The organism is Streptomyces sp. NPDC002463, assembly GCF_042889835.1.
In the GTDB taxonomy this organism is placed as follows: Bacteria; Actinomycetota; Actinomycetes; order Streptomycetales; family Streptomycetaceae; genus Streptomyces; species Streptomyces nymphaeiformis.
On the sequence record NZ_JBIARL010000003.1, the window covers coordinates 1 to 54,917 of the forward strand.

At 72.1% G+C, this 54,917-nt stretch carries 55 protein-coding genes and 1 pseudogene (1 of these 56 running past the window's edge); 17 read left to right on the forward strand and 39 right to left on the reverse strand.

Annotated elements, in window-relative coordinates; genetic code table 11:
- Positions 1–333 (reverse strand): LLM class flavin-dependent oxidoreductase (locus ACFYX3_RS08000; RefSeq protein WP_389009485.1); only part of this gene is annotated, 333 nt, incomplete at its 3' end.
- A gap of 16 nt (positions 334–349) precedes the next feature.
- Between ACFYX3_RS08000 and ACFYX3_RS08005 the strand changes: the two genes are divergently transcribed.
- A complete protein-coding gene (locus tag ACFYX3_RS08005; RefSeq protein WP_389009488.1) occupies positions 350–721 on the forward strand; it encodes a hypothetical protein in 372 nt (123 codons plus the stop codon).
- Here the strand turns inward: ACFYX3_RS08005 and ACFYX3_RS08010 are convergent.
- From ACFYX3_RS08010 to rpmG, 15 genes and pseudogenes are all read right to left on the reverse strand, one after another.
- Positions 690–1,271, reverse strand: a pseudogene (locus tag ACFYX3_RS08010) (helix-turn-helix domain-containing protein); the annotation flags it as partial. The gene ACFYX3_RS08005 and the pseudogene ACFYX3_RS08010 overlap by 32 nt on opposite strands.
- Positions 1,272–2,217: 946 nt before the next feature.
- Positions 2,218–3,432 carry a Holliday junction branch migration DNA helicase RuvB gene (gene ruvB, locus ACFYX3_RS08015; RefSeq protein ID WP_389010521.1) on the reverse strand — a complete coding sequence of 405 codons (1,215 nt, stop codon included), beginning with the start codon at positions 3,430–3,432 and terminating at the stop codon, positions 2,218–2,220.
- 62 nt (positions 3,433–3,494) lie between these two features.
- Positions 3,495–4,664, reverse strand: a complete 1,170-nt coding sequence (gene recA / locus ACFYX3_RS08020) for a recombinase RecA (RefSeq protein WP_382653639.1) — start codon at positions 4,662–4,664, stop codon at positions 3,495–3,497.
- Positions 4,665–4,725: 61 nt separating this feature from the next.
- A complete protein-coding gene (locus ACFYX3_RS08025) occupies positions 4,726–5,226 on the reverse strand; it encodes a single-stranded DNA-binding protein (protein WP_389009491.1) in 501 nt (166 codons plus the stop codon).
- Positions 5,227–5,328: 102 nt separating this feature from the next.
- A complete protein-coding gene (locus ACFYX3_RS08030) occupies positions 5,329–6,111 on the reverse strand; it encodes a hypothetical protein (protein ID WP_389009494.1) in 783 nt (260 codons plus the stop codon).
- Positions 6,108–6,623, reverse strand: coding sequence for a hypothetical protein (locus ACFYX3_RS08035; protein WP_389009497.1), 516 nt, complete (start codon positions 6,621–6,623; stop codon positions 6,108–6,110). Before ACFYX3_RS08035 ends, ACFYX3_RS08030 begins: the two co-directional genes overlap by 4 nt.
- Positions 6,620–7,576, reverse strand: coding sequence for an ATP-binding protein (locus ACFYX3_RS08040; RefSeq protein ID WP_389009500.1), 957 nt, complete (start codon positions 7,574–7,576; stop codon positions 6,620–6,622). The genes ACFYX3_RS08035 and ACFYX3_RS08040 overlap by 4 nt, the downstream gene beginning before the upstream one ends.
- Positions 7,577–7,835: 259 nt before the next feature.
- A complete protein-coding gene (locus tag ACFYX3_RS08045; protein WP_389009503.1) occupies positions 7,836–8,792 on the reverse strand; it encodes a RecB family exonuclease in 957 nt (318 codons plus the stop codon).
- Positions 8,793–9,004: 212 nt separating this feature from the next.
- A complete protein-coding gene (locus ACFYX3_RS08050; RefSeq protein WP_389009506.1) occupies positions 9,005–9,610 on the reverse strand; it encodes an antibiotic biosynthesis monooxygenase in 606 nt (201 codons plus the stop codon).
- Positions 9,611–9,854: 244 nt separating this feature from the next.
- Positions 9,855–10,283: a hypothetical protein gene (locus tag ACFYX3_RS08055; RefSeq protein ID WP_389009509.1), complete on the reverse strand. Its 429-nt coding sequence runs from the start codon at positions 10,281–10,283 to the stop codon at positions 9,855–9,857.
- Positions 10,280–10,513, reverse strand: coding sequence for a hypothetical protein (locus tag ACFYX3_RS08060; protein ID WP_389009512.1), 234 nt, complete (start codon positions 10,511–10,513; stop codon positions 10,280–10,282). Before ACFYX3_RS08060 ends, ACFYX3_RS08055 begins: the two co-directional genes overlap by 4 nt.
- 560 nt (positions 10,514–11,073) lie before the next feature.
- Positions 11,074–11,310, reverse strand: coding sequence for a 30S ribosomal protein S18 (rpsR, locus tag ACFYX3_RS08065; RefSeq protein WP_389009515.1), 237 nt, complete (start codon positions 11,308–11,310; stop codon positions 11,074–11,076).
- Between the two features lie 44 nt (positions 11,311–11,354).
- Complete coding sequence (locus ACFYX3_RS08070) at positions 11,355–12,506, reverse strand: CobW family GTP-binding protein (protein ID WP_389009518.1); 1,152 nt, start codon at positions 12,504–12,506, stop codon at positions 11,355–11,357.
- Positions 12,506–12,751, reverse strand: coding sequence for a type B 50S ribosomal protein L31 (locus ACFYX3_RS08075; protein WP_376591134.1), 246 nt, complete (start codon positions 12,749–12,751; stop codon positions 12,506–12,508). The genes ACFYX3_RS08070 and ACFYX3_RS08075 overlap by 1 nt, the downstream gene beginning before the upstream one ends.
- A gap of 48 nt (positions 12,752–12,799) precedes the next feature.
- On the reverse strand, positions 12,800–12,964 hold the full coding sequence (rpmG, locus tag ACFYX3_RS08080) for a 50S ribosomal protein L33 (protein WP_389009522.1): 165 nt from the start codon (positions 12,962–12,964) through the stop codon (positions 12,800–12,802).
- Positions 12,965–13,049: 85 nt separating this feature from the next.
- Between rpmG and rpmB the strand changes: the two genes are divergently transcribed.
- From rpmB to ACFYX3_RS08105, 5 genes are all read left to right on the forward strand, one after another.
- A complete protein-coding gene (rpmB, locus tag ACFYX3_RS08085; protein WP_389009524.1) occupies positions 13,050–13,286 on the forward strand; it encodes a 50S ribosomal protein L28 in 237 nt (78 codons plus the stop codon).
- Positions 13,286–13,591, forward strand: a complete 306-nt coding sequence (gene rpsN, locus ACFYX3_RS08090) for a 30S ribosomal protein S14 (RefSeq protein WP_389009527.1) — start codon at positions 13,286–13,288, stop codon at positions 13,589–13,591. Before rpmB ends, rpsN begins: the two co-directional genes overlap by 1 nt.
- A gap of 301 nt (positions 13,592–13,892) precedes the next feature.
- A complete protein-coding gene (gene rpmF, locus ACFYX3_RS08095) occupies positions 13,893–14,063 on the forward strand; it encodes a 50S ribosomal protein L32 (protein ID WP_389009530.1) in 171 nt (56 codons plus the stop codon).
- Positions 14,064–14,069: 6 nt separating this feature from the next.
- On the forward strand, positions 14,070–15,230 hold the full coding sequence (locus ACFYX3_RS08100; protein ID WP_389009533.1) for a GTP-binding protein: 1,161 nt from the start codon (positions 14,070–14,072) through the stop codon (positions 15,228–15,230).
- 627 nt (positions 15,231–15,857) lie between these two features.
- On the forward strand, positions 15,858–18,065 hold the full coding sequence (locus tag ACFYX3_RS08105) for an MMPL family transporter (RefSeq protein ID WP_389009536.1): 2,208 nt from the start codon (positions 15,858–15,860) through the stop codon (positions 18,063–18,065).
- Between the two features lie 327 nt (positions 18,066–18,392).
- Here the strand turns inward: ACFYX3_RS08105 and ACFYX3_RS08110 are convergent, their stop codons facing one another.
- Positions 18,393–18,518 carry a hypothetical protein gene (locus ACFYX3_RS08110; protein ID WP_389009540.1) on the reverse strand — a complete coding sequence of 42 codons (126 nt, stop codon included), beginning with the start codon at positions 18,516–18,518 and terminating at the stop codon, positions 18,393–18,395.
- Here ACFYX3_RS08110 and ACFYX3_RS08115 point away from each other — a divergent pair.
- On the forward strand, positions 18,517–18,999 hold the full coding sequence (locus ACFYX3_RS08115; RefSeq protein ID WP_389009543.1) for a LuxR C-terminal-related transcriptional regulator: 483 nt from the start codon (positions 18,517–18,519) through the stop codon (positions 18,997–18,999). The genes ACFYX3_RS08110 and ACFYX3_RS08115 overlap by 2 nt on opposite strands.
- A gap of 275 nt (positions 19,000–19,274) precedes the next feature.
- Here ACFYX3_RS08115 and ACFYX3_RS08120 read toward each other — a convergent pair whose 3' ends face one another.
- The gene (locus tag ACFYX3_RS08120) at positions 19,275–20,891 is read right to left on the reverse strand and encodes a purple acid phosphatase family protein (RefSeq protein WP_389009546.1); all 1,617 of its coding nucleotides are present in this window, start codon (positions 20,889–20,891) and stop codon (positions 19,275–19,277) included.
- A 517-nt stretch (positions 20,892–21,408) separates the two neighbouring features.
- Positions 21,409–24,372 carry a carbohydrate binding domain-containing protein gene (locus ACFYX3_RS08125; protein ID WP_389009549.1) on the reverse strand — a complete coding sequence of 988 codons (2,964 nt, stop codon included), beginning with the start codon at positions 24,370–24,372 and terminating at the stop codon, positions 21,409–21,411.
- Between the two features lie 239 nt (positions 24,373–24,611).
- Between ACFYX3_RS08125 and ACFYX3_RS08130 the strand changes: the two genes are divergently transcribed.
- The 3 genes from ACFYX3_RS08130 to ACFYX3_RS08140 all read left to right on the forward strand — a co-directional run bounded on the left by ACFYX3_RS08130 (position 24,612) and on the right by ACFYX3_RS08140 (position 28,970).
- Positions 24,612–25,724: a patatin-like phospholipase family protein gene (locus tag ACFYX3_RS08130; RefSeq protein ID WP_389009552.1), complete on the forward strand. Its 1,113-nt coding sequence runs from the start codon at positions 24,612–24,614 to the stop codon at positions 25,722–25,724.
- Entirely contained in the window at positions 25,648–28,032 is a 2,385-nt protein-coding gene (locus tag ACFYX3_RS08135) for a hypothetical protein (RefSeq protein WP_389009555.1), read from the forward strand. The genes ACFYX3_RS08130 and ACFYX3_RS08135 overlap by 77 nt, the downstream gene beginning before the upstream one ends.
- A 167-nt stretch (positions 28,033–28,199) precedes the next feature.
- On the forward strand, positions 28,200–28,970 hold the full coding sequence (locus ACFYX3_RS08140; RefSeq protein WP_389009558.1) for a hypothetical protein: 771 nt from the start codon (positions 28,200–28,202) through the stop codon (positions 28,968–28,970).
- Positions 28,971–28,977: 7 nt separating this feature from the next.
- On the opposite strand, the gene ACFYX3_RS08145 is transcribed toward ACFYX3_RS08140, so the two are convergent.
- From ACFYX3_RS08145 to ACFYX3_RS08165, 5 genes are all read right to left on the reverse strand, one after another.
- A complete protein-coding gene (locus ACFYX3_RS08145) occupies positions 28,978–30,213 on the reverse strand; it encodes a cytochrome P450 (RefSeq protein WP_389009561.1) in 1,236 nt (411 codons plus the stop codon).
- 24 nt (positions 30,214–30,237) lie between these two features.
- The gene (locus ACFYX3_RS08150; RefSeq protein ID WP_389009564.1) at positions 30,238–31,629 is read right to left on the reverse strand and encodes an NAD(P)/FAD-dependent oxidoreductase; all 1,392 of its coding nucleotides are present in this window, start codon (positions 31,627–31,629) and stop codon (positions 30,238–30,240) included.
- Positions 31,619–31,843 carry a ferredoxin gene (locus tag ACFYX3_RS08155; RefSeq protein WP_382654280.1) on the reverse strand — a complete coding sequence of 75 codons (225 nt, stop codon included), beginning with the start codon at positions 31,841–31,843 and terminating at the stop codon, positions 31,619–31,621. The genes ACFYX3_RS08150 and ACFYX3_RS08155 overlap by 11 nt, the downstream gene beginning before the upstream one ends.
- Positions 31,844–31,954: 111 nt before the next feature.
- Positions 31,955–32,593: a hypothetical protein gene (locus tag ACFYX3_RS08160; protein ID WP_389009567.1), complete on the reverse strand. Its 639-nt coding sequence runs from the start codon at positions 32,591–32,593 to the stop codon at positions 31,955–31,957.
- A gap of 311 nt (positions 32,594–32,904) precedes the next feature.
- Positions 32,905–34,230 carry a DUF5685 family protein gene (locus tag ACFYX3_RS08165; protein ID WP_389009570.1) on the reverse strand — a complete coding sequence of 442 codons (1,326 nt, stop codon included), beginning with the start codon at positions 34,228–34,230 and terminating at the stop codon, positions 32,905–32,907.
- A 363-nt stretch (positions 34,231–34,593) separates the two neighbouring features.
- Between ACFYX3_RS08165 and ACFYX3_RS08170 the strand changes: the two genes are divergently transcribed.
- Both ACFYX3_RS08170 and ACFYX3_RS08175 read left to right on the forward strand, forming a co-directional pair.
- Positions 34,594–34,785, forward strand: coding sequence for a hypothetical protein (locus tag ACFYX3_RS08170; RefSeq protein WP_389009573.1), 192 nt, complete (start codon positions 34,594–34,596; stop codon positions 34,783–34,785).
- Positions 34,786–35,110: 325 nt separating this feature from the next.
- Positions 35,111–35,776, forward strand: coding sequence for a nitroreductase (locus ACFYX3_RS08175; RefSeq protein ID WP_389009576.1), 666 nt, complete (start codon positions 35,111–35,113; stop codon positions 35,774–35,776).
- A gap of 12 nt (positions 35,777–35,788) precedes the next feature.
- Here ACFYX3_RS08175 and ACFYX3_RS08180 read toward each other — a convergent pair whose 3' ends face one another.
- The 4 genes from ACFYX3_RS08180 to ACFYX3_RS08195 are packed head-to-tail and all read right to left on the reverse strand — an operon-like array spanning position 35,789 to position 40,998.
- A complete protein-coding gene (locus tag ACFYX3_RS08180; RefSeq protein WP_389009579.1) occupies positions 35,789–37,237 on the reverse strand; it encodes an amidase in 1,449 nt (482 codons plus the stop codon).
- Entirely contained in the window at positions 37,234–38,751 is a 1,518-nt protein-coding gene (locus ACFYX3_RS08185; RefSeq protein WP_389009581.1) for an AAA family ATPase, read from the reverse strand. The genes ACFYX3_RS08180 and ACFYX3_RS08185 overlap by 4 nt, the downstream gene beginning before the upstream one ends.
- Positions 38,723–40,264, reverse strand: coding sequence for a sensor histidine kinase (locus ACFYX3_RS08190; protein WP_389009584.1), 1,542 nt, complete (start codon positions 40,262–40,264; stop codon positions 38,723–38,725). The genes ACFYX3_RS08185 and ACFYX3_RS08190 overlap by 29 nt, the downstream gene beginning before the upstream one ends.
- The gene (locus tag ACFYX3_RS08195) at positions 40,261–40,998 is read right to left on the reverse strand and encodes a response regulator transcription factor (RefSeq protein ID WP_376591176.1); all 738 of its coding nucleotides are present in this window, start codon (positions 40,996–40,998) and stop codon (positions 40,261–40,263) included. The genes ACFYX3_RS08190 and ACFYX3_RS08195 overlap by 4 nt, the downstream gene beginning before the upstream one ends.
- A 232-nt stretch (positions 40,999–41,230) precedes the next feature.
- On the opposite strand from ACFYX3_RS08195, the gene ACFYX3_RS08200 reads away from it, so the two are divergent.
- From ACFYX3_RS08200 to ACFYX3_RS08210, 3 genes are all read left to right on the forward strand, one after another.
- Positions 41,231–42,598 carry a ferric reductase-like transmembrane domain-containing protein gene (locus ACFYX3_RS08200; RefSeq protein ID WP_389009587.1) on the forward strand — a complete coding sequence of 456 codons (1,368 nt, stop codon included), beginning with the start codon at positions 41,231–41,233 and terminating at the stop codon, positions 42,596–42,598.
- 67 nt (positions 42,599–42,665) lie between these two features.
- Entirely contained in the window at positions 42,666–43,088 is a 423-nt protein-coding gene (locus ACFYX3_RS08205; protein WP_389009590.1) for an FMN-binding protein, read from the forward strand.
- Positions 43,081–43,887: an FAD:protein FMN transferase gene (locus ACFYX3_RS08210; RefSeq protein ID WP_389009593.1), complete on the forward strand. Its 807-nt coding sequence runs from the start codon at positions 43,081–43,083 to the stop codon at positions 43,885–43,887. Before ACFYX3_RS08205 ends, ACFYX3_RS08210 begins: the two co-directional genes overlap by 8 nt.
- 184 nt (positions 43,888–44,071) lie before the next feature.
- Here ACFYX3_RS08210 and ACFYX3_RS08215 read toward each other — a convergent pair whose 3' ends face one another.
- Positions 44,072–45,178 carry a PP2C family protein-serine/threonine phosphatase gene (locus ACFYX3_RS08215; protein WP_389009596.1) on the reverse strand — a complete coding sequence of 369 codons (1,107 nt, stop codon included), beginning with the start codon at positions 45,176–45,178 and terminating at the stop codon, positions 44,072–44,074.
- A gap of 492 nt (positions 45,179–45,670) precedes the next feature.
- Here ACFYX3_RS08215 and ACFYX3_RS08220 point away from each other — a divergent pair, with 492 nt between their 5' ends.
- Positions 45,671–45,928 (forward strand): DUF6400 family protein, encoded by a 258-nt coding sequence (locus tag ACFYX3_RS08220; RefSeq protein WP_389009599.1) that lies wholly within the window; start codon positions 45,671–45,673, stop codon positions 45,926–45,928.
- Complete coding sequence (locus tag ACFYX3_RS08225; RefSeq protein WP_389009602.1) at positions 45,912–46,142, forward strand: hypothetical protein; 231 nt, start codon at positions 45,912–45,914, stop codon at positions 46,140–46,142. Before ACFYX3_RS08220 ends, ACFYX3_RS08225 begins: the two co-directional genes overlap by 17 nt.
- A 2-nt stretch (positions 46,143–46,144) precedes the next feature.
- Here the strand turns inward: ACFYX3_RS08225 and hypE are convergent, their stop codons facing one another.
- The 10 genes from hypE to ACFYX3_RS08275 form a co-directional block, all read right to left on the reverse strand.
- Complete coding sequence (gene hypE / locus ACFYX3_RS08230; RefSeq protein WP_389010524.1) at positions 46,145–47,185, reverse strand: hydrogenase expression/formation protein HypE; 1,041 nt, start codon at positions 47,183–47,185, stop codon at positions 46,145–46,147.
- A gap of 25 nt (positions 47,186–47,210) precedes the next feature.
- Positions 47,211–48,395: a hydrogenase formation protein HypD gene (gene hypD, locus ACFYX3_RS08235; RefSeq protein WP_376591190.1), complete on the reverse strand. Its 1,185-nt coding sequence runs from the start codon at positions 48,393–48,395 to the stop codon at positions 47,211–47,213.
- The gene (locus ACFYX3_RS08240) at positions 48,392–48,709 is read right to left on the reverse strand and encodes a HypC/HybG/HupF family hydrogenase formation chaperone (RefSeq protein ID WP_376591192.1); all 318 of its coding nucleotides are present in this window, start codon (positions 48,707–48,709) and stop codon (positions 48,392–48,394) included. The genes hypD and ACFYX3_RS08240 overlap by 4 nt, the downstream gene beginning before the upstream one ends.
- 10 nt (positions 48,710–48,719) lie before the next feature.
- Entirely contained in the window at positions 48,720–51,203 is a 2,484-nt protein-coding gene (hypF, locus tag ACFYX3_RS08245) for a carbamoyltransferase HypF (RefSeq protein WP_389009607.1), read from the reverse strand.
- Positions 51,200–51,895, reverse strand: a complete 696-nt coding sequence (gene hypB, locus ACFYX3_RS08250; protein WP_376591196.1) for a hydrogenase nickel incorporation protein HypB — start codon at positions 51,893–51,895, stop codon at positions 51,200–51,202. The genes hypF and hypB overlap by 4 nt, the downstream gene beginning before the upstream one ends.
- 2 nt (positions 51,896–51,897) lie before the next feature.
- The gene (locus tag ACFYX3_RS08255) at positions 51,898–52,293 is read right to left on the reverse strand and encodes a hydrogenase maturation nickel metallochaperone HypA (protein WP_376591198.1); all 396 of its coding nucleotides are present in this window, start codon (positions 52,291–52,293) and stop codon (positions 51,898–51,900) included.
- 138 nt (positions 52,294–52,431) lie between these two features.
- Positions 52,432–52,572, reverse strand: coding sequence for a DUF6893 family small protein (locus tag ACFYX3_RS08260; RefSeq protein WP_382653535.1), 141 nt, complete (start codon positions 52,570–52,572; stop codon positions 52,432–52,434).
- Positions 52,569–53,099 (reverse strand): hydrogenase maturation protease, encoded by a 531-nt coding sequence (locus ACFYX3_RS08265; protein WP_389009613.1) that lies wholly within the window; start codon positions 53,097–53,099, stop codon positions 52,569–52,571. Before ACFYX3_RS08265 ends, ACFYX3_RS08260 begins: the two co-directional genes overlap by 4 nt.
- Positions 53,096–54,493 carry a hypothetical protein gene (locus ACFYX3_RS08270; protein ID WP_389009616.1) on the reverse strand — a complete coding sequence of 466 codons (1,398 nt, stop codon included), beginning with the start codon at positions 54,491–54,493 and terminating at the stop codon, positions 53,096–53,098. Before ACFYX3_RS08270 ends, ACFYX3_RS08265 begins: the two co-directional genes overlap by 4 nt.
- On the reverse strand, positions 54,490–54,917 hold the 3' portion of the coding sequence (locus ACFYX3_RS08275; protein ID WP_389009619.1) for a DUF6084 family protein. 211 nt of this gene lie beyond the right edge of the window; the window shows 428 of its 639 coding nt (coding positions 212–639); the start codon falls outside the window, past its right edge; it ends in the stop codon at positions 54,490–54,492. Before ACFYX3_RS08275 ends, ACFYX3_RS08270 begins: the two co-directional genes overlap by 4 nt.

A 54,917-nucleotide genomic window follows, 5' to 3' on the forward strand; every position in this document is an offset into this window, starting at 1 on the left:
GTCGGCCTTCTGCCCGGCGAGGGCGAGGGCCTTCGGCCCGTACGCGGCCATCCACACCGGCAGCTTGCCGTTCTCGATCCACGGGATGCGGATCGCGTTGCCGTCGACCTCGGCCTCCCGCCCTTCCGCGAGGTCGCGGATGACCTCGATGGCCTCGCCGAGCCGGGCCAGGGTGTTGGGCCTGCGCCCGGCGACGCGCATGGCGGAGTCGCCGCGGCCGATGCCGCACACGGTCCGGTTGCCGTACATGTCGTTGAGGGTGGCGAAGGTGGAGGCGGTCACCTCCCACGTACGCGTCCCCGGGTTCGTCAACCGCAGGATCGCATGGCGCACCCCACGGTTGTCTCAGTTGCTCACCCTCGACTCCACGAGCACCGTCAACCACCTCGCCGATCTGCTGCGACGCCACTTGAAGGCGATACGGTCCAGGTGGCGGGCCCTGCCGCCCGGAAGGATCGCAGTGATCGTCCTGGCCGTACTGCGCCACGACCAGCGCCTGGCCGATCTGGCGGGCGGCAACAACGTGTCCGAGTCCACCGTCCGCCGCTGGCGCGACGAGCTGATCGGACTGCTCGCCACCCAGGCGCCGCGCCTGAACCATGCCCTGAAGAAGATCGCCAAACGGGGCGGGAAGGTGGTCCTGATCGACGGCACCCTCATCCGCACCCAGCGCCGCACCGGGAGAGCCGACCGACGGAGTAGCAGCCGTGTAAGTACGTGATCCCGTGGGTTCGGCGGTAGGTGGCCGGCAGCCGGTCGGGACGGCCGTGCTCGGCCCAGCAGGAGCCGGCTGCCGGGCGGATGCCCAGGGGTCCGAACTCGTCGAAGGCGAAGGTGCGGTCGGGCCGCTCGTTGATCGCGTACTCGATGCGGGCGAGCTTGGCGTCGAAGTCCGCATCCGGGGACTCCTTCCAGGTCTTCGTGCGCTGGAAGGAGATCCCGCGGCGGGCCAGTAAGCAGCGCAGGGCCTCCCGGCCGATCCGGATCGGCCGCGCGATGTTGCCTCGCAGGCGATCGGCGAGCTTGCGGATCGACCAGCGGGTGAAGGGCCGGCCGAGTTTGGTGGGGCGGGTGGTGGCCGTCGCCACGACGAAGTCCTCGTCGTCACGGTTGAGCAGGCGGGGACGGCCTCCCGCCCAGCGAGGGTCCAGGCATGCGAGCCCGATCTCGTTGAACTTGTGGATCACGTCGCGGACAGTGTCCTCGTCCGCCTGGACCAGATGCGCAATGACCGGGACCGTGCTGCCGCCTGCCGAGGCCAGCAGCATCATCGCCCGCCGGAACCGCACCGAGCTGGTACCGCCTCGTCGCACGACCTGCTGCAGCTTCTGCCCCTCCTGCTCGGTCAGCTTGCGGACTTTGACCGGTTGCGCCGTCCCGCCTCCCACGCTGCTTGGAAGCGTCGTCGCTTCCAACCAGCACAACGAGCAACCCGGCAAAGGTTCGCGGTCACAGCACTAGGTGGGAGCCTGGCCCGGGCCGTGGTCCCCGCGCGAGCGGGGGTGTAAGGATCACAACTCGCGGTTCATCGTGGCCATAAGGGGGGCGGGGCTGAGCGGCTGTCGTCCTTCGGTGCGAACTGCTCCCGCATGGCGGTCGCTCTTCGGGGCCAGGGACGAGGCCGACCAAGATCCGGGCCATACGCGGACCAGCCGCCTGCAGCCTGGCCGAATCGCAGCCGTCTCCGCTGTTCAGCGGCCACACGAGGCGTGTACCACCAGCAGACGGAGAACCTCCTGGTGTCCTACTCGCCGAAGCGGCTCGGCTTCTTCTAGGGCCACAAAGAGAGGCGCCTGACCCGGGCTTTTGCCCGTCAGGCGCCTCTCCCTCGTCCGCACAGGGAGATAGCGCGTGTACGTCGAAACACTCAGTCCGTCCCCTCGGTTCACCGTTCCCCACCAGCGCTTCCGGACCAGTCACAGACCACACCACCGACTCACTGCACAAGTGCCTGGCCCCGTGGTGGTTACGGGCTCAAGAGCACGGTCAGCCGCCCTCCGCCACCCTTCGCAGGCCGGGCAGCACACTGCCCACGATCCATCCTCGGTGCGTCGGGGCTCGGCGTCGTGCGAGGGCGCTGTGGCGACTTGCCGACGCCGGGCTCGCCCGCGAGCAGCACGACGACGCCGGTCGAGCGGGCGGTCGTCTGCCGGCCGCACTCGGTGCAGCGGTAGGACGGCCGGTCCTCGGCGGTTCTCGTACGGGCGGCCATGGGTCTCACCGTGGCGGGGGCCTGTGCCGGGGCGCGGCCGGGGAGGTGGTCCGTCCGGTGCGGTCTCCGGGCTGGTCGTCCTGTCCGGAATCGCCATTCCGGTGCAGTCCCGGGGACGCGGCCCAGGACGGCCGGGACGGCTCGGGCGGCGGTACGAGCCCGAGGTGGGCCCAGGCGGCGGGCGTCGCGACCCGCCCCCGGGGCGTCCGGGCCAGCAGCCCCTCCCGGACCAGGAACGGCTCGGCGACCTCCTCCACCGTCTCCCGCTCCTCCCCCACGGCGACCGCGAGGGTGGCCAGGCCCACCGGTCCGCCGCCGAACAGCTTCAGCAGGGCGTGCAGCACGGCCCGGTCCAAGCGGTCCAGGCCGCGGCCGTCGACCTCGTAGACCCCCAGGGCCGCGGACGCGATCTCGCGGGTGACCGCTCCGTCCGCGGTGACCTCGGCGTAGTCCCGCACTCGGCGCAGCAGCCGGTTGGCTATGCGGGGCGTGCCGCGGGAGCGGCCGGCGATCTCGGCGGCGCCCGCGGACTCGATCTCCACCCCCAGCAGCCGGGCGGAGCGGTGGATGACTCGCTCCAGTTCGGCCGGTCGGTAGAACTCCATGTGGGCGGTGAAGCCGAAGCGGTCGCGCAGCGGCGGGAGCAGCAGGCCGGCCCGGACGGTGGCACCGACGAGGGTGAACGGCGGCAGCTCGAGGGACATGGCGGTCGCGTCGAGGCCGGTGCCGACGACGATGTCGACGCGGAAGTCCTCCATCGCCAGGTAGAGCATCTCCTCGGCGGGCCGGGACATGCGGTGGATCTCGTCGAGGAAGAGGACCTCGCCCCCGGTGAGTGAGGCCAGGACCGCCGCCAGGTCCCCGGGGTGCTGGATGGCGGGGCCGGAGGTGACGCGCAGCGGGGCTCCCATCTCCGCGGCGACGATCATCGCCAGGGTGGTCTTGCCGAGCCCCGGGGCACCGGAGAGCAGCACGTGGTCGGCGGTGGCGCTCCGCTGCCGCGCGGCCCGGAGGACGAGGTCGAGCTGCTCGCGAACCCGTTCCTGGCCGATGAACCCGTCCAGGTCCTTGGGGCGCAACGCCGCCTCGGTGGCCCGGTCCTCGCCGTCGGCGGGGGCTGCGACCGGCCGGTGGACCGGCTCCGCCGCGATGGGCCGGCCAGCGGCGGTCCTGCCCGGGGCCGGCGTCTCGTCCCGGGGCGTGGCGGCGCCGGGGAACATGGTGCCGCCCCGGTTCACCGGCGTTCGCCTCGCGCCGGGGTGAGGGAGCGGCGGGCTGGTCTTCACGGCCCGGCCGGGGTGCCGTCGAGGAGGGCGCGGGGGACCGGACCGGTCGGGGCCGACGAGGTCGGCCCGGCGGAGCGCCGACCGGCCGCGGCCGAGTCGAACGGCACGGTGCCGGGGGCGGCCACTCGGTTCGCCGTATCCGCCCAGGGCTCCGCCGCCGGGGCCTCCGGCTCCGCCCCGATGCCCAGTTCCTCCCTGGTCTTCTTCTCGATCTCGTCGGCGAGGTCGGGGTGGTCCCTGAGGAAGGTGCGGGCGTTCTCCTTGCCCTGGCCGAGCCGGTCGCTCTCGTACGTGTACCAGGTGCCGGACCTGCGGACGAGGCCTTGCTGGACGCCCAGGTCGATCAGCTCGCCCTCGCGGCTGATGCCCCGGCCGTAGAGGATGTCGAACTCGGCCTGCCTGAACGGCGGGGCGACCTTGTTCTTGGCCACCTTGACGCGGGTGCGGTTGCCCACCGGCTCGGTGCCGTCCTTGAGGGTCTCGATCCGGCGGATGTCCAGGCGGACCGAGGCGTAGAACTTCAGCGCCCGGCCGCCAGGAGTGGTCTCCGGCGAGCCGAACATCACGCCGATCTTCTCGCGGAGCTGGTTGATGAAGATCAGCGTGGTTCCGGAGTGGCCCAGCGCGCCGGCGATCTTCCGGAGCGCCTGGCTCATCAGCCGGGCCTGCAGGCCGACGTGCGGGTCGCCCATCTCGCCCTCGATCTCCGCGCGCGGCACCAGCGCGGCGACGGAGTCGACGACGATGAGGTCCAGGGCGCCGGAGTGGATGAGGGTGTCGGCGATCTGCAGGGCCTGTTCGCCGTTGTCCGGCTGGCAGACCAGCAGGGCGTCGGTGTCGACGCCGAGCCGCCTGGCGTACTCGAGGTCGAGGCCGTACTCGGCGTCGATGAACGCCGCGGTCCCGCCTGCCTTCTGCGCGTTGGCCATGGCGTGCAGGGCCAGGGTCGTCTTGCCGGAGGACTCCGGGCCGTAGATCTCCACCACGCGGCCGCGCGGCAGGCCGCCGACGCCGAGGGCAAGATCCAGGGCGATCGAGCCGGTGGGGATGACCTCGATGGGGACCCCCGGCTCATCGCCCAGGCGCATCACCGAGCCCGCGCCGAACCGTTTTTCGATCTGGGCGAGGGCGAGCTCGAGCGCTTCCTCGCGGTCCTGTTCCTTCATGGGGTCCGCCTCGCATGGGTGCGGTGTGTGGTCGCGGCCGGCGCACGGGTGCGCCGGCCCGTCAGAAGGGATCCGTCTCCTCGCGGGGGGCGTGTCGTCCGCCCTCGGCGGAGACCGGCCGCTCGCCGTCGGGCCGGGTGACCAGGTCCTCGGCGGGAGGACGGGGGCCACCGCGGGCACCGGCGGGGACGCCGGTGTGCGGGGGTTTGGTGATCGTCACGGCGGCGAACCTCAGCGACGGGCCGATCTCGTCGGCCTCCAGCTCGATGACGGTCCGCCTCTCGCCCTCCCGGGTCTCGTACGTCCGCTGGCGCAGCCGCCCCTGGACGATGACGCGGGTGCCGCGGGTCAGGGACTCGGCGGTGTGCTCCGCCTCCTGCCGCCAGACCGAGCAGCGCAGGAACAGCGTCTCGGCGTCCCGCCATTCGTTGCTCTGCCGGTCGAAGGTGCGGGGCGTGGACGCGACGGTGAAGTGCGCGACCGTGTCGCCGGACGGGGTGAGGCGCAGCTCGGGGTCGTCGGTCAGGTTGCCGACGACGGTGATGACGGTTTCACCGGCCATGGCGGCTTTCCTCTCGTGCGACGGGTGATTCCTCACCCGTGCCTGTTCGAGTTCGACGGGCAGCCTCGTACGGCCTTTCATCGAAGGGGGCGATCATCGGGTTCACCTCGCTTCCTCCTCCTGCCTCGGCCCGGGCTCGGCGAGCCCGGCTGCGAGGAGCCGTGCCTGGTGGGCAGGGGCCCTCCTCAGCGGGATTCCGAGCCGGGGGACGATGCAGGGACGGCCTGCGGCGGCCCCGCACCAGGGACAGGGCACGCGGAGGGAGCGGACGCGCGGGTCGCGCTTCGAGCCGGTGAGGTGGGAGGGCGGACCGCCCGGGGCGGAGGGTGTGCGCTGAACTCGCTGTCCTGAGGCGATCGCGGTCACCAGCGCGAGGAGTTCCGCACGATAACGGCGCGGGTCGTCAGGGTCGCTGTCCGGGAGTGGCAGCGGGTTGCGGGCGAGCCGCTCCTCCCGGATCGCGCGCACCTCGGCGCGGATGTCGGCGGCGGCGATACGGGACCGCTGCCTGCCCAGCCTGGTCACAGCCGCCCGTACATCGGCGACGTCCAGGTCGGCGAGCAGCAGGTGCCAGGCGTCCGTCGTGGTGTCCTCCAGGTGCATCGACGGGCACATCGCCGCGACCAGGGCGACGAGCTGGGCCGTCTCGGCCGGCAGCATTCGCTCTTCCCTTCCGCGGGGGAACGTCCCGGCTGCCGCCGGTGTGCCGCTTCCCGCCGCATCCACCGGCTGCTGGTACGCGTACAGGACGGCCCCGCAGGCGCACCGCAGCCGCTTGTCGTCCTCGAACGTCCAGCGGCCGCAATCGAGGTGACCGGCTTGGGAGACCAGGAACCGCAGCGTGCCGAGCGCGTCCCGGTCGGGGTGGGCGACGACAGCGGTCATGGATCCTCACCGCCCTTGAGGGGGAGCAGACGGTGCAGGTCTAGCGTGCCGGTGTACAAGGCGCGGGCGATCCGTTCCCGCCCGCCGGGCAGGGGGCGCAGGCTGAACGACCGCGGTTCGGAGACCGACAGCACGCCCAGCCCCGGGATCGCCTCGCCGGTGTACGGGTCGGCGACCGGATCGAGGCAGCTCAGCCGGGCGAGGAATTGCCGCTGCCAGCCGGGGCGCACCCGGACCAGCGTCTCCACCTCGCCGGGGTGGTTGTCGGCCACCCAGGCGCTGAAGGCCTCCTCGTCGGCGACCACGACCGCCGGTCGGGGGTCGACGAGGGTGAGGGTGGCGACCGGTGTGTCGTCCGGCAGGGCCACCCGGACCGACTTCAGGTTCAGCTCGGCGCGGGCCGCGCGCAGCCCCTCGAGGACCTCGTGGCGCTCGGTCCGGTACTCGGCGTCGACGGCGTCGCGCAGCACCCGGAGCACGGCGACCCGGGTGGCGTGCTCCTTGAGGCTCATGCGGACTTGTCCTTCCGCTCGGTCCCGTTCTGCCGCCTGGTCCCGGCCCCGGACTCGACGTCCTCGGCGACCCTGTTCCTCGCCGCCGCGGTGCCGTGGCGCACTATCAGCTGGCCGAGCGTGCTGGTCTCCCCGCTGTCGTCCAGGACGGCGGCGCCGAGCAGGTTGTGCCGGCGGGCCTCCTCGTACAGGGCACGCAGCTCCTCGTGGCCGGCGCCCGGCGCGGTGGCCGCCGTGACGTAGTCGGAAACGGAGAGGGCGGGTTTGCCGGCCTCCAGCCAGTCGAGGACGGCCTCGGCGAACTCCGGGCCCGGCGTGTGGAGCACCGTCCCGGACAGCGGCTTCGCCCGGGACTTGGAGACCACCAGGGTGTTCTCGTGGTCGAGATCGCCGACGATGTCGAATTCGTACTCGATGCCCTCCCGTTGCTCGGGCTTGAGCCCGATCTTGCGCGGCACCTTGCGGCCGCGCTCGTCGGCCTCCACGACGTACTCGGTCTTGGTGCGCATGGTGACGATGAGGTGACCGGGGTAGGCGAGCAGGGCGTCGATCATCGCCCGCTCCTGGGGGCGGGCCTCCTTCCAGCCGGCGAAGCTGCTGCCCGCCCCGAGGCGCTTGGCCGCGTTGTCGACCTGCTCCAGCATCCCGCCGGTGCCGGACCAGAAGTGACTCAGGGAATCGACGATCATGACGTCGTAGCCCTCGTGGGCGGCCACCGCGAGCGCGTCGACGAGGGTGGTGGGCTGGAACGTCGTGAGCGGGAGGGTGTCGAAGGCGAACTCGTCGGCGTACTTGGCGGCGCTGCCGTGCTCGGTGTCGATCAGGGCGACCTGCTCGCCGAGCCCGGTGGCGGTGACCAGGGCGGTGTAGGTCTTGCCCGACCCGGTGGGGCCGGCGAGCGCGATGCGGGCCTTGGCCTGTTCCTTGGTGGCGGTGGTGAAGGTGAGGTTCACGCCGTTCTCCTGGCGTCTGCGACGGCGGTTCCGGGTGGGCCTGGCCGGCAGGGGACGCGGTCCTCGTCCGGCAGGACGTGCCCCGCTCGACCGCCCTCGGATCGAATATGCATTCGAATTACTGTCTGCATCCACGCTAGGCGCCCAAGAGAGAACAATCCACCCTTTTTCGCAAGAAAAATCCAGGAAAGGGTGAAATGTCAGCGAGGGAGTGTATAATACCCTCCCGCATTTGTGCGGGTGCCGGACACCTCCGGCCTCAGCCGACGTCGGCGGCCGGGCGCTCGCCCTCCCCCGCGGCCGGGTCCGGGGTGACGGCCAGGGGATAAGGCGGCGGGGTGCCGCCCCAGGCCGGGCACAGCGCCCGGTGGGGACACCAGTCGCACAGTCGGCTCGGGCTCGGGCGCCAGTCGCCCGTCCGCGTCGCCTGCCCGATCGCGTCCCACAGCGCCAGCAGCTTGCGCTCCACGGCCCGCAGATCGGCCTCCGTCGGGTCGTAGGTGAGCACGTCCCCGCTGCCCAGGTAGACCAGCCTCAGGCTGCGTGGCACGGTGCCGCGCAGCCGCCACAGCACCAGGGCGTAGAACTTCAGCTGGAACAGCGCGTTTGCTGCGTACTCAGGCGGGGGCGCCCGGCCGGTCTTGTAGTCGACGATCCGCACCTCGCCGGTCGGCGCCACGTCCACCCGGTCGATGATCCCGCGCAGCTTCAGCCCGGAGTCCAGCGTGGTCCTGACGAACAACTCTCGCTCCGCGGGTTCCAGCCGGGCCGGGTCCTCCAGGGTGAACCACCGCTCGACCAGCTGCTCCGCCGTGGCCAGCCACTCCGAGACCCGTTCCGAGGCGGGCGCCCCGCCGTCCCGCCCGAACAACTCCGCGAGCTCCGGCCGCGCCGCCAGCAGCCGCTCCCACTCCCCCGCCACCATGGCCCGGGCCCGGACGGCCGTGCGCTCCGCCGCCGGGACGTCGAAGAGCCGCTCCAGCACCGCGTGCACCAGGATGCCCCGAGCCGCCGCCGCGTTCGGCTTCTCCGGCAGCCGGTCGATCACCCGGAACCGGTAGAGCAGCGGGCACTGCATGAAGTCGCCCGCCCGCGACGGCGACAGCGACGACGGCGGCGCGGCGGGCCGGAGCGCTGCGGGCGGGGCCGGTGCGCCGGAGGTGTTGCTCGGCTGCACACCCCTGACCTTACGCCGGAGGCCGCGTGGCCACCCCATCGGGGCCGTCGGGCCGCCGACGCCTTCTCCCGCCGCGTCGTCGGCTGGTCCGCCGCCACCGAACGCACCGAACTCATGTCGGCCGCACTGGAGACGGGCCTGCGGCGGCACGTCCGCGAAGGCACCCCGCACCGGCCCGGACAGCTGCCCGCCGGGCGGCCCAGGAGGCCGGTGCCGCGCCGTACTCTGCTACCCGCTCACACGGAGACGGCCTACCGGCGTTCGAGCGTGACCACCTCGAACTCCTCAAGGCTGCAGATGGACACCCCCGTCTTCGTGACCGCTTCACCACGGGCCGCCGCCTGCTTGCCGCGGGAGGCTGCCAGCGCGGCCTGATCGGCATAAACCACACCCACGCTGCCCCGACCCCTGGCCCGGTCGAGGAGCATCGCCGCGGTCTCGAAGCCCGCGATGGCCCGCACCTTGGGCAGCGTGGCATCCCGGAACGTCTCCACCAGCAGGTCGGCGCCGGACGGGTCGATCTCGAACCGGGTCAGGCGGAACCCCGCGCCGGGTCCGACCTGCGCGGGAGGAGTGAACACCGCGGCCTCCCAGCCGTCGACCGTCACGGTGTCCGCGAACGGCGCCAGCATCGTCGCGCGTCGCTCCTTGAGCTGATCGTCGCTGTTCCGCAGCGCCTGTTCGCTCTCCCACCAGGAACCCGTGAGAATCTTGCCGAGCTCGCGGTCGGTGAACAGCGCGAAGCCCCGGTATCCGGGCTGGCCGGCCAACGCCCTGGGGGCCTCCTCACGGAGCGCGTCCACACACGCGTCGATCTTGGCGGGATCACCGATGGCGTAGATGGTGCGAACGTACATGGGGGTGCGCTCCTGTTCATCGGGCCGACGCTCGCCGGGGCGGCGGTCTCGTTCTCACCGCTTCCATCCGAGGCGCTCACGCGCCCGGGAGCAACGCGGGCGGACCGTTCGGGCGAACATCAGGAAGGCAGGCCCGGCCGAAAAGAGGCGCCTGACCTGGGCTCGTCCCCGTAGGCTCCCGGGGGCGTCCGTCCGTGGTCGTCGCCTCACCGCCGACGTGGGCGGCGCGACCACCTGGTCCTCGTCAGTTCTCCCGATACTTCTCGTCAGCCACGAGCACCGACGTGAAGTGGACCGGCAGGCCGTTCTCGTCCCGTGGGACCTCCTGGGAGGTGTCCCGGGTGAAGGCCAGGGTGACGCCGGGGATGTAGGGGGCCTGCGGGTCGTCGTTGTTGACGTGCCAGCCCTTCCGGGAGGCGTGTGCAAGGACCTCGTCGGCGGGGGCGCGGAAGACGTCGAGGCCGTCGAGCAGCACCTGGACGTCGGGGTCCTCGTCCTCGTCGGGTCCCCAGAGGGTGACGGCGGTGACAAGGTGGTCGCGTTCGAGGGCCGCCTGGAATCCGATGCCGTCGTACTCGGCAGAGACCAGGTCGAAGTCGCGCACCGCATCGGCCGGGTACACGCGCGGAGCGCCCCAGGCCGACACCGCGGCGACCGTTTCGTCGAGCGTCATGCCCAGCCGGACGGGAACCACGCCGCAGGGCGGGTCGAGGACGAACCGCATGAGGGGGCCTTTCTGGTCGGTTGAGAACGTTTCAGTATGTCGCAGTCGATCGTCCAGCCGCGGCGCTCCGGCAGCGCCTGGAACTTTCCGTCCTTCTTGGCACTTTCGCCCACATCCGCGATGCGCTTGTCGCACGTGTCGCCGTGCTTGGCGCGGACCTCTTCGATGTCCGTCTTCATGGCCAGGTCCCAGCGTCCGGCGTCGTCGGGTGGTGGCGGCAAGATTCACCACGTACACCACGCCGTCACAGGGTGTCCCCGTCCAGGACCGCCGTCCGCGCCGAATCCTCGGTGCCGATCCGGACCCGCCACCGCCGTTCGCCCGTGGCGGCGTCATGTGCGAGGGACACCCTCCCCTCTCGGGAGCCGAGGCTCAGGAAGACGAGGTCGGGTGTCGCGGCCAGGAGAGAGTCCTCGCCCGCGGCTGCCGCCGGCGGACCTTGCCGGTGCCCGCCTCCGGGCCGATCACCGACCGCTGGTCTTCCACGTCGCCCACGGACGGCGTGGCGGGAACGCCGGTGCGAGGGAGGAGGCCACCCGTCACAGCACCGCCGAGACTGCGGCAGGACATCGCCATGCAGACCCTGGACGATGTCCTGCCCGACCCCGACGCCGTACGCGCCCGCATGTTCGAACGGGACGACACCCCAGAGGAAAGCAGGCCCCAGAGGGAGGCGGTTAACTCCCGCCATGGCCGTCTCGGCCGTCGCCCGTTCGTCACGAAAGGGGAAGGCCGGTCGTCAGCGGCTGGCGTACGGCAGCAGGGCCATCTCCCGGGCGTTCTTGACGGCGGCCGCGAGGGAGCGCTGTTGCTGGGCGGTCACGCGGGTGACGCGTCGGCTTCGGATCTTGCCGCGGTCGGAGATGAACTTCCGGAGCAGGTCGGTGTCCTTGTAGTCGATGTACGTGATGCCGGCCGCGTCGAGCGGGTTGGGGCGGGACTTGGCGGGCTTGTGGGGGTCGGTGCGTCGGGCCATGGGGCGGCTCCTTCTCGTGAGTGTTTCTGTGGGGTCGTGTGAGGTCAGGCGGCATCGAGGAGGGAGTCGAAGGCACCGGGCAGGCGCTTCCACTCCTCGCGTCCCGCCTGGTACTCGGCGTCCGTGAGCAGGCAGGAGTCGAGGAGTTGTTCGAGCCCGTCCCGGTCGAGGCCGGGTGAGGTGAAGACGAGGTGCTGGCAGCAGTCGCCGTGCTCGGGGTGCCAGTCGAGGGCGGCCGCCGCGCGGCGCACGGGCGGGACCAACTCCCAGGCGGCGTCCGGCAGTGAAGCCAGCCAGGGGCCGGCGCTCTCCACGCACAGTGCTCCGCCGGCCGCGTCCCAGGCGAGCAGGGTGTCGGGGCGGTCGGCGAGCCAGAACCGGCCGCGGCTGCGGGCCGCCGCGCAGCACAGGTCCTCCAGCGCCTCGTACAGCCGCTCCGGGTGGAACGGTCGATGGCGGCGCCAGACGAAGGTGGCGACTCCGGCCTCGTCGGCGTCCTGGGGCAGCAGCGCGCATGCGGGGTGCTGCGCGGCCGCGGCGGCCTCGACGTCGAAGCCGGCGAACGCGGCTTCGACGAGCTCTCCGGAACAAGCCTGCACGCGCCGAGCGGTGGGATGCAGCTGCGCGAGGAGGGCGAGGTCCTCCTCGTCGGCCTCGTCGCTGTCGACCACGGCGAGCACGGGCGCGTACTCCAGCTGCCGGGCCCACGTGTCGCCGACCGTCCGCCGGTCGGTGGGGGCGGCGGCCAGACCCGCCTCGGCGAGGTCGTCGCCGTTGCCCAGGCAGGGCAGGACGAGCGCCGGGTCCACGGCGGTGATCACGTTCGTCACGGCCATGCGGTCTCCGCCGTGGGCGGCGATGACCTCGGCCATGGCCTTCGGTTCGACCGAGTCCCACAACTCGACGACGGCGAGACGGGTCAGACCGCTGTCCGCCAGCCGCTCCAGTTCCGGAACCAGGTCCTCGCGCAGCGCGCAGCACGCGCAGTCGTCGACCAGCGGGGCCTCGCCCGAGGAGACGATGCCGGAGGCGTCCCGTACGAGACGGAGCACCGTGCCCTCGGGCGCTCCGGCGAGATCGTGGTGCAGCGCCACGCTGTCCGGAACGGTCCGCAGAAGTCGCCCGACGACCTCCTTCCGCGCATCGGCGTGCAGCCCGGCGACGATCACGACGGGCAGCCGGCGTTCGTCGCCCATCAACGGGCCCCGTAGCGGCGCTCGAACTTCTCCACGCGGCCGGCCGTGTCGAGGACGCGCGCCGTGCCCGTGTAGAAGGGATGGCTCGCCGAGGAGATCTCGACGTCGACGACCGGGTAGGTGTTGCCGTCCTCCCACTCGATCGTCTTGTCACCGGTCATGGTGGAGCGGGTGAGGAACGCGGTGCCGGAGGCGGAGTCGCGGAAGACGACGGGCTCATAGGCGGGATGGATTCCGGGCTTCATGGCGGGCCTTTCGGTGATCAGGTCTGGCGGGGTGCGCAGTCGTGTGGGTCAGCGCTCTTCGCGGAAGTCGACGTGTCGGCCGACGACGGGGTCGTACGTGCGGAGCACGAGGCGGTCGGGGTCGTCGCGCAGGTTCTTACGCGTCACGCAGGTGAACCCGGTGCCCCCGGTGGAGCGGAGCTTGATGACCGGGCGGAGTTCGCTGCGTGCCATGCCGGGTAGTATATGGGAACGGTTTTCATTTCCAATACCGGGTATCGTACGCATCACCCAGCCAGCGAGAAGGGCGGCACCATCCATGTCGGCGCACTGCCAACTGACCGGAGCGAAGCCGGGATTCGGCAACACCATCTCCCACTCCCACCGGCGCACCTCACGTCGCTTCGACCCGAACGTCCAGCGCAAGCGCTACTGGCTGCCCAGCGAGGGGCGCCACGTACGCCTGACGCTCAGCGCCAAGGCGATCAAGACGGTCGACGCGATCGGCATCAAGGCCGCCGTGGTGCGCATCCGCGCACGAGGAGGGAAGGTCTGATGGCGAAGCGAAGCAAGATCGCCAAGAACGAGAAGCGCAAGGAGATCGTCGAGCGGTACGCCGCCCGGCGGGCCGAGCTCAAGGAGGTCATCCGCCGGCCGTCGTCCACGGCAGCCGAACGCGGCGTCGCCCTCGCGGAGTTGCGACGCCAGCCGCGCGACGCCAGCGCGACACGCGTACGCAACCGCGACAGCGTGGACGGGCGCCCCCGGGGCCACGTGCGCAAGTTCGGACTCTCACGCGTACGGACGCGACAGCAGGCTCACGCCGGATTCCTGCCGGGAGTCACCAAGTCGAGCTGGTAGAAGCGAATTCACCACGCCGCGCCACACCGGGCGGCATCCGGGCACACACCCACAGGCGCCTATTGAAAATGGATACCATGAGCGTTTAGTCTCGGTCTCGTCCGCGTGCGGAACCCTGCGGGCCCGCGAGGGGGACCCAGGGGCCGCACGCGGACGTTCACGAAGCCGCGGCGCCCACCAGAACCGGACCGGCGCGCCCCCGCTCGCCTCACCCCACCACTTCACCCATGCGCGACGCGCACACCCCGAACCGCAGCGCCACACCCTCTGCGAGTCGGAAACCGGACCGAGGAGTCTCACGATGGCCGTCCCCAAGCGGAAGACGTCCCGCAGCAACACCCGCCACCGCCGCGCCCGGTGGAAGGCGACCACGCCCCAGCTGGTGCCGATCACCGTGGACGGTGTCGTCCACCGGGTCCCGCAGCGCCTGGTGAAGGCGTACGAGCGCGGCCTCATCCGCCCCGAGGGCTGAGCGCTCGTGACGCCCACCGACCGTCTGCCGGTGACTGTTCTCTCCGGGTTCCTCGGGGCCGGCAAGACCACCCTCCTCAACCACGTCCTCGGCAACCGCGAAGGACTACGGGTCGCGGTCATCGTCAACGACATGAGCGAGGTCAACATCGACGCCGCGCTCGTCCGCGGCGGCGAGGCCGCCCTGTCCCGCACCGAGGAGCGCCTGGTCGAAATGACCAACGGGTGCATCTGCTGCACCCTGCGCGACGACCTGCTGGAAGAGGTCGACCGGCTCGCCCGCGAGGGCCGCTTCGACTACCTGCTCATCGAGTCCAGCGGCATCTCCGAGCCCATGCCCGTGGCCGCCACCTTCTCGTTCCCCCGCGACGACGGGGCCACCCTCGGCGACCTCGCCCGACTGGACACGATGGTGACCGTCGTGGACGCCGCGGCCTTCCTGCCCGAGCTCGACGGCGGCGACGAACTCGTCGCACGCGGCCTCGACCAGTACGAGGACGACGAGCGCACGGTGAGCGATCTCCTCATGGACCAGGTCGAGTTCGCGGACGTCATCGTCCTCAACAAGCTCGACCTCGTCGGACCGGAAGAGGCACGCCGACTGCGCGCCACGCTGGCGCGGCTCAACCCGGAGGCGCGGATCGTCCCGGCCGTCCGCGGACAGGTTCCGCTCGAACATGTTCTGGGCACCGGCCTGCTCGACGTCGAGCGGGCCCAGCAGGCCCCCGGCTGGGTCAAGGAGCTCAACGGCGACCACGTCCCGGAGACCGAGGAGTACGACATCTCCTCGCTCGTCTTCCGCTCCGGCCTGCCGTTCCACCCCGGGCGCCTGTGGACCTTCGTCACCAAGGGCCTCGACAGCGGCGCCTTCGGGCGGATCCTGCGCTCCAAGGGCTTCTTCTGGCTCGCCGGCCGACCCCACGTGACGGGCCTGTGGTCCCAGGCCGGCTCCGTCGCCCGGTTCGAGCCGTCCGGCGCCCGCGGCCCGGAGACCACGCAGGACCAGGAACTGGTCTTCATCGGCACCGCACTGCGCGCCGACGCCCTGCACGCGGCACTGGAAGCCTGCCTGCTGACGCCGGGCGAGACCGTCCCCGCCGACGACGACTTCCCCGCCTGGGAGACGTACGGCATCGAGGACGCCTGCGAGCACGAGCAGGCAGCATGAAGCACCAGCCCGACAGACTCCGGGCCGGACGGTGGTCGCAGCCACGGCACCGTCCGGCCCGGCTCTTCGCGTCAGATCCTGACGCCGGTTCCCCGGGTCCCAGCCGGTACTCCCAGGTGGAGGAGTGCCGGCTGAACCCGTTCCGACTGCCTTGGCCGCCAAACCCGATGGGGCGGCGGGCACGCGCCAGGAAGCCGTGCTTCGGGGCGAGGCACCGGGTGAGGGTGAAGAGGCCGGTGAGCACGACGACGACGGAGCCGCGGCCGGTCGCCTGGCTCTGCGGCTCGCGACTTCCACCACCGATCCCGGCCACACGGTCACCCGACGTCGGCAGGTACGTACCGGCGTGAGGCCCTCGTCCCGGACGGAGACGAGCCCGAACGGGGCGGTACTGCAGATGCAGTACGCGGGATTGCCTGCACAGAGCCGACGACGGCGGACAGCCCGTCGCCGGAGGATGGCGATGCTTCCGGCGCCGTGCCCTCCTTGCGGATCACGGCACTGTTCGTCCCGCGTCGGAGCGGGCCGTGAGGGAGCGCGGTACAGAGGCGGGACGGTGTTCCGTCCGCTGCCCTGCACGCAGACCTCGTACGACCGATCCCCCACCTTGAAGGAGTCCGCTCTCCCGTGGCCACGTTCCTCTACCGCCTGGGCCGATGGTCCTTCGTCCGCCGTCGGCAGGTGACCTTGCTGGGGGTCGCGGTGCTGGCCGTCCTCGGGCTGCTCGCGGCCAAGGCACCGGCCGCGCCCGAAGACGGCTTCGCGCTGCCGGGGACCGAGGCGCAGAACGCCTTCGATCTCATGGACGAGCGTTTCCCCGGCGCCTCGTCCGACGGAGCTTCGGCGCGGCTGGTCTTCGTCGCGCCCTCCGGGCAGAAGATCACCGCCGGCACCCACCGGCAGACGGTCGAGCGGGTGGTCGCCGACCTCGCCCACGGTGAGCAGGTCACGGGAGCGGTCAGCCCCTTCCAGGCCGGCGCGGTCTCGAAGGACGGCACCACCGCCTACGCGACGATCGGCTACAGCGCGAAGCCGGGGTCGGTGAGCGAGGCTGCTTCCGACGAGCTGGAGGAGGCCACGCAGCACGGCCGTGACGCCGGGCTGACGGTCGAGATCGGCGGAAACGCGCTGACGGCCGGCTCCGAGGAGGGTTCCTCCGCCGAGGCCATCGGCATGGCGATCTCCGCCGTCGTCCTGGTGATCACTTTCGGGTCCCTGCTCGCCGCGGGGCTGCCGCTGGTCACCGCTCTGGTCTCGGTGGGCCTGGGTCTCGCCGCGATCACCGCGCTGGGCAGCACACTGGGTCTTTCGAGCACCACCAGCACACTCGCGATGATGCTGGGCCTCGCGGTCGGCATCGACCACGCCGTCTTCGTCGTCTCCCGCTACCGGGCCGAGGTCCTCGACGGGTACGAGCCGAAGGAGGCTGCCGGACGTGCGACCGGCACCGCCGGGTCCGCCGTCGTGTTCGCCGGCCTGACCGTCGTGATCGCGCTGGCCGGACTGTCGGTGGTCGGCATCCCGATCCTCGTCAAGATGGGCCTCGCGGCAGCCGGCACCGTCGTCGTCGCCGTGCTGGTCGCGCTCACCCTCGTACCCGCGCTGCTCGGCTTCCTCGGCAGGCGCGTGCTGCCCCGGCGTCTGCGCTCTCCCGGCCCGGTGGGGAAGCACGGGGCGGACGCGGCCCGCGCCAACGGCGGCACGCGCTGGGACCGGTTCGTGCTGCGCCGCCCGGTCGCGGTGCTCCTCGGCGGGGTGATCGGCCTCGCCGTACCCGCCCTCGATCTGCGGCTCGGCCTTCCGGGCGACGAGGCCAAGCCGACCACCACCACGCAGCGCCGTGCCTATGACCACCTCTCCGCCGGCTTCGGCCCCGGGTTCAACGGCCCCCTGACCCTAGTCGTCGACGCCGAGAACACGGACGACCCGAAGGCGGTCGCCGAACAGGTCGGGAAGACCGTCGCCGCCCTGCCCGGCGTGGTCGCCGTCACGCCGCCGGCGTTCAACCAGGCCGGCGACACGGCTCTGGTCACCGCCGTGCCGGCCACCGGCCCGAGCACCGCCGAGACCGCGGACCTGGTCCACGCCATCCGCGGAAAGGCCCACGGCCTGAAGGCCGACACCGGCGCGACCGTGCTCGTCAGCGGTCCGACGGCGATGAACATCGACGTCTCGCAGAAGCTCGCCGACGCTCTGGTGCCCTACCTCGTGCTCGTGGTCGGCCTCGCCGTACTGCTGCTCATGGTCGTGTTCCGCTCGGTGCTCGTCCCACTGAAGGCGGCGCTCGGCTTCCTGCTCTCCGTGGCCGCCGCGCTGGGCACCGTCGTCGCCGTCTTCCAGTGGGGATGGCTGGCCGACGTGTTCGGCGTCGAACAGACCGGGCCGGTGATGAGCATGATGCCGATCTTCATGATCGGTGTGGTGTTCGGCCTGGCCATGGACTACGAGGTGTTCCTGGTCACCCGTATCCGGGAGGCCCACGTCCACGGCGAGCGGCCCGGCGATGCCGTGGTCACCGGCTTCCGCCACAACGCCCGGGTCGTCACCGCCGCCGCGCTCATCATGATCAGCGTCTTCGCCGGCTTCATCGGCATGAACGAGCCGATGGTCAAGATGCTCGGCTTCGGCCTGGCCGCCGCCGTCGCCTTCGACGCCTTCGTCGTACGGATGGTGCTCGTGCCGGCAGCCCTCGCCCTGCTCGGGAAGAGGGCATGGTGGCTGCCGCGGCCACTGGAGCGGATCCTGCCCGATGTCGACGTCGAAGGGGCCCGGCTGCAGACGTCCCCCGCCGTGGGACCCGAACCCGAGCGGGCCAGGCAGTCGACTGCCGTCTGACTCCACGCCGTGCCCCAGCCCCCTGGACGCCCAGGGGGCTGGGGCACGGCCTTCGTCCACGGCCGGCGCCCCCGCCTGCTCGACACGCTGCTCGCGCTCGCGCTGCTGGTCATCGCCGGCGGGACGACGCTGCTGAACCGCCTCGGCGACAACGTCGAGCCCGATCCCGGCGCCCTGGCCCTGGCCTTCGTCGCCTGCGCCGCCATCCTGTTCCACCGCAGCCGCCCCTACGCGGTCTACGGGGTGACGCTCGTGTGCGGCCTGGCGACCTGTTTCGTCGCACCCCGCCTCGACGCCGGCCTGATCGCCCCCCCTCCTGACGGCCTTCTACTTCCTGACGGTCCAGACCGACCGGAGGACCGCCCGCCGCGCCACCGCCGTCGCGGCCGTCCCGGTCACGGGCGCCGCGATCATCAACGAGCCCACGGCATCGATCAACGCGAAGATCGGCATGATCGCCTGGATCCTGCTGCCCGGCTCCATCGGCGACTCCGTACGTACCCACCGCGCCCACCTGGCCGCCACCAAGGAACGCGCCGAACTCGCCGAACGCACCCGTGAGCAGGAGGCCCGTCGCCGGGTCGCCGACGAACGCATCCGCATCGCCCGCGACCTGCACGACGTCGTCACCCACCACATGGCCCTCGCCAACGCCCAGGCCGGCATCGCCCCCCACCTCCTCGACCGCACCCCGGAAAAGGCCGCCCTTCCCGAACGGCTCGCCTCCCTGACCGCCCGCGAGCGCGAGGTCATGGCCATGGCAGCCATCGGCCTCAGCAACGAGGAGATCGCCGCCCGCATGCACGTCAGCCCCTTCACCGTCCGCACCCACGTCCACCGGGCCATGGCCAAACTCGACGCCCGCGACCGCGCACAACTCGTCGCCATCGCCTACCAGTCCGGCCTGGTTCGCGCCCCTCGTCCGCCGGAGTGAGAGCACACGATGATCGAACCGCTCTGCGTCCGCCGTCGTGCTGAGCCTTCTCCAACCTCACGTCGAGGCGTGGTGAAGGACGACGACGGCCTTCACCACGTCCGTGATCCGGTTGATGCTGCAGCGGAGCTTCCGGAGGAGACATCAGCCCTTGAGGGTGGCCATGGCGCGTTCGCCGACACAACAGTGGTCACGCCAGGATCCGCTGCCTGGTCGAGCAGGCCATGGCGGTCCTGATGAGCCGACAACGCGCTCCGGGACCGGCACGGTTGCCGTCAGTGCCGGGCGTCCGCGCGGGGGCGTTCCAGAGTGAAGGTGTCGACCGGGGTCAGCTCTCCGTAGGGGCCGTCGAAGGTGTAGTACGTGACAGACATCCGGGTGCGTCCGGTGCCGCGGGTGCCCGGGTCGACGTCGAAAGCGGCGAAGCCATGGGTGTGGACGCGGTCCTGGACGGCGCGCCAGGGGGCGTCCTCGGTGATGTAGACCGCCTTGCGGTGGCGGCCCTCGGGCTCCTTGCCCACGGCGACGACGACGCGGCCCTTGGGCTCCTCGAACAGGTCGTCCTGGGTGGTGGCGAAGTTGCCGCCGCCACCGATGACCATGTGCACGGTGCCCTTCGCGGTGTCGGCGACGTCGGTGCCGGTGGAGACCGGGATCGGGGTGCGGGCCTCGTTCGGCAGGGTGCCGCGGACCGGCAGCGAGCGTTCGTAGTAGTGCTCGTGGCCGCAGAGCACCAGGTCGACCCCGTACGCGTCGAAGAGCGGGCCCCACTCCTGGCGGACTCCGAGGTCGCTGCCGCCGCTGCGGTGGCTGGAGATCATCGGATGATGCATGAAGACGACGATCCAGTCGATATCGGTGCCGGCTCGCGCCGCCTTCAACTCCCTTTCCAGCCAGCGACGTTGTGCACCATCGGAGTATCCGCGCAGATAGATGTCGCCGGTGTCCACGATCGCCACGTCGTCGTTGGCCAGACTGATGAAACGGACCGCGCCGACGGTGAAGGCGTACCACAGGCCATCCGTCTCGGGGTCGGTGGCAGTCGTCGCGCCCGGCAGATCGAAGTAGGTCTGGTAACCCGTGAGGCCCAGGGGGCCGTTGCCCTTCTCGGTCTCACCGTTGCCGACACAGGGCATCCAGGGGCGCAGCCGCGCCGAGCGGCTGTTGCTGATGAACCAGTCGGCCCAGGTCGCGACACGGTCCTCACCGATGGCGCCGGCCACGCCCGCGTAGCACAGGTCGCCGTTGATCAGGTTGAACAGCGGACCGACCCGTTCCACCGCGGCCACGATGTCGGCGGACGCCTCGGTGCCGCCCTGAGTGCTGGTGTAGAGCGGGAAGGGACCGAGAGGCGGCGGCGTTTCCTTCGTGGGCCACTTGAGGGTCCGGCGCAGATTGGGCGTGCCCTGGTCGCCGAAGCTGGTGAAGGTGAACGCGGCGCGACCGCGCGGTGCCGTGGTGAAGGACCCGGTCTCCTGCGCGGCACCGTCGTGCCCGGCCGAGTACAGGTAGGTGGTGTCCGGCCGCAGCCCGGCGATGCGGGCGTGATGGACGTACACCTCCTGCCGGGAGAGCCCGTCACGGTAGGTACGGGTCTCGGCGTCGACCACCCGCCCGGCGCCACCGTCCGGTGACCCGAGGTGGACCCGCGGGCGCCGGACGGACTGGGGGCTGATCCAGGAAACGGTCATCTCGGTGGCGGGATCGGCGCCGAACTGAAGGTGCAGCCCGGCCACACCCGGAACCCCGATACGACTGGGTGTGCGCTGCAGCAACGGCGACGCCGCGGCCGCCGACCGGTCGGCGGCTTCGACACTTCCCGCACCCCCGACGGCGGCGGCGGCCGCACCGGCCGTCGAGCCGGCGAGTAAGACCCTGCGCGGAATCGACATGAAAGATCCTTTCCTCGAAGGAAGTTGATCGTGTGAACCCTAGGTTCGATCGACAACTCTGACGTCTGCGAAGAACACTCTTGAACGAAAATTTTCCGGCGGACGCCCCGGACCGGTCGCATTGCTCAGCGCATCTGGAGTCCGTGCGGCCGAAACTTCCGCTGCCCACCCCGCTCCCGATCGTCGGTTCAGGCACAGCCCTCGACCGGGCCGGATGACCAGTCGGTGCTCATAAGGGCGCCTTACCTGGGCTTTCGCCCGGCAGGAGCCCACTGGCCGCACCGGCCGGTGCGAGAAGGGTTGTGCGGTGTGACTTCCAGGCACTCCCACCGCACCGGGCCGTCGATGCACTGACCGGCTCAGCGGCACCCGCAGGCCCACCCGTGAGGACCTGCCGGACGTGGACGAGCCGCCCGTGGACCGGTGGCACGGCCGGTCCACGGTCCTGTTCGACACGGCGCCGGAGCAGCCCCAGGGGATCCTCTTCCGGGGCTGCTCCGGCGACCGGGGCCTGCCGCTATCTGAGGTAGGGGCCGTCGGCACCGACCTTGCCGGTGCCGCCGAGCACGTACACCCGGAGATTGCCCTTGCCGGGCGCGGCGACCGTCAGGCTGCCGTTCGTGACGGTCCGGACGTCGCCGGTGACGGCGTCCACGTACGTCCCGTTGGGGATCCCGGTGTAGGTGGCGCCCCCGCTGACCGTGACCAGCGCGAAGCTGTCGGTCCCGGCCGCGGTGTAGCGGCGCTTGAAGGCCATGCCGCCGCTGATGCCCTCGGTGGAGTACTGGCCCATCTGCAGGGCGGGGACCGCCCGGCGGATCTGGTTGAGCCGCTGGAGGTGCTTGACCAGGGGCTGGTCCAGGGTGGTGGCGACCGCGCCGCTCGCGGAGGCGACCTTCGAGAAGTCGGCCGCCGTCACGCTTCCGGCGAGGTGGTCGCCGTAGTAGGCACGGCCGGTCGTGGCGAGCGGGCAGGTGGGCCCGCAGTCGATCTTCTTCCCGGCCTGGAACTCGATCTCGGAGCCGTAGTAGAGGGTCGGGATGCCACGGAAGGTCCACATCAGGGACATGTTCTCGGCCCACGCGTCGGTGCCGCCCGCGTAGCGCTCGCTGCTCTTGTTGGGGCCGTAGTCGTGGCTGTCGACGTAGACGACGTTGTACGTGGCGTCGTTGACGCTGTCGTCGGAGTCCTTGCCGTTGGAGAAGGCGTTCTGCGCGTCGCCGAAGTTCATGTGCATGCGCATGTCGATGATGTTCATGCCGGAGAACCGCGAGTGGTCGGGCGCGTGGTAGCTGTTGCCCTGCAGGAACGCGTTGGTGCTGGTGGGCTGCCCGGCCGGGCCGAGCCCCTGCTCGTACGCGTACATCTCCAGGCTCGCCTTGGCATCGTCGGCGTCGTACTCCTTGCGCTCCTTCCACGTGAAGAACTGCGCGGAGTGGTTGACCGAGCCGCGGTTCCACTTGTCGTTGACGAAGGCGGCGACCTCGCCGAAGACGAAGAAGTTCTGCGCCGCCTCGGCGCCGTGGCGCCGGGCGACCCGCTCCTGGATCGCGGGCAGGAAGCGGCGGTTCCAGGTGGTGCGGGGGATGTGCACGGCGGTGTCCACGCGGAAGCCGTCGACGCCCATGTCGATGTACTTGTCGTAGGCGCCGATCAGATAGTTCTGCACGGTCGCGTTCTCGGTGTTGAAGTCCGCCAGGTCCTCGTGCAGCCAGCAGGAACGGGCGTCCTCGCCCTCCCAGTTGCCGATCCAGCACTGGTGGTAGAGCTCCTTCGGGAACATCCCGGAGGTGGGGGAAGGCCACTGGCAGTTGTAGAGCGTGTACCCCTCGGCGCTCTTCCCGCCCGTCGGCTTGCCCCAGTTGAGGCAGGTGTTGCCGGCGGGCTCTGCCGTGGACCACAGGTCGCCGTTGTAGTACGACTTGCCGGTCTTCGGGTCGACGGTCAGCCCGTCGTACTCGAAGCCGGGCTGTCTCTCGTCGTAGTACCAGCTCCACTGGGCGTCGCGGACGCCGTAGACGGTCGGGGTGAACAGGCCCTTGGCGCCCCAGCGGGAGGAGTGGTTGTAGACCACGTCCTGGTAGATCTTCATGCCCTTGGCGTGGGCCGCGTCGATGAGGTCCTGGTAGGAGGCACCGGCGGACTCCAGGCGCGGGTCGACCTTGTAGAAGTCCCAGCCGTGGTAGCCGTGGTAGTCGTAGTCCGAGCGGTTCAGTACCACCGGGGTGATCCACACGGCCGAGAAGCCCAGCGCCTTGATGTAGTCGAGCTTCTCGACCAGGCCCTTGAAGTCGCCGCGGAACATGGGGTCGCCCTGGGCCGCGTTGCCGGACTTCACGTGCTGGCTGCCGCCCCGGTTGTTCGTGGCGTCGCCGTCGTAGAAGCGGGCGGTGAGGACGAAGTAGATCGGATCCTTGCGCGGGTCGGTGCCGAGCGGACTGCCGGACGCCGGGTCGGCCGGCTTCACACCGGTGGTGGCCTGCGCGGACGCCGAGGCGGCGGAGACGTTTCCGGCCGCGTCGACGGCCCGCACGGTGTAGGTGTACGCGGTGTTCTCGGCCAGCCCGGTGTCGGTGAGCACGGTCGAGCCGACGCTGGTGACGACACTGCCGCCGCTGCCACCGGTGCGGGTCACCTGGTAGCCGGTGACGGCCCGGTCGTCGGTGGACGGCTGCCAGCTCAGGACGACGGACACGCCGTCGGCCCGCGCGGTGAGCCCGGTGGGGGCGGTCGGTGCCTGCGTGTCGGGGGGTGCGGCCGCGCAGGGGTCCTGGGCGTTCGCCGTGACCGTCCGGTTCTTCACGGTGCTGGTGCCGGTGGGGATGGTGTAGTCGGCGCCGTTGTTGTTGTCCCAGGTGCCGTTGCCGTTGTTGAACGCGGCCTTGAGGGACGTGGCCGAGCCGAGGCCGATGGTCTGCTTCCACCAGCCGGCGCAGGCGGCCTGCATGCCGACGCCCGGGACGGTCGTCCAGGAGCCGCCGGCGGGCGCATAGTGGATGTTCGCGGTCGACCAGCCGAGCGCCTCGGTCGAGTAGTACACGGTGGCGGAGTTCGGCGCGGGGGTGCCGGTGTCCGCGCAGGGGTCGGAGTGGGCGACCACGCCGTCCTTGACGGTGACGGTCCCCGTGCCGAGCGCGTAGTTCGCGCCGCCGTTGTTGTCCCAGGTGCCGCTGCCGTTGTTGAAGGTGGCCTGCAGACCGCTCGCGGAGCCGAGGTCGACGGTCTGCTTGACCCAGTCGGTGCAGGCGGCCTCCATCGCGACGCCCGGGACCGCGGTCCAGGCGCCGCCGTCGGGTGCGTAGTGGAGGTTGTACTGCGCCCAGTTCCTGGTCTTCGTGAAGTAGAAGACGGTCGCGGTGTTCCCGGCCGTCACGGCGGCCTCGGCGGTCGGCGCGGTGGCCGGTGTCAGGCTCAGCAGCGTGCCGGCGACGGCGACGGCGGCCAGCGGCCGGAGCAGCCGTCGCGTGGGACTTCGTCTCATGGGGGACTTCCTCGAGGAGTTCAATGAGCAAGAAGAGTCGGAAACTTGCTGAAAGGTTTTGCGATGGCTGGAAGTTACCCGCGGTTGATCTGGTCGTAAAGAGATCGCGCCAAGACCCGCGAAAACCCGGGGGATGTTCTGGACACGCTGCGCCCCGAGCGTTTGGCCCGAGCAGGCAGGGGAACAGGGTTGTGCGGTGTGGTGACGGAAGATCAGGGACCTGATCGCACGGGGGGACCATGCAGACCGGCGCAGTCGAGAGCACGCACGCGTACTGGGATCCCGCGCATCCCGTCCTGGAGATCCTGCGCGCCCGCCGGGAGTCCGGGAGCTTACCGGGGCAGCGCACGGACGGTGCGACCGTCGCCCTCGCCGTCGAGGGCGGCGGCATGCGCGGGGTGATCTCCGCGGCGATGCTGTCCCAGCTGGAGGACTACGGCTTCAAGAACGCCTTCGACGTGGTCTACGGGTGCTCCGCCGGAGGGATCAACGGTGCCTACTTCCTCGCGGGCGAGACCTGGTACCCGCTGTCGATCTACTACGACGACCTGACGAACAAGCAGTTCGTCGACTTCTCCCGGGCCCTGCGCGGGCAACCGATCCTGAACCTGGCCTACTCCTTCGACCACATCATGGAGCGGGTCAAGCCCCTGGACTACGAGGCCGTCCTCCGCTCGCCGATCGCCCTGGCCGTCCCGATCACCGACGTCGACGCCCTGCGGACCGTGGTGCTGCGGGAGTTCGGCTCCCGGCACGACCTCAAGGCCGCGTTGCGCGCCTCCGCCTGGCTCCCCATCGCCGTCCCCGGCACCTTCGCCACGCCCGACGGGAGACGCGCCGTCGACGGCGGCGTCCTCACCGCCCTGCCCTTCCGGCTCGCCGTCGGGGACGGCTGTACACACGTCCTGTCGCTCAGTACCCGGCCGATGGGACCGCCCGGCGCCGGGCTCAACCTGATGCACCGCTACACCTTTCTGCATCTGGAACGGATGCGCCGCGGCCTCGGCGCCGGCTATCTCGCGGCGATCCGTCAGAAGCACCGCGACCAGGACTGGCTCCGCCGGATGAGAACGGCTCCCGCAGCCGGCGCGCCGTACGTCCTCGATCTGGCGCCGCTTCCCTGGATGCCCGAGCTCAAGCGGCACGAACTGAACCAGGGCCGGCTTCTCCACCACGCGCGGATGGCCTACGGAATCGCGTTCTGCGCCACCGAGGGAAGACCTGCCGAGCTGATGCGCCGGGGCGGAATCCGTGCCATGCCGAGACTGAGGGTGGTTGACAGCGCGAATGGAGCACCGGGGCGCGACGCTGGATCTGCTGCTCGCAGCACTGTCCGATCTGACGGGATATGACGAGGGGCACCTGGCACGGTTGCAGGAGCTGCTCGAGCTGCCCTCCGACGGCCGGCCGGAAGCCGCCCGGCAGCGGACCCGCCGGCTCGAACTGTGGCGACGCCTGCTGCAGGACATCCCTCTCGACGAGCGGTCGTTCGAGGACCGCTTCGGGCTCACGGGCAGGCGGGCCACGATCGCGCACCTCGAAGCCTGGTGCCTCGGATACCGAGACCCGAACGGCGTACGCCCGGCGGGCCCGGACGAGCTGTTCGGGTTCGTCAGCCTGTTCCTGCTGACCCTGCTCGGCCTCGCCGAATCCGAGGCGCAGCGCTCGCTCCCGCAGCCGGGGGCCGTCACCGGCCGGAGCGGCCGGGCGCTGACCCATGACTGCGACGGCGTCTGCGGTGTGCTCGTGGCCGAGGTCGCGGTCGCGGAGGTCATCGCCGACGTCTACAGCCCGCAGCGGCGGCCCGCCGGGCGCGGCGCGGCCGAGACCGTGGAACCCGCCCGGCGCGAATGGGACGCCATGCAGCGCAAGCTGGGGTTCCATCGACACGGCAGCACCTCGATGATCCTTCGCGGTGCCACGGCGGACGCCGTGCACGGGACCCGCCCGGAGTTCGCCCTCAAACTGATCCTCTACCCGTTCACCCGGATCGGGACCCTCGCGCAGGCCACCCGCAGTTACGCGGAGACGTACGGCACGTCGAGCACCGGGTCACGGCACCTGGTGCGGGTCTGGGCCAGCTGGGACAGCTGGATCCTCATGGACTTCATCGAGGGCAGGACGCTCGCCGAGCTCGTCCGCGAGGAGTGGGGGCCGGAGGCGGCCGGCGCGGGCCAGGCCGCCTCCCTTCGCCTGGACCGGCTCCGGGAGAAGGCGCTGCTGCTCTTCGAGGCCCTGGAGGACCTCCAGCGCGTCGCGCGCGACGACCCGGTCCACGGCCGGCTCAAGAGCGTGCACGCGGACCTCGCACCCTCCAACATCATCGTGTCCGCGGCCGACGGAGCCTTCAAGCTCATCGACCTCGGCCGGAACTACCTGTACACCCACACCGTCACCGGGTCGGCAGGGGCCGAAGCCGCCTACATCGCTCCGGAGGTGAGGGCCGGCGAGACCGAGATAGCCCGGGCCGACCTCTACTCGCTCGGGCAGCTGCTGATCCTCTTCGGTACCGGACGGGCGAGTGCCGACGGCGTCGTACCCGACATCTTCTACATGCGCGCCGCGCTGCTCGCGCGGTTCGTCGAGGACCTGGTCGACGCCGACCCGAGCCGGCGGCTGCTCATCTTCTCCGCCGGAGCCGGGCCCGCGCTCTCGTACGCGCGGCTGAAGGACGGCTTCCTGGCGGAGCTCGACATGGTGCAGGCCGCCGAGCAGGGCGAGTCCGACCTGCGGGTCGAGACCGGGTGGCGGGCCCTGCGCGAGCTGATGCGGCCGCTGGCCGGCGACCCGGGCCGCGAGTGGCGGCTGTGGCGGATGCGGAGACAGCTCGACGAGCGCCCGGAGTCCGACCGCGGGCAGTTCACGGACTGGCTCCTCGCCTGGTCTCTCCTCTCGGCGCTGATCTGGGCGGTGACGAACACCGTCGTCGTCACCTGGTTCCTGCGAGACCTGGACCTGGACTGGGGGAACAAGCTCGTGGAGCTGGTGCAGCACGCCAGTCACACCCCCGAGGGCCTCCCGATCATCGACACGTGGCGGCGCGAGGATTACGAGGTGCCGGACTGGCGGGCCAACCTCCCGGCCCGGATGGTCGGGCTCTCCTACGCGATCGCCGCACCGAAGTACTACCAGATGCTGTTCTCCGGCCTGACGCCCCTCGTCATCGGCTGGCGGGCCGGCTCGATGACCCGGCTGGCCCTGGCGACCGAGGTGATCATGCGGATCATGGCCGTCGTGCCGTGTCTGCTCGTGCTGGCGATCACCCTGGTCGAGCCCCGCTGGTGGCCGATCAACTCCGCGATCGGGCAGGTCCTGACCCTGCTCGCGAACGTGCTGACCCTCGCCTACGTCCGCGCGGTCATCGTCCGTTCACGACAGCTCGGCCTCAGCACGGTCCCCGGCGACGACACCAAGATCACGGGTCTGTCCTCGTTCACCCAGTGGGTGCCGACCTCGCTCTTCTACGCCACGGCCGTACTGACCATCGGCACCGCGCTCTACCTGGGACTCCTCCACGACGTCTACGTGTACGCGCTGGCCGTCACCTCGACCAACATCGTCCTCTTCTACGCCATCAAATGCGGCATCGGCGGCCCGACGATCCGCGTCACGATCGTCCGGATCTGCCTGGCCGCCGAACGCGTCGGCCGATGCCGGTGACCGCCGCCACGGCGAAGTCACGGGAACCGTCGTTCTGGTGGTCTGCATGGCGCGGCTACCGTGCCGCCGGCCGTCACAGGAACCGCTCACCCCGTCCGCCCGTCATGTTCACGGGGGTTGCCAGAGACTCGCCCCCCGCTCTTCACCACCGAGGTCCGAGGAGATCCATGGTCGACACCGTCAACTCACTGGCCGCCCGTTTTCACGAACAGCTGGTGGCGCTTCTGACCCATGGTCCCATCGCGGTGGGCACCGCGGGCTTCCACGACGTCATCGCGCGCGCCACGGCGCTCGGCCCTGACGGCACGTGGCTCGTCGCCGCCGGCCAGGTGAGCCTCGGCGTCATGGCCTGCGTACACGGACAGAGGGACCAGGCCATCTTCCACCTCGACGCCGCGGTGACGGCCGGTTACAACGACTGTGTGACGCTCCACGCCGACCCCATACGTCCGCTGCACGACGATCCCCGCTTCCGAGCCCTGTACCAGCGGATGCGCATCACCGCGGCCGACCTCGACGAATTCCTCTGGCTCCACCAGGAAATGCAGATCATGTCGAGGGAGGCCCAGCAAGTGAGCGCCGACAACATCGGCCGCCTCGACACGGGGGTGTCGCTGCTCCCTCAGGCCCCCATGCCGACCCGCGAACCGAACACCCTCGGCGTGCTGATCACCCGCATCGATCTCGCCGCGACGCAGACCGCACTCCAGCAGGCCGTCATGAAGGCGGAGTTCCAGCGAAGTTCCGGCAACACCAGCCTCAGTCTCATCGACGACACGTGGGACTACCCCCGTGCCCGGCATGACGCCCGGCACGCCGACGAGCTGGATTCTCGGCGCCTGCGAGCGGCCGAATCCCGGGCCTTCGTCGAACGCCCCGGCGCCGGCACCACGCTCGTCCCCTGCCCACCGCTGGGCTCGATCACCTACCCGAGCTGAGGAGGCCCTAGGGCCGGATCCCGTCGCACGCGATCCGCAGATGGCGCGGCCCGCGTAGTACGGCGTTCTGGCGGTACGGGGGCGGGTCCTCCAGCAGGCGTGGGTTCTCCAGTCTCCGGGCCAGCTCCGACAGGGCGAGTTGGGCCTCCAGTCGGGCGAGCGGTGCGCCGAAGCAGCTGTGGATGCCGCTGCCCAGGCCGAGGTGCTGGACGTCCGGGCGGTCCGGGTCGAAGCGGTCGGGGTTCTCGAAGCGCTGGGGGTCGCGGTTGCCGGACGCCAGGACCAGCCAGAGGGTGGAGCCCTTGGGGATGGTGACGCCGCGGACCTCGACGTCGGCGAGAGCGGTGCGCCCTGGCAGCAGCTGCACCGGCGGCTCGAAGCGCAGGAGTTCCTCGACGATGGGCACGGCCAGGCGCGGCTCGGTCCGCAGGCGCTGGAGGACGTCGGGATTGCGCAGCAGGGTCAGCATTCCGTTGGTGATGAGGTTGACCGTGGTCTCATGCCCCGCGATCAGGAGCAGAGCCGCGGTGCTGAGCAGTTCCATCGTGGTCATCGGGCCGTCCTGGCCCTCGGCCGTCGCCAACTGGGACAGCATGTCGTCCCCGGGGTTCTTGCGGCGCTCCTCGATCAGGCCGGCGAGGTACATGCCCAACTGCATCCGGGCCTCGACCGCGCCCTTGCCCCGCTCGGCGGGATCGGCGTCCGGGTCGGGGTCCAGGCTGGCGGCGAGGGTGTCCGCCCAGGTGTGGAAGCGTGCCTCGTCCTCGCGCGGAATACCGAGCAGCCTGCAGATCACCGTCACCGGGAACGGGTAGGAGAACTCCTCCACCAGGTCGATCCGGTCCGGGTCGGCGAGGCCGTCGATGAGGCCGCCGACGATGTCGTGCAGCTCCGGGCGCATTGCGTCGACCCGGTGGGGGGAGTGCGGCGGGCCGAAGTGACGGTTCGTCATACGGCGCAGCCGGTCGTGCTCCGGCGGGTCGAGCCGGAGGAAGCTCGGCGGCAGGGCGCTCTCTTCAGGGGCCGAATCGGCCAGCGGGTCAGCGCCGCCGGACGCCAGGTTGCGGGCGTCGGAACTGATCCGGGGATCATGCAGAAGGCTGCGGATCTCGTAGTAGGTGCTGATCACGTACGGCCCGTCGGTCTCGTGGTGGACCGGTGTCCTCCGCAGCTCTTCGTAGATCGGGTACGGGTCGGCCCGGTTGGCGTAGTCCAGGATCTGGTGCAGCAGGGTTTGCGTCATGGCAGGTCCTTGTGGCCGTGCGGGTCAGTGCGCGGGGGTGAACGTGATCCGGCGGTCGGCCGGTGAGTATCCGCTGAGGGTCACGGTGGGACCGTGGCTGGGGACCGACGGGTCGGGGAAGTCCGCGTCCATCGGACGTAGTCCGTCCGGGTGCCGGTCGACCGTCGCGAACTGCGGGGGGAACGGCGCGGTTCTCTCGACGAGTTCCTGGTAGAACGGCAGCCACCGGCCGTGGTCGAAGGAGACGGCGCCGATGACACGCCCCTGGTATCCGTAGACGCCGACGAACCGGCGGCTGTCCAGCGAGCCCTGCGAGATCAGGATCTCCGTCGCCATCGACGGCACTCCGACCGACTTGATGTTGACGCCGAACTGGGAGGACCAGAAGGCCGGCACGTCCATGTGCGGCAGTCGGTCGATGCTCTCGCTGAGCATGTTGTGCGCCGCGATCCCGGCCTGGGCGACGGCGTTGCCCCAGTGCTCCAACGACAGGAACTGGTACCCGAACAAGGGATGGGGGCAGCGGGCGACGTCGCCCGCGGCGTAGATGTCGTCGGTGACGATCCCACGGATGTCGAAGGCACGGCAGCCGGCGTCGCAGGCGATGCCGCGGGGCCCGGCCCCGAGCCCGGAACCGGACAGCCATTCGGTATTGCGGAGGGCGCCGAGCGAGACGACCACCACGTCGGTCTCCACGGTGGAGCCGTCGGACAGATGCGCGGCACGCACCCGTCCCGAGGCATCACCCTCCAGAGCCGTCACCATGACGCCGCACCGCAGGTCCACACCGTGCTCGCGCTGGAGGTCTGCGGCCACCGCGGCGACCACCCCGCCGAGCGCTCCGACCAGGGGCGCGGCGCCTCGTTCGGCGACGGTGACGGGGAGGCCGCGTTCACGGCAGGCGGAGGCGACCTCCGAGCCGGCGAACCCTCCGCCGATGACGAGGACCCGTTTGGGTCCCTCGTCGAGCCGACGCGCGAGCGCGGCGCCCTCTTCGCGGGTCCGCAGCACGAAGACGCCGTCGAGTTCCGCCTCCTCCTCGCGCGGCCACGGTCGCGCCCGGACACCGGTGGCGATCAGCAGCCGGTCGTACGGCACCTCGTCGCCGTCGGCCAGCCGCACCTTCCTCGCGGCCATGTCCAGGCCGGTGGCGGGAACGCCGAGCCGCCAGGTGGCGTCGACGGACCGGAGCCGGGGCAGCGCGGTGCGGTCGGCGCGCGCCCTGCCCAGCAGCACCCCCTTGGACAGCGGGGGCCGGTCGTACGGTTCGCAGGGCTCGTCGCCGATCATGGTCAGGGATCCCACGAAGCCCTTGGCACGCAGGGTCTCGGCAGCCCTCAGGCCTGCCAGCGAGGCGCCGACGACGACGATGCGGCCCTCGCGTTTGAGCTGTTCCAAGGCTCCGTCACCGAGCATCGGGCACCACCTCCGTCGGCTCGTCCACGGCATCGACGAGGATGGCCTGCACGGGGCAGGCCGCGGCGGCCTGAGCCAGCTTCTCGCGCAGCGCGTCATCGGCATCAGGGTTGTACAGGAGCGCCTCGTCGCCGTGCATGGTGAAGATCTCGGGAGCGAGGAACGCGCACTGCGCGTACCCCTGGCAGCGGTTCAGATCGACGGCGATGCTCACCACGTGATCGGTCCTCTCCAATGGCCTGGTCGGCCCCCTGCGCCCACTCTCGTCGGCCGGGAGGGCCACAGCCATGAGGAGCGGACCGATCGAGTGAGCGTGCGGCCCCGATCAGGTCGAGGCGACGGGCCCTGACGCGTCGGAACGGCGGCCCCACAGCAAGTTCAGGCTGAGAACCGCCACCCAGGCGGGGAAGACCAGCTCCGACCAGGGCACGCTCGCTCCCACCACGAGCAGCGTCAGGCCGGCCAGATAGCCGATGGCGACGAGTGGGCGCGGAAGGACGCCGAGCCGGCGGCCGATGGTCGAGGTCGTGAGGACGAACACCGCTGCCATCCGCATGGCATAGGTGGTCAGCAGGGCGTACGCGACATCGCGACCGAAGGAAGAGCCCTGCCCACCCGCGTCGAGCACGCTCCAGGCCGCCGCCGCGGCGCCGAACAGCGTGGCGACGAAGATCAGACCGCTGCCGAGGAACACCGTGGAGACGAACTTCTCCTCGCGTTCGCCTCCCTGCTCGCGCAGGGCTCCCATGAACCACAGGAAGGCGATCCCGGCGAACGGGATCAGCTCCAGCGCCGTCCGCACGGCGCTCCGCTGCCCCGGCTCCAAGGTCGCTTCGGCCGCGTCGGCGCCGCTCGGCAGGGCGGTGCGTACCAGGACGATCGCCGTGGCCGTCAGGACCGCGAACACCACTCCCGCCATCCCGGCGGCCCAGGGCGTCGCGAGGCGCTTGAGTCTCCGCTTCATGCTCTCCCGCTTTCTGCGTGCGCTTCCGTCGTCCAGACACCCGTGACCGCGGGCCGCGCGCCACTGGAATCACCCGGGAGGAAGAGCTCGGTGCGCCGTACAGGCCATGGCAGGGCCGGCGAGGGACGGCCGCCCGGCAGGCCGCCGAGCTGCCGGGACGCGAGTCCGGCCGGGAATGCCCACCGCGGCACAGTGCTGCCCGGCGAGGATGACGCCTCCGGTCAGGCACCTACGGGATGTGCGCAACCGTCCGGGCGCGCCGTTGCCGACGCGCCCGGTCCCCGTGGGGCCCCGCACGGTTCATCCGTCGCTCAGTCGCAACAGTCGCAGCAGCACTTGCACGGGTTGCAGCAGCCCCCGCCACAGCCGTCACCCGAGCCCCCGCCGGAGCCACCGGATCCGTGGCCTCCGCCCGAACCGCCGAAGGAACCTCCCGAGTGACCGCCGCCGTGTCCGCCGAACCAGCCGTCACCCTGGGAACCATCCCTGCCGGAACCGCCCCTGTCGGAAGAATCCCGGCTCGAACCGCCGTCGCGGTTGCCGTCGCCGAACTGCCAGGGCTCTCCATCACCCGAATCCGTGTCGTCGTCGCAGCGGCAGCAGTCGTAGCACAGCCTGCAGTCGCCACACAGTCGGCGCTGCCGGCGGCACCGTCGGCACTCCCCCTCCGGCGGCCGGCCCGATGCCGTCGGCGCACCCTCCAGGGCCGCACCCGCGAGCACGCCGACGCCGCAAGCCGTGCCCGGGCCGGTCTCCGAGGGTTCCGCCGTCGCCGTACGGCGACCCAGCCACGGAAGCGTTCGCACGTCCCGTGACCGGCGACTGTGACGATGGTGGCGATGCCGGGGGTCGAAGACCCGGTCGACAGCGCGCTCCAACTCGCCGCCCAGAAGCGTCCGTACCAGCCGCCCGTCGACGAACACGGCGTCGGACAGGGAGAGTCGGATTCCGTGAACGGCGTCGTCGCAGAGCCTGCGCACCTCGGCGCGGTCCGCACCGGTCACGGTGATCGGGTTCCACGCACCCGACGCCTGATCCGCGTCCAGGTCCTCCACCGCGTCCAGCAGATGCGCCAGTCGACCGAACAGACGACCGGCTTCCGCCAGCGGTGCCGCGTTCTCCGGGCGGTCCGTGAGTACGGCGGTGTACGCGAAGGCGGCGGCGGTCGCCGTCTCCGTGGGCTCCGTGACCGTCAGCAGCGAGTCGCCTCGGCCGGTCGAGCGCTCGATCTGCGGCTGGCGCTCGACCGCCGTGAGCAGCACCGAGGTGTCGAAGCCGAGCCGTTCGCCGCCTGCGGCACCCGCACGGTCCCAGCCGTCGGCGATCCGGCGTGCCGCCAGCGCCACCGGGCGGCGTCCCAACAGGCCGTCACCGTCGGCCACATGGTCACGTATCTTCGCAGCGGCGAGCACCAGCGACACCGTCGCCGCCAGCCGCGCGCCCTCGCCCTGCGCCACGTCCGCCGACCGCATCCCGCGCAACGGGCACGGACCGGCCCCTCGCCGCCAGTCGCCGGTTCGCTCCGACTGTGCTTCGGTCAGTACCGAGACGATCAGGCCGTCGTAGTTGGTGGCCACCCTCGCGGCCTGTCCGTACTCGCCGCGCAGTGCCAGGCACAGCCCGCAAAGGTGCGCCATCCACTCGGTACGCAAGCCCTCGCCCAGCCGATGACGGCACGGCCTGATGATTCCGAACACCGAAGATCTCCCCCGTAGTACGACTACCCGGACGCATCCGGTCGGACGGCTCGGACGCGAAGGACCTACACCTGGCACGACCGCCCGTGACACCAACCGCATGCGCCGTCAACGCGGTCGTCATCCTAGACGGGTCCGTTCCGCGAGGTGTCCGCGGAGGCCGGACGCGGCCCGGGCCCGTCGCAAGGGCCGTCGACGACGGACACCGGTCCGCTCGGTCCTCAGCTATGGCCGTGCCGAGGATGACACGCCCCCCGCAGACCTCCGGGCCGCTGCGCAGGCTTGGGGGTACTCTGGTTCGTCATGGTGCCGTCCGCGTCCTGGTCCTCGGCGCAACGAGCTGTGGCGGAACCGGAGGAGTGCGACCGGCACCGCCGGCCCCCGAGCAAGGCGCCGACGGCGAGCGCGCGCTGGAGTCCCTACGCCGGCCGCGTCCGCGAAGCGTACGGCGACCGCATCTACCGGCGACTGGCCGAGGTCGAGGCCACGTACTGACCCGACAATGTCTTCCACCCCAGGAAGAACATCCGTCCCGGTTGAGCTCGCAACAGCCGGGCCCCGGCGGCGGTTCAGACCGTCGGGACGACGGCACGCGGGAGGTTTCTCCCGTGTCGAGCACAAAGTGCGACCACCCCCGGGCACGGTGCTCATCCGACCGCCCGGCCTGGGCAGTTGTGAGGGCGCCGGTGGCCGGGGCTGCTCGCCGGCGTCGAGCTGTCGATCGCGCCCCATGCTCCGGTGCCGGGCGGTGACGACCGGCACCGACCGCTGCATACGGTGGGTGCGGATGGCTTGTTGTCGGGCGAGAGGGCGAGAAGGCGTGGATGTGTACGAGGCCGTGGACAGTCGCCGGGCCGTGCGGGCATTCAGCGACGAGCCGGTTCCCAGGGAGATGCTCGAACGAGTGCTGGCCGCGGCTGCACGAGCTCCGTCGAGCGGGAACCTCCAGCCATGGCACGTGTACGTCGTGACCGGCGAGCCCTTGGCCGGACTGAAGCGGCGCGCGACGGCCAGAGCACTGGCCGAAGACCCGGGTGACGAGCGGGAGTACCCGATGTACCCGGCCGACCTGACCTCGCCGTATCCGGACCGCTTCTCCACCGCAGCCGCCCAGCGATACACAGCGCTGGGAATCGAGCGCGACGACCCCGAGCGGCCCAGGAAGATCGCCACCTTGAACTCGGAGGCGTTCGGGGCACCGGTCGTCCTGTTCTGCTACCTCGACCGCGCGATGGGGCCCGGACAATGGGGAGACGCGGGAATGTACCTGCAGACCGTCATGCTGCTGCTACGGGCGGAAGGGCTGCACAGCTGCCCCCAGGTGATGTGGACGATGTATCGCGAGACCGTCGCCCAAACAGTCGGAGCAGGCGATGGACTCGCGCTGTTCTGCGGTGTCGCCGTCGGATACGAGAAGGAGGGCGTGCCACCTCTGCGTACGGGGCGAGCGGACCTGGCAGAAACAGTGCGCTTCATCGGAGGGTGACCGCAGGCAGGGTCAGTGGATGCCCGGCGTCTGTCGGGACCAGGGGCGGGCGCGTTCGAGCTGGCCGGCCAACCGGAACGGTGTGGACTCGTCGCCGTAGCGGCCGAGGAAGTGGACGCCGATGGGCAGCCCTGCCGGTGAACGGTGGAGCGGGACGGACATGGCCGGGGCGCCGGTGAGGTCGGCGACGACGGCGGGGAAGGCGATGAGGGGTGCGCTGTTGCGCGCGGTGCGCCAGGGGTCTTCCTCGGTGGAGGTCATCTCGCCCAGAGGAAGCGGTGGTTGGGCGAGGGTCGGGGTGAGGCAGGCGTCGTACCGGGCGAGGAAACCGGCGACGGTGCGGGCGAACGCCTGCAGGGTGGTGACGGCCGGCAGGTAGTCGCCTCCGGTGACCCGCCGGCCGTGCTCCCAGTAGGCACGGGTGTACGGCTCCAGCTCCTGCGGCCCTGGCTCACGGTCCAGTTCGTGGACCCAGTAGCCGACGATCCATGCCATCGCGGCGCCGAACACGGTGCCGATGGCCTCGCCCACCTCGTCGGCGAGGACCGGCAGGTCCTGTTCGACGAGGTCGTGGCCGAGGTCCGCACACAGCTGGACGGCGTCCCGCAGCGCGGCCGCGCAATCGGGGTGGACGGGGTGGCCGCCGCTGGTACGGAGGCTGTAGGCGATCCGTAGGCGTCCCGGGTCCCGTTCCGTCTCCAGGCGGAAGGGACCGGGCGCCGGCGGAGCGGGGTACGGGTCTCCGGGTTCCGGGCCCGAGACGGCGTCCAGGAGGGCCGCCGAATCCCGAACGGTGCGGGTGACGGCGTGTTCGGCGGCCCAGCCGCCGAAGGCGTCGCCGTAGGCGGGGCCGAGCGGGACTCGGGCGCGGGTGGGCTTGAGGCCGAACAGGCCGCAGCAGGAGGCGGGGAAGCGGATCGAGCCGCCCGCGTCGTTGGCGTGCGCGGCGGGGACCATGCGAGCGGCGACCGCCGCCGCCGAGCCGCCTGAGGAGCCCCCGGTCGTGCGGGTCGGATCCCAGGGGTTGCGGGTGGGACCGTGCAGCAGTGGTTCGCAGGTGGGGGCCATGCCGAACTCGGGGGTGTTCGTCTTGCCGAGCAGGACGAGCCCGGCGGCGCGCAGCCGCCGGACGAGTTCCTGGTCGTGGTGCGAGACGTGGTCCCGGAGGAAGGCCGAACCTTCGGTGAAGCGCACGCCGGCCTGCTCGGTGGCGAGGTCCTTGAGCAGGTACGGGACGCCGGTGAAGGGTCCGTCGGGGAGCCCTGCGCGGACCTGGTCGAGGGCGCGGTCGAAGGTGGGCGTGATCACGGCGTTGAGGCGGGGGTTGAGGCGTTCGATGCGGGTGATCGCGGAGGTGACGAGCTCCTCGGCGCTCAGTCGGCCGCTGCGGACCAGTTCGGCCTGGCCGGTGGCGTCGAGAGCGGTGATGCGCTCGATGTCGGTGGTGGCGAGGGTGGTCATGGCCGTGCCTCCAGGATGATGTCGAGCGGGGCGCTGTCCTGGGCGATGCGCCGGACGCGGGTGAGGCCGGCGACGGTGGCACCGGCCTCGAGCTTCGGGACGATGCCGTCGACGGCCGGTATCCACTCGGCGATCAGGCCGCGGAGGTACACGGGGCGGGTGAAGCGCTCCTGCGCGGCGCCGAGTGCGGGGTGGTGGTCGCCCCCGCCCGTCCCGCCGCCGGTCCGGAAGAACTCCTCGACGTGGTCGAGGTCCGCCCACAGCGCCTGGAGGCCCGGGAACACACCGATCACGTCGTCCGCGAGGACGGCGGCGTATGCGTCGGTGAGGGTGAAGCGGTCCGTGGCGGCGTCGTGATCGAGGTATCCGGCGACGGCGACGCCGCGCAGCCACTCGCGGACGTACCGCTCGACCAGACTCGTACGGGCGGCGAGTTCCGCCGAGGTCAGGGGGCCCGCGCCGGCGAGGGTGCGGAAGAGGCCGAGCCGGTCGCCGAGGACGATCAGCGGGGCGGTGCCCAGCAGGCGGGCCGTCCGGTCCGGCAACCGGGCCAGGCGGCGGGCCACCGTCTGTCCGACCGCGACCGGGACCGCTCCGCCGTCCCCGCCCGCGGCACGCAGCCGGGCGATCTGTTGCACGAAGAACGGGTTGCCCCCGGTGCGGCGCTGCACGGCGGCGGCCGTCTCCGCTCCGGTCTGCTCGCCCCACCGGTCCAGGAGCACGGCCACGTCAGCTAGCGGCAGACCGCCGAGCACGACGACATCCGCGTCCGGCAAGGAGAGCAGCGGGTGATCGGACGCAAGCTCGACGTCACGGTAGGTCCCGAGCAGGAGCAGTGGCTCGTGCCTGGCGCGCCGACCCAGGTGGCCGAGCAGCAGCACCGACGCGGTGTCCGCCCACTGCAGATCGTCCAGCACCGCGACCAGCGGCCTGCCTGCGTCCAGCAGGCGCTCCGCGACCCCTTCGAACAGTGCCGGCCGGGAGTCCTCCGCACCACCCCGCGCCGGCGTGCCGTCGCCGTCGCCGAGCGGCTCCGGTCGTCCGGTGACCGAGCGGAGGATCTGCTGCCAGGGCCACAGACCGGGCGCGGTTCCCCCGTCCTCGCAGCTGCCCCATGCCACCGCCGCCCCGAGGCTTCGTGCGTACCCCAGGACTTCGGCGGCGAGCGCCGTCTTCCCGATGCCCGGCTCCCCGGCCAGCAGCACCAGCCCGCCCTGGCCGACGGTGGCTGTGTCCACCTGACGGCGCAGAGACGTCAGCAGCGCGGCCCGGCCTACGAGGAGCGACTCGTCGTGCGGGCCCACTCCGGCATTGTCCCACCGGGCGGGGTTCGCCACGTGCTGCCCTCGGGCGGCCGGGCTCCACGCCTGCCCGGGCGCGGTGTTCACGTCCGTGGTGGTGCGCGGTGCCCGATCGGTTCCGCACGCCGGGCGGCCGGCCGCGCGCTCGGCGACCGCCACGGTGGCGAGGCAGTCATACGGGTACTCAGACCAGTGGTTCGCCGTCGTCGTCACCGTACGCGCGGTCGTCTTCACGCCGCGCCGGCAGCCGCAGGGTGAAGCGGGTGTGGCCGGGTCGGCTGGCGACCGTCGCCCGGCCGCCGTGGGCGCGGATCACGGCGTCCACGATGGCGAGGCCGAGCCCGGTCGAGCCGGTCGCGCGGGAGCGCGAGGAGTCACCTCTGGTGAACCGGTGGAAGACGCCGGGCAGCAGGTCCGGGGGAATGCCCGGGCCGTCGTCCGTGACCGCGAGGGTGACGCCTTCGGCCTCGGCGGCGAGGGCGACGGAGACCCGGGTGCCGGCTCGGGTGTGCCGGCCGGCGTTCGCGAGGAGGTTGGTCAGGACCTGGTGAAGGCGGTCGTCGTCACCGGTGACGTGGACGGGTTCCTCGGGAAGGTCCAGCTCCCAGTGGTGCCCGGGGTGCCGGGCGGTCGCGTCCGCCACGGTGTCGAGAACCACACGGGTCAGGTCCACGTCGTCCCGGCGCAGGCTGCGGCCCGCGTCCAGCCGGGCGAGCAGCAGGAGTTCGTCCACCAGGAGGCTCATGCGGCGGGACTCGGCGTCGATGCGTTCCAGGGCGTGCCTGACGTCGTCGGGCAGGGTGTCGCCGTGGCTGCGCAGGACGAGTTCGGCGCGGGCCCGCACCGTGGCCACGGGGGTGCGCAGTTCGTGCCCGGCGTCGGCGGCGAAGGTGCGCAGCCGTTCCTCGACCACGTGGCGGCGGTCCAGGGCGTCGCCGACATGGCCGAGCATCCGGTTGAACGTTCCGGTCAGCCGGCCGACCTCGGACTCCGGCTCGGTGCCGGGCAGCGGCGTCGGCATGGCGACCTGCCCCGTGGCGAGCGGGAGCCGGGTCACCTCGTCGGCGGTCGCGGCCAGTCGTTCGAGCGGGCGCAGGGAGAACCGGGTCCAGGCGGCGGCCGTCACCCCGGCCGCGGTGAGGACGACCGCGAACACGACGGTCTCCACGGCCGCGAGCCGGTGCAGCGTCTCCTCGACGGGGTGCAGGGGCAGTCCCGTCAGCAGGACGTCCCCGTCGTCGCCCGTCCAGGCCGCGACGCGGTACGAGCCGAGGTGGGCGAGGCGCAGGGTGCGGGGCCGGGCGTCCGGGGGCACCGCGGCGAGCGCCCGCGCGTCCTCGGCGGTCAGCGGCACCGTGGCATAGCCGGCGCCGCGCACCACGGCGGCCTGTTCGACCCGGCCGCCCAGCAGCCGGGCGCCGAGGGTTCCGTCGGCCTGGCCCCGGGTGTCGCCGCGGTTGTCCGCGTCGGGCCGGTCCTCGTGTTCGAGGCTGACCGCGAACCGGCCGCCGCTCGCCTCGATCTGCTGGTCGAGGCGGCTGACCAGGAAGCCGCGGAGCGCGATCACGGTGACCAGGCCGACGATCACGCTGCCGAGGGCGAGGATCACGACGAGTCCGGCGGTGAGCCGGGCGCGCAGGGAGTGCGGCAGTCGGGGCCGGATACGTGGCGCGCGGACACGCCACGACCGGGCGCGTGACGGGTGCGACGGGCTCTGTGGGGTCATCGGCGCTCGGGGCGCAGCACGTAGCCGACGCCGCGCACGGTGTGGATGAGCGGGGAGCGGCCGGCGTCGATCTTCTTGCGGAGATAGCTGATGTACAGCTCGACGACGTGGGCGCGCCCGCCGAAGTCGTAGCGCCAGACGTGCTCCAGGATCTGCCCCTTGGACAGGACGCGGCGCGGATTGCGCAGGAGGTAGCGCAGCAGCTCGAACTCGGTACGGGAGAGGTCGACGGGGACGCCGCCGCGGGTGACCTCGTAACCCTCCTCGTCCATGACCAGGTCGGCGACGGCCAGACGCGGTCCGTTGCCCTGCGCGACCGGGGCGAGCCCGGCCCGGCGCAGCAGTCCCCGGAGCCGGGCCAGTACCTCTTCGAGGCTGAACGGCTTGGTGACGTAGTCGTCGGCGCCGGCGGTGATGCCGGCGATCCGGTCCTCGACGGCGTCCCGCGCGGTGAGGAAGAGGACGCACACGTCGGGGCGGGCCGCGCGCAGCCGGGCCAGCACGTGCGGGCCGTCGTGGTCCGGCAGCATCCAGTCGAGGACGACCGCGTCGGGGCCGAAGTCCCCTGCGACCGCGTCGGCCTCGGCGGCCGTGCCCGCGGTGCGCACTTCCCAGCCCTCGGCGCGCAGGGCCGCGGCCAGCACTTCGGTGAGGTCCTGCTCGTCGTCGACGACCAGCACCCGGGGCCGGGTGCCGTCGGGGCGGCGCACCTCGGTGCGCGGCGATGGGTTCATGGTCCTTCCAGGATGCCGGACGGCACCGGACCGGAGATCCGCACCCGCCTCTGAGTTTCCTCTGAACGGGTCGTCGTCGCCCGCCCGTGCGCCGTCCGGCCCGGCGCGGGTCCGGAGCGGGCCGTCGGGCGCGCGCGGGGCCCGGTTCAGAGGCTTCTCACAGGATCGCGGACCACAGTGGGCGGGACCCGGCGACGTGCCGGGCGTCACGGGACCGAAGGCGAGGCAGCTCATGAGCACGGAAGTCGCGCGGACCGTGCGGCCGGGCGGCCGGCATCGCGTCGGTCGGACCGCCGGATCGGGGATCGCCGTGATGGTCGCGGTCCAGGCTCTGATCTGGACCGGGGCCGCGACGGTGCTCGGCCTGTGGTGGGTGGACACGGTCTCGGTGGTGGGTCCGGCCGGCTGGTTCACCGGGGCGGGCCGGATCACCGGTCTGCTCGCGGGGTACGCCTGCGCGGTGCTGGTGATCCTCATGGCACGGGTGCCGCTGCTGGACCGCACGGTGGGCACCGACCGGCTGGCCCGCTGGCACGCGGCGGCGGGCCGCTACACGATCGGGCTGACGCTGGCCCACGCGGTGCTGATCGTCGAGGGCTACGCGCTCACCGGCCGGACGGACCCGGTCACCGAGGGCGTCCGGGTGGTCCTGCACTACCCGGACATGCTCAAGGCGACCGCCGGGCTGCTGCTCCTGCTGGTGACGGCGGTGGTCTCGGCGCGCGCCGCCCGGCGCCGGCTCGGTCACGAGACCTGGTACTACCTGCATCTCCTCACGTACGCGGCGGTCTTCCTCGCCTTCGGTCACCAGCTCACGAACGGCGCGGACTTCGACCGGCCGGCGGCGCGGATCGCCTGGTACGTGCTGTACGTGGGGGCTGCGGCGCTGATCGTGTGGTTCCGGATGCTGACGCCGCTGCGGCTGTCACGGCGGCACCGGCTGCGGGTCGCGGCCGTCCGGCGTGAGGCCCCCGACGTGGTGTCGGTGCTCGTCACCGGCGAGCGCATGGACGAGCTCACCGTCCGGCCCGGCCAGTTCTTCCGCTGGCGGTTCCTGTCCCCTGGGCTGTGGTGGACCGCGTCGCCGTACTCGGTGTCCGCCGTGCCCGACGGGCGGAGCCTGCGGATCACGGTGAAGGCACTGGGCGGCCACAGCGCGGCCCTCGCCGCGCTGCGTCCCGGGACCCGGGTGTGGGCGGAGGGACCGTACGGGGCACTCACCGCGGACCGGAGCGCGGGCCGGCCCGCGCTGCTGCTTGCGGCCGGGGTGGGCATCACCCCGCTGCGGGTGCTGTTCGAGACGCTGCCGGAGGATCCGGTGCTGATCCACTGGGCCCGGCGGCCCGAGGATCTGGTGCTGAGACACGAGATCGACACCGTCGCGGCCCGGCGCGGCGCGCGCGTGTACTACTCCGTGAGCCACCCGGCCGGCTACCGGCTGGCGTTGGACGCAGAAACGCTGCGCGGTCTCGTGCCGGACGTCGCACGGCGGGTCTGCTACCTGTGCGGCCCGCCCGACTGGACCTCGGCGGCGCAGGCGGCGCTGCGCGCGGCGGGCGTGCCCGCCCACCGGATCCACCACGAGTCCTTCGCCCTCTGAGCGCGCCGTCCGACCGGCCCGCCGCTGCCGACGCCCGTTCCGCCGACCGACCCCGAAGGGGAATCCGATGCGCCGTACGCTGCTCTCCGTCGCCGTGACCGCGGCCGGGATCTGCTCGCTGCTCTCCCTGAAACCGCACCATCCGGCCGTCCCGCCGGTCGCCGTCGCCCCGACCGGACCCGGATCCTCCGGTACGAGCTCCGGGGGCCCGGTCTCCGGCACGTACACCGGGGACTCCATCGACACCCGGTACGGGCCGGTGCAGGTGCGTGTCACGCTCAGCGGCGGGCGGATCACCGAGGCCGTGGCGGTCAGGACCCCGTCGGAGAACGAACGCGACCGGGAGATCGCCGGCTACGCGGTGCCGATGCTCACCAGCGAGACACTGACCGCGCAGAGCGCGCAGATCGACACGGTGTCGGGGGCCACCTACACCAGCGAGGGCTACATCCGGTCCCTGCAGAGCGCGCTGGACCAGGCTCATGGGTGACCGGGCCGGGGTGGGCGGGGTTCCGTGGCGGCACGCCGAACCGGTGATGGGCACCGTCGTCTCGTTCACCCTCCGCCACCGGCCGACGCCCGTGTTGCGGGCCGCACTGGCGGACGCGGTGGCGCTGCTGCACGAGGCCGACCGGGTGTACTCCCCGTTCCTGCCGGACAGCGCCGTCAGCCGGCTGCGGCGCGGCGAGCTGGGCCGGGCCGACGCCCCGCCGGAGGTTCGCCGGGTACTGGAGCTGTGCGAACGGGCGCACAGCCGTACCCGGGGTGCCTTCGACGCCTGGGCGGACGGCCGGCCGGATCCGTGCGGTCTGGTGAAGGGCTGGGCCGCCGAGCGGGCCTGGCGGGTGCTGCGGGAGGCGGGCGCCACCGACGCGTGCGTGAACGCGGGCGGGGACGTACGGGTCGGCGGCGCGCCGGGACCCGCGGGTGTCTGGCGCACCGGGATCGCCGATCCCCGGCGGCCGGGGCGGCTGCTCGCGGTGGTGGCCGGACGGGACCACGCGGTCGCCACCTCGGGGACGACCGAGCGTGGCGCGCACATCGTCGACCCTCGCACCCGGGCCCCGGCCACCGGACTGCTGGCGGCGACCGTGACGGGCCCGGAACTGCTGTGGGCCGATGTCCACGCGACGGCGGCGATGGTCCTGGGAGCCGGCGAGGCCCATCGCTGGATCGCTTCCCAGCCGGGGTACGCCCTGCTCACCGTCGCCGCGGACGGCGAGGCGCGGGCGTCCGTCGACTTCCCCTTCGCTTCCGTGGAGCGCGGTTTGCCCGCCCACGCCGCGTAGGCCGTCACGTCCTCGACGGACTGCGCCGGAGGAGAGGCCGGGGAGAATCGACCGCCTGACCGATCGTTTCAGAACGAGTCGAGCTCGGGCCTTGCGCTCAGCGATCCCGGTCGGCAAGGTGCACGCGCCGCGACTCGGTGCCGGGGATCTCCGCCGGTGGGTCGCGGCGCCGGGCTCTGTCTTGTCAGCCCGGCCCGGAGGTGTCCAAGGTGAGGACCAGGAGGGTGACGTCGTCCTGGATCCTGGGGGCGAAGCGGCTCAGGTCGGCCCAGATCTCGTCGGGCAGCCGGTCCAGGCCGACACCGGTCATACGGGTCATCCGCTCGACGAAGGGGTAGAAGGCGCCGGATGCGTCCCGCGCCTCCACGACACCGTCCGACGCCAGGAGCAGGCGGTCCCCGGGCAGCAGCGACAAGGTGGTGGCGGTGCCGGGCATGATGACGTCGGCGAGGCCCAGTCCCAGGGGCGGTCCGGGGTCGAGTTCCAGGGTGCTCACGGCTCCCCCGCGCAGCAGGACCGGCGGCGGATGGCCACAGGCCAGGACCCGGACCTCCCGCCCATGCGGCGCGAAGTCCAGGAGGACGGCCGTGGCGAAGAGTTCCGCGTGCTCCGTCCGCGCCGAGTCGACCACGAGCCTGCGATCCAGCCGCGCCGCGATCGACTCCGCGTCCACATCGTCCAGTACGGCCTCGCGGAACGCCCCCATGACGGAGGCGACCGTCGCGACAGCCGACAGACCGTGTCCCTGCACGTCGCCGAGGACCGCCCGCACCCCGTGGGGGCCGGGCCGGACGTCGAAGAAGTCGCCTCCCACCAGCGTGCCTCGCTCGGCGGCGCGGTACAGGCTCGCACAGCGGACGGCCCCGACCCGCTGCCGCACGTCCGGGACGATGGCCCGCTGGGCCGTCTCGGCGACGGTACGTTCCAGGTCGAGCTGCTCGTCCCGGCGCCCGCGGACGAAGGAGACGAAGACGCTCAGGGTCGCGACGAAGCCGAGGGTGAAGACGTCGGTGTTGCCGGGCCGGTTCAGATGGAAGAGGGGAACGGTCAGCAGCACGATCGTCGCGGCGCCGAGCAAGGCGGTGGCCGACGGCCCGTAGGCCAGGACGGCCAGCGGAGGCACCGCGCCGAGCAGGAAGCCGATGTCCAGCGGAACGGAGTCGGTGAGCGAGGCCGCTCCGACCCCGACGAGCAGCAGCACGGGCAGGACCCGCACCCAGCGGGGCGGCGGAGCCCCTCGCAGCCAGCTCCGCCGGTGCCCACCCGTCGCCGCATTCCTCGGCTCCACCACACCACCAGGCTCCTACGTCGGCCTGCACCGCGCACTCCACGGCAGTCGGCGCGGCTGTGGTGACCGCAGCCGCTCGCGCGCGTGGGCCAGGTCGCCGCCCCACGTACGCGGGGCGGCGACGCACACGGTGACCGGGGACGGTCGCGGCCCGCGTCGGCGGCGGCCCGGCGGACGGCCTTCACCAGGTACTGACAGGTGGAACGGGGCGCATGCGCCCCCTGCTGGTCCCCGGGCCGGGCCGCATGCGGATTCGGACGGGACTCCGCCCGCGCGGCCTTCGGCTGCCGAAAGCGGTCGGGTATCGGCCGCGAGACCCACCGCCTCGATGCCGCCTGCCGTGCCGGCCGTGGCGCCGTCGACCAGCGCCCCTGCCCGTTCGGCATGAGGTGCGCCACAGGGGCCTTCGAAGGAAGGTCGGGCACTTCCGTACGCATCGTGCGCTCTGGTAGACGTGGTGGCGTACGTGTTCGATTCCTCCCGAAAGCCCCACCCATGAACCACGTCCCCGGCCCTCGTGCCGACCTCGTCGGCTTCAGCATCGACCTCACCGTCGAGGAGGCACGCCGGCGTGCCGAAGTCGTGGCGGCCCTCGGGCCCGACTGGGACCCCGTGGCCGTTCTGCGTGAGGAGGAGGCGGCGCACGCCCTGCTGTACTCGGGCTTGGACGAGGAGCAGCAGAAGCTTCACTCGATGCTGGTCGCGGCCGGTGTGCTGCCCGGGGAGGTGCCGGGCCGTGCGTCTTCCGCTTGATCCCCACGCCGACCCGGCCCGGCGGGCCTGGGTCGCGTGCCCCGGCTGCGACGACGCCCGGGAGTACGGGACCTGCCTGGACCGCCGAAACTGCCGGAGCCACTGGCGCTACCTGATCGCGAACAAGGGGCCCCGGGTCCACCTGCAGTGCCCGAACTGCACCCACATGTGGACCCTGGACACCTCCCGCGAGCGACTCGGCCGCCGGGACTGAGCTCAGCAGATCCGCGGCAGCTGCTCCCCGAGCGGCATGTCCACGATGCGGGTCCCGCCGAGTCCGGTGCGGGCCACCACCATGCCCGGATGGGCCTCGACCGCCTCGCCGATCACCGCTGCCTCGGCGCCCACGGGGTGGGCGCGCATCGCGGCCAGTACCTCGTCGGCGTGGTCACGCGGGACGAAGGCCACGAGCTTGCCCTCGTTGGCGACGTACATGGGGTCGAGTCCGAGCACCGCGCAGGCGTTGCCGACCGCTTCGGGGACCGGGACGGCACGCTCCTGGACGACGACGCCCGTGCCCGACGCCGCCGCGATCTCGTTCAGCGAGGCGGCCAGTCCCCCGCGCGTGGGGTCGCGCAGCACGTGCAGGTCCCGCGTGACGCCGAGCATCGCCTCGACGAGGCCGCCGAGCGGTGCGCAGTCGCTCGTGATCTCGACACCGAACTCGAGGCCCTCCCGTACGCTCATGATCGCCACGCCGTGCATGCCGATCGGGCCGCTCACGATCACCACGTCTCCCGGCACCACCCGTTGAGGGCGCAGGTCGACTCCGTCGGGGATCAGCCCGACCCCCGAGGTGTTGATGTAGACGCCGTCGCCGTGGCCGGCCTCCACGACCTTGGTGTCACCGGTGACGACCTGGACGCCGGCCGCGCGCGCCGCCGCGCCGAGGGCCTGCGCGACGCGGGCGACGACGTCGGTCTCGACGCCTTCCTCCAGGATGAACCCACAGGAGAGGTGGCTCGCCCGGGCGCCGCTCATGGCGAGGTCGTTCACGGTGCCGTTGACGGCGAGGTCGCCGATGCTGCCGCCGGGGAAGAACAGGGGGCGGACCACGAAGGAGTCCGTGGAGAACGCCAGGCGGGCGCCGCCGACCCGGATCTCGGCCGCGTCGGCGGTGTGGGCGAGGGCCGGCCCGCCGTAGGCGGGCGCGAAGACGTGCTCGATCAGCTCGGCGGACAGTGCTCCGCCGCCGCCATGGCCCATGACGATGCGCGGGTGGTCGCGCAGGGGCGCCGGGCAGGTCCAGGCGAGCATGTCGGGTGCCGGGGTGGTGCTGACGTCAGGCAAGGGGGCTGCCCTCCAGGGAGGCGGTGACCGGGGACGGGGTGCCGGAGGCCGCGCCCGCCGGCGCGGGAGGCCGCTGTCCGGGGGTTCCCGCGTCGAGCCGCCGGTAGAGGTAGTAGGCGGCGCAGGCGCCCTCGCTGGACACCATCGTGGCGCCGAGCGGGGTGCGGGGCGTGCAGGTGGTGCCGAACGCCTCGCACTGGTTCGGTTTCAGCAGGCCTTGGAGCACTTCGCCGCTGCGGCACTCGGCGGGCTCGCGGGTGTCGATTCCCGCGACGGAGAAGCGGTACTCGGCGTCGTGGTCGCGGTAACGCTCGGAGAGGCGCCAGCCGCTGTCCGGGATGACGCCGATGCCGCGCCAGGCCCGGTCGGTGATCTCGAAGACGTCGCTCAGCATCGCCTGTGCCGCCGGATTGCCCTCGGCCGGTACGGCGCGCTGATAGGCGTTCTCGACCGTGTGCTCGCCTCGCTCCAGCTGCAGCACGGTCCTGCGTACGCCTTCCAGGATGTCCAGCGGCTCGAATCCGGTGACCACGATCGGCACCCGGTGGCGGCGTGCGAGCTCCGGGTACTCGGCCGTGCCCATCACGCTGCAGACGTGGCCTGCGGCGAGGAAGCCCTGGACGCGACAGTCCGGGGACCGCATGATCGCGTCGATCGCCGGGGGGACGCGGACGTGCGACACGAGCAGGCTGAAGTTGCGGATGTTCCGCTTGCGCGCCTGATGGACGGTCATCGCGTTGGGCGGCGCGGTGGTCTCGAAGCCGATGCCGAAGAACACCACCTCGCGGTCCGGGTTCTGCTCGGCGATCCTCAGCGCGTCCAGCGGGGAGTAGACCACTCTGACGTCGCCGCCCTGCCCGCGGACCTGGAAGAGGTCGCGGCCCGTGCCGGGGACGCGGAGCATGTCGCCGAAGGAGCAGAAGATCACCCCGGGCCGGGAGGCGATCTCCAGGGCCTTGTCGATCATCTCCAGCGGGGTGACGCAGACCGGGCAGCCCGGACCGTGGATCAGCTCGATCCCGGACGGCAGCAGCTGGTCGATGCCGTGCCGGATGATGCTGTGGGTCTGGCCACCGCAGACTTCCATCAGCGCCCAGGGGCGGGTCACCGTCGCACGGATCTCGTCGAGCAGCCGGATCGCGAGATCAGGGTTCTGGAATTCGTCGATGTACTTCACGGCCGTACCTCTCCGCGGATGTCGTCCTGCGCCTGCCACTCGCTTCCCGCGGCCTCTGCGGCCTCCCACGGGTCTCCGAACTCCTCCTGGAGCAGGCCGAGGGTCTCGAACAGCTCCAGCGTCCGCCGGGCCGACTCCTCGTCGAGCTTCTGGAGGGCGAAGCCGACGTGCACGATGGCGTACTCACCGGGCTTCAGGTCCGGCAGGTACTCCAGGCACACCTCCTTGACCACGCCGCCGAAGTCGACCGTGGCCATCCGGGTGCCGTCGCGGTCCTCGACGTCCAGCACTCTTCCGGGTACCGCCAGGCACATGTGTGTCTCCTCACTGTCGCTCTCGTCGCGGAGTGCCGGGGTCCGCCCGGTCCGTGGTCCGGGCGGCCACGACGAGCTGGCCGAGGGCCAGTCCGCCGTCGTTCGGCGGAATCCGCCGGTGACGCAGGACGGTGAAACCGTCCTCCCCCAGTCCTCGGGCACAGGCCGAGGAGAGCATCGCGTTGGCGAACACTCCCCCGGTCAGGGCGACGGTCTCCACTCCGGTCTCGCCGCGGGCGGCGGCGCAGACCGTCCGCACCAGCCGGGCCACCGCGTGGTGGAACCGGGCCGCGACGACGGCCGCGGGGGTCCCGTCCAGCACGTCGGCGGCCACCGCCGCCAGAAGGGGCGCGGGGTCGGCCGTGTGCGGGTCTCCGGGTCGCGGCGGGTCGAGCCGGAAGGCGTAGCGCGGGTCCTCGGCCGCGGCGGGTGCGCGCAGGGCCGCCGCCTCCAGCTCGATCGCGGCCTGTGCCTCGTACCCCGCGTGCTGGCAGACCCCCGCGAGGGAGGAGACGGCGTCGAAGAGGCGCCCCATGCTGGAGGTCGGCACGCAGTTCAGATCGCGCTCCAACTGCCGCTCCAGCACGGGTAGTTCTCCAGGCGCGCAGGCGCGCGTGCAGGGCAGGGAGCGATCGGCGGCGAGGCCCGCGGCCCACAGGTGGGACAGGGCCATGCGGTAGGGCCGGCGTACCGCCGCGTCACCGCCCGGCAGGGGGACGTCGGCCAGGTGGGCGAACCGCCGGAACCCGGCGTAGTCCGCGAGGAGGAACTCGCCGCCCCACACGGTGCCGTCGAGACCGTAGCCGGTGCCGTCGAAGGCCACACCGATCACGGGGCGGGTACCGTCGAGACCGTTCTCGGCCATCGCCGCCGCGACATGCGCGTGGTGGTGCTGTACGGCGACCACGGGCCGTCCCGCAGCGTGTTCGCGGGCCCAGCGCGTGGACCGGTAGGCGGGGTGGCGGTCGGCGGCGAGCAGTCCCGGCCGCACGCCGGTGACGGACTCCATCTGCCGCTCGGCGGAGGCGAGGGCGGCCTGGGTGGCGAGGTCGTCCATGTCGCCGATGTGGGCGGAGAGCCAGGCCTGGCGTCCGTCGCCGAGGCAGAAGGTGTTCTTCAGGTCCCCTCCGACGGCGAGGGCGGGGGCGACCTCGACGGGCAACTCGACCGGCAGCGGCGCATAGCCCCGGGAGCGGCGCAACGTCAGCTGCTCGCCGTCGCAGACGCGGACGACGGAGTCGTCGCAGGGAACGTGGATCGGCCGGTCGTGCAGCAACCAGGCGTCCGCGAGGCCGGCGAGCCGGGTCAGGGCCTCCGCGTCGTCCGTGACGATGGGTTCCCCCGAGCGGTTGCCGCTGGTCATCACCAGCAGCCGGGGGCCTCCTTCCGGGTCGGTCGTGCCGAGGCCGAGGAGGAGGTGGTGCACCGGGGTGTACGGAAGCAGGAAGCCGAGGTCCGGGCTGCCCGGCGCGACCTCCGGCGCCGGCGCGGCCCCGGGGCGCGGCCGGGCCTCGGCGCGGCGGCGCAGGAGGACGACGGGCCGGACGGCGCCGGTGAGGAGTTCGCGTTCGAGCGGGCCGAGGTGGGCGAGGGGTTCGATGTCGGCGAGGTCCGCGGCCATCATCGCGAACGGTTTGTCACCGCGCGCCTTGCGGCGGCGCAGTTCGGCCACGGCGTCGGGGTTCGTCGCGTCGCACGCCAGGTGGTAGCCGCCGAGGCCTTTGACGGCGAGGATCGCGCCGGAGGCCAGCATCGCGCGCGCGGCGACGACCGGGTCGGCGCCGGGGTCGCGACCGGCGTCGGCCTGGCCGGGGCCCGGGGCCGGAGGGTTCCGGTCGGGGCCGGAAGCCGCAGCCGGACCGGAAGGGCCGGGGCGCACAGGCGCCGTGACCAGCCGCAGTCGGGGGCCGCAGCGGGGGCAGGCGACGGGCTGCGCGTGGAAGCGCCGGTCGGCCGGGTCCGCGTACTCCCGGGCGCAGTCCGCACACATCGGGAAGCCGGCCATGGTGGTGTGGACCCGGTCGTACGGCAGTCCCGTGACGATCGTGAACCGCGGGCCGCAGTTCGTGCACGTGATGAAGGGGTGCAGGTACCGCCGGTCGGCCGGGTCCGCGAGCTCCGCGAGGCAGTCGTCGCAGGTGGCGGTGTCCGGCGGGACGAGGGTGCGGACGGCGCCGCCGTGGCGGGAGGGCACGATCGTGAAGCCGCTGCCGCCGCTCGCGGTCACCTCGGCCGCCTCGACCGACTCCACCCGGGCCAGGGGCGGGGCGTCGGGCGCGAGCCGGGCGCAGAAGGACGCGACGTCCGCGGGGTCGCCCTCGACCTCCGCGACGACGCCTTCCGCGGTGTTGGTGACGTGGCCGGACAGCCGCAGACCGGTGGCGAGGGCGTAGACGAACGGCCGGAAGCCCACGCCCTGCACGACACCGCGGACGACCACGCGGCTGCGCCGCGGGACGGTGACGGGGGCGGGCCCGGGCCGCGCCGTGGTCACGCGCCGGCCTGTGCCATCGCCGGGGTGTGGACGCTGTTCCCCTCGGCCACCGCGAGGGCCCGGTCGAGCAGCGTGCCGACGCCCCGGCCGTCACGCACCGAGCTGAGGACGACCTCGACGCCGGGGTTGACCTGCTCCACATGGGCGCGGAAGGCCTTCTCGTCGAACTCCGCGGCCTCGGCCATGTCGGTCTTGGTGACGATCACCAGCTGGGCGAGGCCGAACGCGGTGGGGTACTTGAGCGGCTTGTCCTCGCCCTCGGTGACCGAGGCGAGGACCACGCGGAGGGACTCCCCCAGGTCGTAGCCGGCGGGGCAGACGAGGTTGCCGACGTTCTCGACGAACAGCAGCCGGACCGACTCGGGCAGCCAGTCGTGCAGGTGCCGGGCGACCATGTCGGCCTCCAGATGGCACAGGCCGTCGGTGAGCACCTGCTTGACGGGGGCGCCCGAGCGGGCCAGGCGGCGGGCGTCGTTCTCGGTGGCCAGGTCGGCGGTGAGCGCGGCGGCGGCGACGCCCCGTTCGCCGGCGAGGGTCAGTTCGCGCTCCAGCAGGGCGGTCTTCCCGCTGCCGGGGCTGGAGAGCAGGTTGATCACGGTGGTCCCGCGGGCGTTCAGCTCGGTGCGCAGGATGTGTGCCGCTGCCTCGTTCCTGGCGAGGACGGCGCGCTGGAGGTCGACGGCTCGGCACATGCTCAGCTCTCCTCGGTGATCGGTTGGCGACGTCGCTCGTGCGGCGTGTCGGGGCAGGCCCAGCGGACCTCCCGGATCTGCAGTTCACGGCCGGAGAGCAGTTCACCGGCCGCGGCGCCGCAGCGGGGGCAGAGCAACCGGGGCGGCATGCCGACCGCCCAGTCCGCGGCGCACGGTCCGCAGCGCGCGGTGCCCGGGACGGTACGGGTGATCAGCTCGGCACCTTCCAGGACGGTTCCGGCGCAGGCGAGTTCGAAGCAGAACGCGAGGGCGTCGGCGACGACGCCGGCCAGCTCGCCCACGTCCAGCTCGATGCTGGTGACGCCGACGACGCCACGGGACCTCGCCGCGGCCTCGACCTGGTCGACGACGGCGACCGCGAGGGACATCTCGTGCATCGGTCTCCGTCCTGGGCGCGGGGGCGGTCTCGGGCGCCATTAGAGAACGGGGGGCGGCGGGGGCACGCCCGGCGCGCCGGGACCGGACGTCGGTGTCGTCCGTTCGGTGCAGCCGCCGCCACCGGACCCGCGGGTGCGTCACATCCTGCTGATGCGCAGATAGCGCCGGAGGTCGGGGAGGACTCCGACGACGACGGCCACGACGGCCAGGGCGGCGGTGGCGGCGATTGCCGCGCCGAGGACGTTCCTGTGCATGGTGCTCTCCGTTTCGGTCTTCATACGACGGCTTCCTGGCGGACCAGTTCGATCACCATGCGCACCGCCTCGGGCACGGCCGCGGCGACCTGCGGGCTGAGCCCGATGCCCTCGTCGAGGCAGGCCGGTTCGCAGCCGACGACGAGGATCCGCCGGGGCGGCGCGGCCCCGGTTCCCGCGCACAGGGTGTCGAGCAGGGCGAGGACGGCATCGGGCGTCATCCGGTGGCCGTCGAGCGGCGCGGGCTCCGTGCCGGAGCCGCGGTCGCCGGCCGCCGAGGCGTCGATCAGATAGAGCGTCCCCGGTTCGCCGCCGCGTGCGGTGACGTCGACGAGGACGAGGGTGTCCCAGCCGTCGAGGAGTTCGTAGGCGAGGTGGACGCCCCGGACGCCGACGTCGGCCAGTTCGACGGAGGCGGGGAGTTCCTCGCGGGTGAGCCGCCGCAGGGTCTCCACCCCGAAGCCGTCGTCACCGAGGAAGACGTTGCCCACCCCGGCCACGAGGGTGCGGGGCGTGCCGGGTGCCAGGGCGTCGGGCGCGGGGCCGTTCACACGTCCTCCAGGGCTTCGACCTCGTCGGGCTGGAAGTAGAGGAACCGGCCCTGTTCGCGGCGGATGTCGGCGCCCGGGTCGTCCTCCACGGTCACCGCGATGTGGACTCCGCCGTCGACGTCGTGGAGGACCGCCTCGACCAGCGCGCTGCGCCCGTCGAGGAACAGGTCCTGGGCGTCCGTGCGGCGCAGCCGGGGGCGCAGGACGACCCTGCTGCCCGCGCGGACCGGGCGGCCGTCGACAAGGACGTGGTCGCTGCCCGGATCGACTCCGGTGTCGCCGCCCGGGTCCCACCAGGGCGTCTCCGGTTCGAGGATGTTCCCGCTCTGCTTCGGGGGCTCCGTGACGCTCTGGAGGCTCCGTACCGCCCCGTGGAGGCGTTCGAGCACCTCGGGCGGCATGGTGTCCGCCAGCTCGATCACGGCCGCGGCGCGGGCGTCGGTCCCTCTGGCCTCGCGCTTCTCCTCGTCGGTGAGGGCGGCCGTGCGCAGGGCGAGGATCTCGTCGATCTCGGTCGCGTCGTAGAGGGCGCCAGGGCTCTCGGGCGCGATGGCCGGGTGGTCCTCCAGGATGATCGGCGAGGAGAGCACCAGGTCGTCGCGGCCGGGTTCGCCGGCCAGGACGGGCCAGGTGTGCAGGTTGCGGCAGGCGGCGACGGCACCCTTCGCCCACTCCGGCGGGTCGGTCATCGACAGGAACGAGCCGCCGTCGATGCGGAGCAGCGTGTGCGTGGCGACGAGGGAGTACGGCAGCGCCGCGTGGCGGTCGGTGTCCCGCTCGGCGGTCCAGTCGCTGGTGTTCTCCACCGTGACCGAGAGGCGCTCGACCCGGTACGGGCCGTCGAGTTCGGCCGCCGAGACCCTCAGGGTGCCGCTGATCTCCTCGCGTCGGCGTACGAGTCGGCCGAGGACGCGTCCGTCGGTGTCGGTGACCTCCTCCGTCTCCTCGGCGGCGGGGCGGGTGAAGGGCAGGGCGGTGCCGTCGCCCCGCAGTTCGGCGACGGGGACGACGAGCGTGACCCGTTCCTCGACGCCCTCGTCCCAGGCCATCAGGACCCGGTCGGTCAGCCGGAGTTCGCCGACCGGGGCGAAGGTGCCGTCCTTGCGCAGTTCCTCGACGGTACGCCGCTGGGCGCGCAGGAAGCGGACCTCCACGGCGAGTTCGGCACCGGTCCTGGGCTCCATGAGGCACTCGGTGAGCTGGAAGTCGTGCTCCTCGGCGGCGGCGCTCCAGGACGGCGGCACCAGGACCCCGAACTGCCAGCGGAGCCGGTTCTTCGCGGCGGACGCGCGGTACGGGTAGAGGACGTACCCCTCGAAGAGGACGGCGTCGGCGACGTGCCGGGCGACGGCGAACCGTGCCTCGGTGCCGGGGGTGAAGGCGACGGTGGTCATCGTGTCCTCTCCCCCGCCGCTTCGAGCAGGGACTCGACGGTGGCCTCCCAGGACGGAAGGGCCCGGCGTGAGCGGTAGGCGAGCAGGGCGTCCATGGCGTCGCCGGGGAGACGGATCCATCCGCAGCCGGGGAAGTGCTGGTCGATCATCTCCCTCCACACCTTCACGGGCATGCGGTGGGAGACCTCCTTGTCCCAGGGGACGGGCTCGACGTGGAAGCCGCCGGCGCCGGTGAAGGCGGTGCCGGAGAAGAGCAGGAGCAGCGGGACGTCTCCGTCGGAGAGCGCCCGGAGGTAGCGGGACGCGGCGATGTCGGTGTCGTAGGTGCACGGCACGACGAGGTCGGTCTCGATCTCGTCGGTGAAGCCGGGCACCATGACGGAGGCGTGGGCGAACTGGACCGGGTTGAGGCTGCTGCCCCACC

What these genes read in the sequence shown, in the direction of transcription:
- ruvB (WP_389010521.1), bottom strand. Translation starts at nt 3,432, where the DNA reads ATGTTCCCCGGCGCCGCCACGCCCCGGGACGAGACGCCGGCCCCGGGC.
- recA (WP_382653639.1), bottom strand. Translation starts at nt 4,664, where the DNA reads ATGAAGGAACAGGACCGCGAGGAAGCGCTCGAGCTCGCCCTCGCCCAG.
- ACFYX3_RS08025 (WP_389009491.1), bottom strand. Translation starts at nt 5,226, where the DNA reads ATGGCCGGTGAAACCGTCATCACCGTCGTCGGCAACCTGACCGACGAC.
- ACFYX3_RS08030 (WP_389009494.1), bottom strand. Translation starts at nt 6,111, where the DNA reads ATGACCGCTGTCGTCGCCCACCCCGACCGGGACGCGCTCGGCACGCTG.
- ACFYX3_RS08035 (WP_389009497.1), bottom strand. Translation starts at nt 6,623, where the DNA reads ATGAGCCTCAAGGAGCACGCCACCCGGGTCGCCGTGCTCCGGGTGCTG.
- ACFYX3_RS08045 (WP_389009503.1), bottom strand. Translation starts at nt 8,792, where the DNA reads ATGGGGTGGCCACGCGGCCTCCGGCGTAAGGTCAGGGGTGTGCAGCCG.
- ACFYX3_RS08050 (WP_389009506.1), bottom strand. Translation starts at nt 9,610, where the DNA reads ATGTACGTTCGCACCATCTACGCCATCGGTGATCCCGCCAAGATCGAC.
- ACFYX3_RS08055 (WP_389009509.1), bottom strand. Translation starts at nt 10,283, where the DNA reads ATGACGCTCGACGAAACGGTCGCCGCGGTGTCGGCCTGGGGCGCTCCG.
- ACFYX3_RS08060 (WP_389009512.1), bottom strand. Translation starts at nt 10,513, where the DNA reads ATGAAGACGGACATCGAAGAGGTCCGCGCCAAGCACGGCGACACGTGC.
- rpsR (WP_389009515.1), bottom strand. Translation starts at nt 11,310, where the DNA reads ATGGCCCGACGCACCGACCCCCACAAGCCCGCCAAGTCCCGCCCCAAC.
- ACFYX3_RS08070 (WP_389009518.1), bottom strand. Translation starts at nt 12,506, where the DNA reads ATGGGCGACGAACGCCGGCTGCCCGTCGTGATCGTCGCCGGGCTGCAC.
- ACFYX3_RS08075 (WP_376591134.1), bottom strand. Translation starts at nt 12,751, where the DNA reads ATGAAGCCCGGAATCCATCCCGCCTATGAGCCCGTCGTCTTCCGCGAC.
- rpmG (WP_389009522.1), bottom strand. Translation starts at nt 12,964, where the DNA reads ATGGCACGCAGCGAACTCCGCCCGGTCATCAAGCTCCGCTCCACCGGG.
- rpmB (WP_389009524.1), top strand. Translation starts at nt 13,050, where the DNA reads ATGTCGGCGCACTGCCAACTGACCGGAGCGAAGCCGGGATTCGGCAAC.
- rpsN (WP_389009527.1), top strand. Translation starts at nt 13,286, where the DNA reads ATGGCGAAGCGAAGCAAGATCGCCAAGAACGAGAAGCGCAAGGAGATC.
- rpmF (WP_389009530.1), top strand. Translation starts at nt 13,893, where the DNA reads ATGGCCGTCCCCAAGCGGAAGACGTCCCGCAGCAACACCCGCCACCGC.
- ACFYX3_RS08115 (WP_389009543.1), top strand. Translation starts at nt 18,517, where the DNA reads ATGATCGCCTGGATCCTGCTGCCCGGCTCCATCGGCGACTCCGTACGT.
- ACFYX3_RS08110 (WP_389009540.1), bottom strand. Translation starts at nt 18,518, where the DNA reads ATGCCGATCTTCGCGTTGATCGATGCCGTGGGCTCGTTGATGATCGCG.
- ACFYX3_RS08120 (WP_389009546.1), bottom strand. Translation starts at nt 20,891, where the DNA reads ATGTCGATTCCGCGCAGGGTCTTACTCGCCGGCTCGACGGCCGGTGCG.
- ACFYX3_RS08125 (WP_389009549.1), bottom strand. Translation starts at nt 24,372, where the DNA reads ATGAGACGAAGTCCCACGCGACGGCTGCTCCGGCCGCTGGCCGCCGTC.
- ACFYX3_RS08130 (WP_389009552.1), top strand. Translation starts at nt 24,612, where the DNA reads ATGCAGACCGGCGCAGTCGAGAGCACGCACGCGTACTGGGATCCCGCG.
- ACFYX3_RS08140 (WP_389009558.1), top strand. Translation starts at nt 28,200, where the DNA reads ATGGTCGACACCGTCAACTCACTGGCCGCCCGTTTTCACGAACAGCTG.
- ACFYX3_RS08145 (WP_389009561.1), bottom strand. Translation starts at nt 30,213, where the DNA reads ATGACGCAAACCCTGCTGCACCAGATCCTGGACTACGCCAACCGGGCC.
- ACFYX3_RS08150 (WP_389009564.1), bottom strand. Translation starts at nt 31,629, where the DNA reads ATGCTCGGTGACGGAGCCTTGGAACAGCTCAAACGCGAGGGCCGCATC.
- ACFYX3_RS08160 (WP_389009567.1), bottom strand. Translation starts at nt 32,593, where the DNA reads ATGAAGCGGAGACTCAAGCGCCTCGCGACGCCCTGGGCCGCCGGGATG.
- ACFYX3_RS08165 (WP_389009570.1), bottom strand. Translation starts at nt 34,230, where the DNA reads ATGGCGCACCTTTGCGGGCTGTGCCTGGCACTGCGCGGCGAGTACGGA.
- ACFYX3_RS08170 (WP_389009573.1), top strand. Translation starts at nt 34,594, where the DNA reads ATGGTGCCGTCCGCGTCCTGGTCCTCGGCGCAACGAGCTGTGGCGGAA.
- ACFYX3_RS08180 (WP_389009579.1), bottom strand. Translation starts at nt 37,237, where the DNA reads ATGACCACCCTCGCCACCACCGACATCGAGCGCATCACCGCTCTCGAC.
- ACFYX3_RS08190 (WP_389009584.1), bottom strand. Translation starts at nt 40,264, where the DNA reads ATGACCCCACAGAGCCCGTCGCACCCGTCACGCGCCCGGTCGTGGCGT.
- ACFYX3_RS08195 (WP_376591176.1), bottom strand. Translation starts at nt 40,998, where the DNA reads ATGAACCCATCGCCGCGCACCGAGGTGCGCCGCCCCGACGGCACCCGG.
- ACFYX3_RS08200 (WP_389009587.1), top strand. Translation starts at nt 41,231, where the DNA reads ATGAGCACGGAAGTCGCGCGGACCGTGCGGCCGGGCGGCCGGCATCGC.
- ACFYX3_RS08205 (WP_389009590.1), top strand. Translation starts at nt 42,666, where the DNA reads ATGCGCCGTACGCTGCTCTCCGTCGCCGTGACCGCGGCCGGGATCTGC.
- ACFYX3_RS08210 (WP_389009593.1), top strand. Translation starts at nt 43,081, where the DNA reads ATGGGTGACCGGGCCGGGGTGGGCGGGGTTCCGTGGCGGCACGCCGAA.
- ACFYX3_RS08220 (WP_389009599.1), top strand. Translation starts at nt 45,671, where the DNA reads ATGAACCACGTCCCCGGCCCTCGTGCCGACCTCGTCGGCTTCAGCATC.
- hypE (WP_389010524.1), bottom strand. Translation starts at nt 47,185, where the DNA reads ATGCTCGCCTGGACCTGCCCGGCGCCCCTGCGCGACCACCCGCGCATC.
- ACFYX3_RS08240 (WP_376591192.1), bottom strand. Translation starts at nt 48,709, where the DNA reads ATGTGCCTGGCGGTACCCGGAAGAGTGCTGGACGTCGAGGACCGCGAC.
- hypB (WP_376591196.1), bottom strand. Translation starts at nt 51,895, where the DNA reads ATGTGCCGAGCCGTCGACCTCCAGCGCGCCGTCCTCGCCAGGAACGAG.
- ACFYX3_RS08255 (WP_376591198.1), bottom strand. Translation starts at nt 52,293, where the DNA reads ATGCACGAGATGTCCCTCGCGGTCGCCGTCGTCGACCAGGTCGAGGCC.
- ACFYX3_RS08260 (WP_382653535.1), bottom strand. Translation starts at nt 52,572, where the DNA reads ATGAAGACCGAAACGGAGAGCACCATGCACAGGAACGTCCTCGGCGCG.
- ACFYX3_RS08270 (WP_389009616.1), bottom strand. Translation starts at nt 54,493, where the DNA reads ATGACCACCGTCGCCTTCACCCCCGGCACCGAGGCACGGTTCGCCGTC.